Source organism: Candidatus Thiodiazotropha sp. AKIB8, from assembly GCF_058244675.1.
Map to the genome: position 1 here is coordinate 115,343 of NZ_JBSYOO010000035.1, position 57,671 is coordinate 173,013.

At 47.7% G+C, this 57,671-nt stretch carries 45 protein-coding genes and 2 tRNA genes (2 of these 47 running past the window's edge); 30 read left to right on the top strand and 17 right to left on the bottom strand.

Annotated features, from left to right (window positions below; all coding sequences use genetic code 11):
• The 3 genes from AC4IFB_RS10620 to AC4IFB_RS10630 form a co-directional block, all read right to left on the bottom strand.
• Positions 1-1,071: the 5' portion of a sigma-54-dependent transcriptional regulator gene (locus tag AC4IFB_RS10620; protein WP_490778471.1), read on the bottom strand. It extends 267 nt beyond the left edge of the window; only the first 1,071 of its 1,338 coding nucleotides appear in the window; its start codon is at positions 1,069-1,071; its stop codon lies off the left edge, out of view.
• A gap of 28 nt (positions 1,072-1,099) precedes the next feature.
• Positions 1,100-4,048 carry an ATP-binding protein gene (locus tag AC4IFB_RS10625; protein ID WP_490778472.1) on the bottom strand — a complete coding sequence of 983 codons (2,949 nt, stop codon included), beginning with the start codon at positions 4,046-4,048 and terminating at the stop codon, positions 1,100-1,102.
• Positions 4,049-4,344: 296 nt separating this feature from the next.
• Positions 4,345-5,301, bottom strand: a complete 957-nt coding sequence (locus tag AC4IFB_RS10630) for a chemotaxis protein (RefSeq protein WP_490778473.1) — start codon at positions 5,299-5,301, stop codon at positions 4,345-4,347.
• Between the two features lie 447 nt (positions 5,302-5,748).
• Between AC4IFB_RS10630 and AC4IFB_RS10635 the strand changes: the two genes are divergently transcribed.
• The 5 genes from AC4IFB_RS10635 (at position 5,749) to phbB (ending at position 10,913) form a co-directional block, all read left to right on the top strand.
• Positions 5,749-6,132 (top strand): DUF6394 family protein, encoded by a 384-nt coding sequence (locus AC4IFB_RS10635; protein WP_490778474.1) that lies wholly within the window; start codon positions 5,749-5,751, stop codon positions 6,130-6,132.
• A gap of 20 nt (positions 6,133-6,152) precedes the next feature.
• Positions 6,153-7,856 (top strand): potassium channel family protein, encoded by a 1,704-nt coding sequence (locus AC4IFB_RS10640; RefSeq protein WP_490780159.1) that lies wholly within the window; start codon positions 6,153-6,155, stop codon positions 7,854-7,856.
• Positions 7,853-8,410, top strand: a complete 558-nt coding sequence (locus tag AC4IFB_RS10645) for a hemerythrin domain-containing protein (RefSeq protein ID WP_490778476.1) — start codon at positions 7,853-7,855, stop codon at positions 8,408-8,410. The genes AC4IFB_RS10640 and AC4IFB_RS10645 overlap by 4 nt, the downstream gene beginning before the upstream one ends.
• Positions 8,411-8,807: 397 nt before the next feature.
• Positions 8,808-9,662 carry a MotY family protein gene (locus AC4IFB_RS10650; RefSeq protein WP_490780160.1) on the top strand — a complete coding sequence of 285 codons (855 nt, stop codon included), beginning with the start codon at positions 8,808-8,810 and terminating at the stop codon, positions 9,660-9,662.
• A gap of 528 nt (positions 9,663-10,190) precedes the next feature.
• Complete coding sequence (gene phbB, locus AC4IFB_RS10655; RefSeq protein WP_490778478.1) at positions 10,191-10,913, top strand: acetoacetyl-CoA reductase; 723 nt, start codon at positions 10,191-10,193, stop codon at positions 10,911-10,913.
• A gap of 239 nt (positions 10,914-11,152) precedes the next feature.
• On the opposite strand, the gene AC4IFB_RS10660 is transcribed toward phbB, so the two are convergent.
• Positions 11,153-11,228: transfer RNA gene (locus AC4IFB_RS10660), tRNA-Val, on the bottom strand.
• A 156-nt stretch (positions 11,229-11,384) separates the two neighbouring features.
• On the opposite strand from AC4IFB_RS10660, the gene gltX reads away from it, so the two are divergent.
• The 5 genes from gltX to purF all read left to right on the top strand — a co-directional run bounded on the left by gltX (position 11,385) and on the right by purF (position 16,988).
• Positions 11,385-12,797: a glutamate--tRNA ligase gene (gene gltX, locus AC4IFB_RS10665; protein WP_490778479.1), complete on the top strand. Its 1,413-nt coding sequence runs from the start codon at positions 11,385-11,387 to the stop codon at positions 12,795-12,797.
• A gap of 54 nt (positions 12,798-12,851) precedes the next feature.
• Positions 12,852-14,552, top strand: a complete 1,701-nt coding sequence (locus tag AC4IFB_RS10670) for a glutamine--tRNA ligase/YqeY domain fusion protein (RefSeq protein ID WP_490780161.1) — start codon at positions 12,852-12,854, stop codon at positions 14,550-14,552.
• 137 nt (positions 14,553-14,689) lie between these two features.
• A tRNA-Ala gene (locus tag AC4IFB_RS10675) sits at positions 14,690-14,765 on the top strand.
• 111 nt (positions 14,766-14,876) lie between these two features.
• The gene (locus tag AC4IFB_RS10680; RefSeq protein WP_490778481.1) at positions 14,877-15,365 is read left to right on the top strand and encodes a CvpA family protein; all 489 of its coding nucleotides are present in this window, start codon (positions 14,877-14,879) and stop codon (positions 15,363-15,365) included.
• Between the two features lie 108 nt (positions 15,366-15,473).
• Entirely contained in the window at positions 15,474-16,988 is a 1,515-nt protein-coding gene (gene purF / locus AC4IFB_RS10685) for an amidophosphoribosyltransferase (protein WP_490778482.1), read from the top strand.
• 70 nt (positions 16,989-17,058) lie between these two features.
• On the opposite strand, the gene AC4IFB_RS10690 is transcribed toward purF, so the two are convergent.
• On the bottom strand, positions 17,059-17,958 hold the full coding sequence (locus AC4IFB_RS10690) for a TauD/TfdA family dioxygenase (protein ID WP_490780162.1): 900 nt from the start codon (positions 17,956-17,958) through the stop codon (positions 17,059-17,061).
• A gap of 142 nt (positions 17,959-18,100) precedes the next feature.
• Between AC4IFB_RS10690 and ubiT the strand changes: the two genes are divergently transcribed.
• Positions 18,101-18,595, top strand: coding sequence for a ubiquinone anaerobic biosynthesis accessory factor UbiT (gene ubiT / locus AC4IFB_RS10695; RefSeq protein WP_490778484.1), 495 nt, complete (start codon positions 18,101-18,103; stop codon positions 18,593-18,595).
• Between the two features lie 7 nt (positions 18,596-18,602).
• On the opposite strand, the gene murI is transcribed toward ubiT, so the two are convergent.
• From murI to AC4IFB_RS10740, 9 genes are all read right to left on the bottom strand, one after another.
• Positions 18,603-19,400, bottom strand: coding sequence for a glutamate racemase (gene murI, locus AC4IFB_RS10700; RefSeq protein ID WP_490778485.1), 798 nt, complete (start codon positions 19,398-19,400; stop codon positions 18,603-18,605).
• Positions 19,390-22,140 carry a response regulator gene (locus AC4IFB_RS10705; protein ID WP_490778486.1) on the bottom strand — a complete coding sequence of 917 codons (2,751 nt, stop codon included), beginning with the start codon at positions 22,138-22,140 and terminating at the stop codon, positions 19,390-19,392. The genes murI and AC4IFB_RS10705 overlap by 11 nt, the downstream gene beginning before the upstream one ends.
• Entirely contained in the window at positions 22,127-23,092 is a 966-nt protein-coding gene (locus AC4IFB_RS10710) for an ABC transporter substrate-binding protein (protein WP_490778487.1), read from the bottom strand. The genes AC4IFB_RS10705 and AC4IFB_RS10710 overlap by 14 nt, the downstream gene beginning before the upstream one ends.
• Positions 23,093-23,195: 103 nt before the next feature.
• Positions 23,196-25,397: a TonB-dependent receptor plug domain-containing protein gene (locus AC4IFB_RS10715; RefSeq protein WP_490780163.1), complete on the bottom strand. Its 2,202-nt coding sequence runs from the start codon at positions 25,395-25,397 to the stop codon at positions 23,196-23,198.
• A gap of 604 nt (positions 25,398-26,001) precedes the next feature.
• The gene (locus tag AC4IFB_RS10720) at positions 26,002-26,895 is read right to left on the bottom strand and encodes a U32 family peptidase (RefSeq protein WP_490778489.1); all 894 of its coding nucleotides are present in this window, start codon (positions 26,893-26,895) and stop codon (positions 26,002-26,004) included.
• Between the two features lie 4 nt (positions 26,896-26,899).
• Positions 26,900-27,895 carry a ubiquinone anaerobic biosynthesis protein UbiU gene (ubiU, locus tag AC4IFB_RS10725; RefSeq protein WP_490778490.1) on the bottom strand — a complete coding sequence of 332 codons (996 nt, stop codon included), beginning with the start codon at positions 27,893-27,895 and terminating at the stop codon, positions 26,900-26,902.
• Positions 27,896-27,918: 23 nt separating this feature from the next.
• The gene (gene mnmL, locus AC4IFB_RS10730; RefSeq protein ID WP_490778491.1) at positions 27,919-28,836 is read right to left on the bottom strand and encodes a tRNA modification radical SAM protein MnmL/YtqA; all 918 of its coding nucleotides are present in this window, start codon (positions 28,834-28,836) and stop codon (positions 27,919-27,921) included.
• A gap of 5 nt (positions 28,837-28,841) precedes the next feature.
• On the bottom strand, positions 28,842-29,441 hold the full coding sequence (locus tag AC4IFB_RS10735; protein WP_490778492.1) for a TatD family nuclease-associated radical SAM protein: 600 nt from the start codon (positions 29,439-29,441) through the stop codon (positions 28,842-28,844).
• 126 nt (positions 29,442-29,567) lie between these two features.
• Positions 29,568-30,995 (bottom strand): HDOD domain-containing protein, encoded by a 1,428-nt coding sequence (locus tag AC4IFB_RS10740; protein ID WP_490780164.1) that lies wholly within the window; start codon positions 30,993-30,995, stop codon positions 29,568-29,570.
• A gap of 327 nt (positions 30,996-31,322) precedes the next feature.
• Here AC4IFB_RS10740 and AC4IFB_RS10745 point away from each other — a divergent pair, with 327 nt between their 5' ends.
• The 14 genes from AC4IFB_RS10745 (at position 31,323) to AC4IFB_RS10810 (ending at position 42,422) form a co-directional block, all read left to right on the top strand.
• Positions 31,323-32,069: a YebC/PmpR family DNA-binding transcriptional regulator gene (locus tag AC4IFB_RS10745; protein WP_490778494.1), complete on the top strand. Its 747-nt coding sequence runs from the start codon at positions 31,323-31,325 to the stop codon at positions 32,067-32,069.
• Complete coding sequence (ruvC, locus tag AC4IFB_RS10750; protein WP_490778495.1) at positions 32,070-32,582, top strand: crossover junction endodeoxyribonuclease RuvC; 513 nt, start codon at positions 32,070-32,072, stop codon at positions 32,580-32,582.
• On the top strand, positions 32,582-33,190 hold the full coding sequence (gene ruvA / locus AC4IFB_RS10755; protein ID WP_490778496.1) for a Holliday junction branch migration protein RuvA: 609 nt from the start codon (positions 32,582-32,584) through the stop codon (positions 33,188-33,190). Before ruvC ends, ruvA begins: the two co-directional genes overlap by 1 nt.
• Positions 33,191-33,205: 15 nt before the next feature.
• Positions 33,206-34,249 carry a Holliday junction branch migration DNA helicase RuvB gene (ruvB, locus tag AC4IFB_RS10760; RefSeq protein ID WP_490778497.1) on the top strand — a complete coding sequence of 348 codons (1,044 nt, stop codon included), beginning with the start codon at positions 33,206-33,208 and terminating at the stop codon, positions 34,247-34,249.
• 332 nt (positions 34,250-34,581) lie between these two features.
• The gene (ybgC, locus tag AC4IFB_RS10765; protein ID WP_490778498.1) at positions 34,582-35,004 is read left to right on the top strand and encodes a tol-pal system-associated acyl-CoA thioesterase; all 423 of its coding nucleotides are present in this window, start codon (positions 34,582-34,584) and stop codon (positions 35,002-35,004) included.
• On the top strand, positions 34,994-35,668 hold the full coding sequence (gene tolQ / locus AC4IFB_RS10770; protein WP_490778499.1) for a protein TolQ: 675 nt from the start codon (positions 34,994-34,996) through the stop codon (positions 35,666-35,668). The genes ybgC and tolQ overlap by 11 nt, the downstream gene beginning before the upstream one ends.
• A 16-nt stretch (positions 35,669-35,684) precedes the next feature.
• A complete protein-coding gene (tolR, locus tag AC4IFB_RS10775; RefSeq protein WP_490778500.1) occupies positions 35,685-36,110 on the top strand; it encodes a protein TolR in 426 nt (141 codons plus the stop codon).
• A gap of 2 nt (positions 36,111-36,112) precedes the next feature.
• Positions 36,113-36,982 carry a cell envelope integrity protein TolA gene (tolA, locus tag AC4IFB_RS10780; RefSeq protein ID WP_490778501.1) on the top strand — a complete coding sequence of 290 codons (870 nt, stop codon included), beginning with the start codon at positions 36,113-36,115 and terminating at the stop codon, positions 36,980-36,982.
• Positions 36,983-36,994: 12 nt separating this feature from the next.
• Complete coding sequence (tolB, locus tag AC4IFB_RS10785) at positions 36,995-38,287, top strand: Tol-Pal system beta propeller repeat protein TolB (protein ID WP_490778502.1); 1,293 nt, start codon at positions 36,995-36,997, stop codon at positions 38,285-38,287.
• Positions 38,288-38,313: 26 nt separating this feature from the next.
• A complete protein-coding gene (pal, locus tag AC4IFB_RS10790) occupies positions 38,314-38,856 on the top strand; it encodes a peptidoglycan-associated lipoprotein Pal (RefSeq protein WP_490778503.1) in 543 nt (180 codons plus the stop codon).
• Positions 38,857-38,921: 65 nt separating this feature from the next.
• Positions 38,922-39,689 (top strand): tol-pal system protein YbgF, encoded by a 768-nt coding sequence (gene ybgF / locus AC4IFB_RS10795; protein WP_490780165.1) that lies wholly within the window; start codon positions 38,922-38,924, stop codon positions 39,687-39,689.
• A gap of 180 nt (positions 39,690-39,869) precedes the next feature.
• A complete protein-coding gene (gene queE / locus AC4IFB_RS10800) occupies positions 39,870-40,511 on the top strand; it encodes a 7-carboxy-7-deazaguanine synthase QueE (RefSeq protein ID WP_490780166.1) in 642 nt (213 codons plus the stop codon).
• Complete coding sequence (gene queC, locus AC4IFB_RS10805) at positions 40,508-41,188, top strand: 7-cyano-7-deazaguanine synthase QueC (protein ID WP_490778506.1); 681 nt, start codon at positions 40,508-40,510, stop codon at positions 41,186-41,188. Before queE ends, queC begins: the two co-directional genes overlap by 4 nt.
• Before the next feature lie 673 nt (positions 41,189-41,861).
• Entirely contained in the window at positions 41,862-42,422 is a 561-nt protein-coding gene (locus tag AC4IFB_RS10810; RefSeq protein WP_490780167.1) for a GNAT family N-acetyltransferase, read from the top strand.
• Here the strand turns inward: AC4IFB_RS10810 and AC4IFB_RS10815 are convergent.
• Positions 42,416-43,282, bottom strand: coding sequence for a ferredoxin reductase domain-containing protein (locus AC4IFB_RS10815; protein WP_490778509.1), 867 nt, complete (start codon positions 43,280-43,282; stop codon positions 42,416-42,418). The genes AC4IFB_RS10810 and AC4IFB_RS10815 overlap by 7 nt on opposite strands.
• A gap of 171 nt (positions 43,283-43,453) precedes the next feature.
• Between AC4IFB_RS10815 and AC4IFB_RS10820 the strand changes: the two genes are divergently transcribed.
• On the top strand, positions 43,454-44,479 hold the full coding sequence (locus tag AC4IFB_RS10820; protein WP_490780168.1) for a glycosyltransferase: 1,026 nt from the start codon (positions 43,454-43,456) through the stop codon (positions 44,477-44,479).
• Positions 44,480-44,495: 16 nt separating this feature from the next.
• Here AC4IFB_RS10820 and AC4IFB_RS10825 read toward each other — a convergent pair whose 3' ends face one another.
• Both AC4IFB_RS10825 and AC4IFB_RS10830 read right to left on the bottom strand, forming a co-directional pair.
• Positions 44,496-45,746, bottom strand: coding sequence for a TIGR03790 family protein (locus AC4IFB_RS10825; RefSeq protein WP_490780169.1), 1,251 nt, complete (start codon positions 45,744-45,746; stop codon positions 44,496-44,498).
• A gap of 22 nt (positions 45,747-45,768) precedes the next feature.
• The gene (locus AC4IFB_RS10830; protein ID WP_490780170.1) at positions 45,769-47,931 is read right to left on the bottom strand and encodes a M1 family metallopeptidase; all 2,163 of its coding nucleotides are present in this window, start codon (positions 47,929-47,931) and stop codon (positions 45,769-45,771) included.
• 119 nt (positions 47,932-48,050) lie between these two features.
• Here AC4IFB_RS10830 and AC4IFB_RS10835 point away from each other — a divergent pair, with 119 nt between their 5' ends.
• The 4 genes from AC4IFB_RS10835 to AC4IFB_RS10850 form a co-directional block, all read left to right on the top strand.
• Entirely contained in the window at positions 48,051-49,166 is a 1,116-nt protein-coding gene (locus AC4IFB_RS10835; protein ID WP_490780171.1) for a ChaN family lipoprotein, read from the top strand.
• Positions 49,167-49,183: 17 nt separating this feature from the next.
• Positions 49,184-50,491 (top strand): prephenate-dependent tRNA uridine(34) hydroxylase TrhP, encoded by a 1,308-nt coding sequence (trhP, locus tag AC4IFB_RS10840; RefSeq protein ID WP_490780172.1) that lies wholly within the window; start codon positions 49,184-49,186, stop codon positions 50,489-50,491.
• Complete coding sequence (locus AC4IFB_RS10845; protein ID WP_490780173.1) at positions 50,488-51,366, top strand: polysaccharide deacetylase family protein; 879 nt, start codon at positions 50,488-50,490, stop codon at positions 51,364-51,366. Before trhP ends, AC4IFB_RS10845 begins: the two co-directional genes overlap by 4 nt.
• Before the next feature lie 761 nt (positions 51,367-52,127).
• Positions 52,128-57,671: part of a putative Ig domain-containing protein coding region (locus AC4IFB_RS10850; protein WP_490780174.1), annotated on the top strand (this coding region is incomplete at its 3' end). Its footprint extends 4,939 nt past the window's final position; the window shows 5,544 of its 10,483 annotated nt.

Sequence of the window (57,671 nt, forward strand, 5' to 3'; positions counted from 1 at the left end):
AATGGTATTGGCCAGCTCTCGTACATTGCCGGGCCAGTGGTAACGGCGAATCGCCTCAAGTGCACTGCGACTCAGAGAGAGGGAGGGGCGATTGAGCTGATTGCAGGACTTACTCAGCAGGTACATCGCAAGGGCCTTGATGTCGTTTCCCCTCTCTCGAAGTGGTGGCAGGGCCATTTCAACCACTCTCAAGCGAAAATATAGATCGCTACGAAAACTCTGCTGTTGTACCAGTTTGCGGACGTCCTGGTGGGTTGCTGCAATGATACGGATATCTGAGTGGCTTCGGTCACTCTCTTGTTGAGTTGAATAATCATCCCCTTGTAACACCCGCAACAGGCGTGCCTGCGCCGCCAGTGACAACTCTCCGACCTGATCCATGAAGAGGGTGCCACCTTGAGCCTTCCCCAACAGGCCAACCCGTTCGCTCTTCCGCTCATCTTGTTGACCGAAGAGCTCAGCTTCAACCTGATGTTCGGGAAGTGCAGCACAATTGAAGACGACAAAAGGGGATTGGCATCGATGGCTTCTTTCGTGCAGGGCTCTGGCAACCAACTCCTTGCCTGTGCCTGATTCGCCAAGGATGAGTACTGTGGCATCGGTTGGCGCTACTTTATCGATGCGCCGGAATACATCGACCATTGCCGGGCACTCTCCTATCATGCCCCGTACAGGGTAGCTCTTTTCAACTTCAGATTTGAGCACTTCCTGCTGCCGAAGTTGACGGTCCTGTTGAATGACGCGCTCCACCACCATCAGCATCTCATCGTGATCGAAGGGTTTGGCGATATAGTCTATAGCGCCCAGTTTCATAGCATCGACAGCAGAGCGGATACTGGCATAGCTGGTCATGATCAAAACCGGTGTAGGGGCTGCGATGTCGATTATTGTGGTGCCAGGATCCCCAGGAAGGCGAACGTCGCTGATGATCAGGTCGAAGTTTTTCAGGGGTAGCTGCTTCGCTTCTTCAACTGATCCTGCCTCGCTGACATTATAATCATTGCGCTCCAACAACCGTTTTACTGCACGTCGGATAACCGTTTCATCTTCAATGATCAATATATGCTTCATGGTGTGATCCAGGGCCAGTTGATGTTATTTATGCGTTTTCACTATGATAAATTTTCGGTAGATCCATCATCACCCGTGTTCCCTGATCTTTTTCGGAATCAATTGTGATGGCTCCTTTATGGTCGGAGATGATCTTATAGGCAATAGCCAAACCAAGGCCGGTTCCTTCCCCTGGTGGTTTGGTTGTGAAGAAGGGTTCAAAAAGATAGCCCAGGTTCTCTTCTGATATGCCTTCACCTTGATCAATGATCTCAATTCTGGCCAGATCTCCAATCTCACTGACCCTGATCATGACTTGATCTCCAGGTGATGAGGCATGACAGGCATTGGTCAGCACATTGACTAAAACTTGCGAGATTCCTTGGCGATCCCCTTCAATTGTCAACTCTGAAGTGCAGTCATTTTTAAAACGAATCTGGCGTCCGTGATGGGTCAGTTTGACCAGGCGAATCGCCTCGTCCACTACCTCCTGGACTGAGAAAAGCTGAGTATTGGCACCAATGCCACCGCTACGGCTGAAGTTCATCAGGGTTTTAACAATGGCAGTAATCCGTTGGGTCTGATTGAGTATCTCCTCGATACTCTCCTTGATTATATTTGGATCATCTTCATGGCGAAGGTTCTGTGCTAATGAGGCGATACCGGTTACCGGGTTCCCGATCTCATGGGCTACGCCGGCAGCTAATCGACCAATCGAAGCGAGCCGCTCACTGTGAGCCAGTTCAGCCTCCAGTGTCTCCAGGTCGGTCAGATCCTCCATCAGCATGACTTGGCTTGTGCGAGCCTCTTCCACTGGGTGATCAACCGGCATCGGGGCAGGTATTGCTGCTTTATGCAGGTTGAACCAACGACTCTTTGTTTCGTGTGTAATTTCGAGATGATGAATATGCTCATCAGTGGCTTTCGCAAAGCCAGCTAGCAGATGTCCCCAGGGCTCAGGTAGGCGATGTAGTGAAACACCTATTGCATCTCGTGCATGGACTCCGGTCATTACCTCCATTGCCAGATTCCAGATAGTCACCATGCGCAGCCGGTCTATCGTACAGACACCCAGGGGGAGATCGAGGAGAATCTGTCGATGATAGCGGCGCAGATTATCCAGATCTGCACTCAGGCCACGGAGACGAGAACGGGAGTGTTCCAGCTGATCTTCGATAAAGCGCATCGAATCAGCCAATGCGGTTTGGGTATGTATATCAAGCTGCAACCTTCGGTTGATGATCATATGGGCGAGCTGAGGCCCAAGCAGACCGGAAAGATTGCGCTCAATCCGTTCACGCAGTCGTCGTAACTGTGAAGGTCGTGTTTCTGAATGGGCAAGACTAAGATCTCTCAGAGCCTGCTCCACCTCTCTGTGTGCAGCTTCGTGCCCCAGCATTTGTGCCAGCTGCTTTGTGAACTGGGCAGTTGAACCGACACTGACCATGCCCCCCATGGGTACCAGAGATTCACTACAACAGGCACTGGCAGCCTCTTTTTCACCGATACTCTGAGTACTGATCAGTGAGCCAAATACAAACAGAAGTGTATTCAGCGAAAGTGACCAGAAGGTGGCGAACTCCCATTGATCCATGCCCGATGCCAGCCTTAAACCCGGGATATCAAATTCTGTTCGGATAAAGCCTGAGTTTTCCAGTAGAGGAAGCAGTAGTGTTGCAGACCAGATGGCAATACCAGCGAGCAAACCTATGATGAATCCAAATCGTGTGGCACGACGCCAGTAGAGTAGTCCGACTACTCCAGGTAGAAATTGGGCTACAGCTACGAATGAAATCAGACCAAGTTGAACCAGGCTATCATGCTTTTCCAGTAGTATGTAAAAACCGTACCCGGCCATGATGATCAGTGCGATCAATAATCGCCGTCCCAACAACAGCCATCGATATAGATTAACCGCTGGATCGGGAAAGTTTGTAGGCAGCAGAATGTGGTTCAGGGTCATTGATGAGAGTGCCAGGGTGGTGATGATCATCATTGCACTGGCAGAAGAGACACCACCGATAAAAGCAAGCACAGGCAACCAGCTAGGGCCTCTCTCAAGACTGATACCCAGGGCGAAGAAGTCAGGATGGATGGGTAGTTCAATAGCTACTCCAGCCCATAGTATGATCGGGATGGGCAGGTTGATCAGCAGCAGAAAAAGGGGAAATGCCCAGCTGGCTGTACGTAAGGCCTTGGGTTCCAGGTTTTCTGTGAACAGCATGTGGAATTGGCGTGGCAGAAGGAAGGCCGCTGCGAAGGCCAACAATATGAGTGTTGCCCAGGGACCCTCTCTTACTGGAGCATAGAGTTTCTCAAGTGCTTCAGGGTGCTCAGCCAGCCACTGTTCTAAACCACCGAAACCACCAAAAACGCCAAACAGTGCAGTCAAACCGATAACAAGCATTGCAACCAGCTTAACTATTGATTCAAAGGCGATCGCCAATACCAAGCCACGATGCTTCTCTCGACTGGTGCTGTGCCGGGCACCGAACAGAATAGCGAACACCACCAGTGTGGCACAGAAAATAAATGCAAGTATGCGCGGGGCGACTGTTTGGCTTGCGACTTGAAGAGAGTCGGTGACGGCTCTTATCTGTAATGCAATATAGGGTAAGGTGCCAAGCAGCATGAAGAGTGTGACCAGAATACCAGCGAGCTGACTTCGGTAGCGGAATGCAAATAGGTCTGCCAGTGAAGTGAGTTGGTACTCGCGAGTCAGTCTGAGTATCGGTTGAAACAGAATTGGCGTCAGCGCAAATGCCAGGGTAACGCCAAGATAGATGGTTAGAAACAGGTAACCCTGGGTTTGGGCAAAGCTAACGCTACCGTAATAAGTCCAGGAGGTCGCATAGACACCGAGCGAGAGGACATAGATGCTCGGATGTCGGATAAAACGTTCAGGAATCCGTCCACTGTCTGCAGCAAAGGCAATAAGAAACAGTATTGCCAGATAGAGAAAACTGATGCCAAAGAGTAGCCAGAGATCATGATTCATGGTGTCGATGATTCACCCAGGCGATGAATAGGATGACACCAAACCAAAGCAGATAGGGTAGGTACCAGTGGTGGCCAGGGGAGGTCCACCACACCATAACCGGTGTGGAGAAGAGCAACAGGATAAGAAGGACGAGGGCTAAAGTCCTGTCTATTTGTCGGTCAGGTGGTTGCGAATCTGGCATCTGAGAAGCGTAGCAGTTGTTACCTAAGGTAACAACCGTTGCATTCAAAGAGCTTGCGGATTTTTAAATGGATTGCAAAGAGACACCTCTTTAAAGGTGTCTCTCAGGTCAATTACTTTTTAACACTGGCGACCATTTCATGCAGTTTGGCCGACAGTTCTGTGGGTTCGAATTTGGGCACATAGGCATCTGCGCCTACGCCCTTACCCAGAGCCATATTGGCATCTGCAGAGAGTGACGAGTGCATGATGATTGGTATGTCACTGAAACGTGCATCATCTTTGATTTTCTTGGTCAACACATAGCCATCCATTTCTGGCATCTCTACATCGGTCAGAATAATCTGCACGAAATCGCTCGCTTTGTGGTCTGTCGCGTCAGCCCGATCAGCGATCTCCTTGAGTTTGCTCCAGGCTTCGGCACCATTGGAGGTGCTGATATATTTCATGCCCATATGGTCGAGGGTGCGAATAATCTGGTCTCGAGCCACGGCTGAATCGTCTGCAAAGAGTAGGGTAACATCGTTATCTTCGACCCGTGTGATGCCATCGAAAATATCTGAGCCCTGGCCAAAACCAGAGGTTTGGCTCAGTACCATCTCCACATCCATGATCATAACCAGGCGCTTGTCCTTCAGTTCAGTTACAGCAGTCACCAGTCCGCCGTGCTGTTGCGCCATCATCGGTGGGGGAACTTTGACGTCTTCCCAGGCAAGACGCTCGATAGTATCCACAGCATGTACAAGAAAACCTTGTACATTTTTGTTGTATTCGGTAACGATCAGAATGCTGGGCTTCTCCTCTGTCTGAACGCCACAGAAATCGGGAAGATTGATTACCGGAATCATATTGCCTCGTAGGCTCACCATCCCCTCAACAGAGGCAGGCATGTCCGGAGCATGGGTAATTTCAGGTACCAGCATGACCTCTCGAACTTTGAAAACGTTGACCCCATAGGTCTCTTCGCGGCCAGTTCTGACATCCTTTCCAAGGCTGAAAAGGAGAACCTCTAAGCGATTGGTGCCCGCCAAGCGAGTACGGTCATCTACAGATTTAATAAAATTGGACATTTTTTAGTTACCAAAATTAGTCGCATTACAGGACGGTGGGCGTTTCGACTGCATCGTAAGTAGTCGCCCCGACTGATGTTTGTAGCGGTCGATTTTATGAAATCTTTAGAAGATCACATTTAGATTTTAGTGCTTTTTCCTTGTCTTGCGTGGTGTAGCAACAGATCAACTGCTGAAGTCACGACTTCTACTAGTCAGTCAGATGTTTTTAGTTAAAAACAGCAGATAAACCACTGGAAAAAGGCTATCTTTTACTCCAAGATTGATTAAAGGAAGCTCTGATTATGTCGTGGATCGACATCTTGCCACCAAGATCTGTTCGGTCCAGACATAATCAGAGCTTCCTGAATATAGCCGCTCGGCAATATCCGGGCCTCGAAATGAACGATGGTTTTTGAGGCTCTTCAATGCTGTGATCCGGTTTTGAGACATTAGAGGAGAAAACGAGTGAATCCGGAAAAGGTCCTGTTTGGTTTTTTTATTGTGCTTGCCCTGACGCTCAATTTCGGTTTTTTTGTCGGCGAACTGGATAATCCTGATCACCACCACGTGTATGAACTGTTTGCGGTTATTGTGGTGAACCTGGTAGCTACAGTATTGAAATTTGGTGACCGCACCCAGATGGGGGCAGTGTTACTGGCGACCAGCCTGGTGGCACTATTACAGCTGTTTGCGGCAGCATTGGTTTGGACTGTGGCTGTGCATGTTACCGAGACCGGGCTGACCACAGTTACTATGGCCAGTATTGTTTCACTCTCTGGCGGGGCGATGCTAGCTAATGTTGTCTCAGTGATTCTGCTGATCATCGAAACGGTTATGTTGCGTCGCTGAAGCGACCAGACAAAGACTCGATGAACAATATTATCTTCCTCATTTTTCGGCGTATGCGAGCGCCGCTTTTGACCTTGGTACTGGCCTACTCAATCGCCATGCTTGGGTTGGTTCTGATTCCTGGTGAGGATGCAGATGGTAATGTCTGGCATATGGATTTTTTCCATGCTTTCTATTTTGTCAGCTTCATGTCGAGCACTATTGGATTTGGTGAGCTGCCTTACCCATTCACAGCAGGGCAGCGTTTGTGGGTCAGTTTTTCAATCTTCTTTACGGTGGTTGTCTGGCTCTACTCAATTGGTACTGTATTGGCTTTACTCAAGGATGAGACCTTTCAAAGAGCATTAACTGAGAGGCGATTTGCTCGAAAAATCAGCAGATTGAGAGAGTCATTTTACCTGGTTTGTGGTTATGGACAGACGGGTGAGGCACTGGTCAAAGCGCTAACAGAGCGTAGCCAGCATGCGGTGGTGATTGATGTTCTTCAAGAGCGGGTAAATCTACTCAAATTGGAGAATCTGCGAGAGTATGTACCCGGTTTATCTGCAGATGCTCGCTTACCTGCTCATTTGGTGGAAGCAGGTCTGTTGCACCCGCTCTGTGAGGGGGTGGTGGCATTGACCAACTCCAATGAAACCAATCTCAAGATAGCCATCACTTCCAAGTTACTGCACCCTGATATCGACGTGATATGCCGGGCAGATTCCCATGATATCGAAAAGAATATGGCCTCTTTCGGGACCGATTACATCATTGATCCCTTTGATGCATTTGCCCTCTATCTGGCTACAGCCGTTCAGGCACCCTGTCTTAGTCTGCTGCAGGATTGGTTGTCTCTGGGTAAGAGAGATATGCTCAGTGAGCCTGTTCATCCCCCCAGAAAAGGGCTGTGGGTGATTTGCGGTTACGGCAGGTTCGGTAAGGCGGTATACGATAAGCTGGTGAAGGAAGATTTTGAGGTTGTAGTGATTGAGGCTGAGCCGGATATTACTGGTAGCCCTCACTCCCCAATGGTGGTTGGGCGTGGCACCGAGGCGGATACCTTGCTTGAAGCAAGCGTTGATCGAGCCGTAGGTCTGGTGGCGGGAACTGATAACGACGCCAATAACCTATCCATAATCATGACAGCCCGGGGATTGAATGCAGACCTGTTTGTCATCCTGCGCCAGAATCGCAAGCATAATGATCCGGTGATTCAGGCCGTTGGTGCGGATATGGTGATGCTGCCCAGTGAAATCATTGCTAATCGGATACGGGTATTATTGGGTGCACCTATGCAACATCAGTTCGTCACGATGGTGATGCACCAGGATGATGAATGGGCCTGTCAGCTGATCAGTCGTATTTCTGCCTTGGTGTCTGATCACGCCCCGGATGTATGGGAAGTAGCATTTGCGGAGCATGATACCCATGCCGTGTGCCAATATGTGCGTGAGGGGCGTAATCTCACATTGGGTGAGTTGATCAGAGACCCCAGGAACAGGGAAAAAATGTTGCCTTGTATTCCCCTGATGTTATTGAGGCATAATGAGTATAGTCTGTTGCCTGAAGAGGACCTGATTGTTCAAAAGGATGATCGGTTGCTATTCTGCGGAAAGGTGTCAGCAAGAAATCGCATGGAGTGGACACTGCAAAATGAGAACGCGCTGAACTATATTCTAACTGGGGAGACCAGTCCGCAGGGCTGGGTCTGGCGCCAATTAAGAAAAAGAGAGGTGACATGAGCCCACTATTGGAAAAACTTCACCGAGACCACGTAAATCTCGCTCGACTGCTTGATCTGCTATCTACTGAGCTCGATGCCCTGGCAGCAGGCCATGAATCCAATTTCGATTTGAAAATCGAGATGGTGGATTATATCGAACACTATGCTGAGAAAGTGCATCATCCCACTGAAGATCAAATCAACAGTGTCGCCTTCAAAAAGAGATCAATGGAGCCCCACGCTGCACTTTATGAGCGAATCTGCCGCGAACATGTCAGCCTGTTAGGATTGGCCAATCGCTTTCGAACCACATTGGAGGGTGCCATGCAGGGCGCGGTGTTGTTGCGTGATGAGGTCGAGACTCAAGGGCGGGAGTTTGTTGCGCTGCAGCGCCAGCATATTGATATTGAAGAGGAAGAGGTCTTTCCGCTGGTTGATCAGGCGTTGAATGAAAAAGAGTGGAAAAAGCTGGAAGAAGAAGTTACCCATGGTGACGACCCGGTCTTTCACCGCCAGGACTACAATCGATTTCGCAGTCTGATCGATTATCTCAAGTCCCATGAAGATGAGTAGCTCGATCGAAATCGTCCTGCTGAGGCATTTCATTGTTTCAACTCAATAGCAGCATTACTATCCCCAAGGGTGTGGCCAGGCCACACTTGGTTGGAAATATAAGTGAATTGCAACTACTCACAATACAACATCAAACCTCTTCAAAGCCTCCCTTGTGAGGGCGGTGCTAAAGGCAAAAGTGACTTCTCCTCAAAATAGGCACTTTGCCCAATACCCAAATTTACCCCACTGCCCGCCAGGTTTGAGTAAAGGATCGAAACAGGTTGGCCGATAGCCTTTTCAGATGCCTCTCTACAGCGGTAGAGATTAAGCTCAATTTTTAGTCTATGTCGGTTTGGTGATGACTGGTTATCTGCAAAAAAGTAAGTTCAACTTCCTAATATATAGTTTCGTCGTCATGCTTTGGCTGCCAAGAGTCACTCTGTTTGGGGCCACCCAGCTTGAATCTCAGATCTATATGGCGGGCATGCACGAGTCAGAGTGGATATTTGCCGGATCTGACATCAGCTGCGAATTGCGTCATCAAATACCCCAATTTGGTCAAGCAATTTTCCGCCGCATTGCGGGAGATGATCTCAACTTCCGAATTAATAGCTTCCAGCCTATACCGGAGAGGCTGGAAGGCGTTTTGCGGGAGGTGTCACCCTCCTGGGAACATCAGCCACCCGATGAGTTGCAGCAACATATGAAGATCAACTCGGGTATGCAGCCAGTTCGGCTTGGACGAAAACCGGCTGGATGGCTGCTCACATCCCTCTCTAAAGGGCAGGTTGGCAGTTTTGACTTCCTCGATTGGGACGATAGTCGCAGAGAGGTCAACGTGCGTCTCTCTCCCGTTCAATTCCAAAAACCATATCGGCAGTTCAAGCAGTGTCTAAGTCAGCTCTCAAGTGAGGGTTTTGAATCATTTCAACACTCGACAGTCTTTTTTCCATTGGACATTCATAAGCTTGATAAACAGGCCAAACAGAGATTGGATCGCTTGATTAAATATATCCAAGCTGATGAAAGGCTGGCTGGAATCATGATTTCGGGTCATGCTGATGACCAGGGAACTCGTCGCTATAACAAGCGATTGTCAGCCAGAAGGGCTAAGAGTGTCTCCAGCTACCTGATTTCGAAGGGTATCGAAGCCGGATTGATAAAACAGCGTCATTATGGTGAATCAAGACCGGCAATAGCGAAACGTACTGAACAAGCCAGGGCGGCAAATCGTCGGGCAAATATCAGTCTGTCCCGGCGGGGCAGTTAAAACTAAAAAAATCAGTTGACCGCTCCATTCGAATAGCAGGCTATTCCAAGTAGTTGTTTGCTGTGCTGGAGCGACCCTTGCCCTGCATCACCACAAACGTACACATCACGCGGCCCAACTGATCTTTTAGGTTAAAGGGCTTTGATCGCTTTTCTCATATTATTTTTCATCTTAGTAGGGCCCCGCTCTACAGCAGACAAAGGGATCAAAAAAACAAACCAGGATGGTTAACCTGGGACGAATTTTTTCAATAGTCTTGCTTGCTGAGCAGCTAACCCTGAATCTCTGAGCCGGGATTAGGTCTCTTTATGGCTTTAACGTTACATCTTGACTAGAATGTTTTTTATGTGCTTATGCGAGCATAGAAAATATTAATAAATTGGCTTCTCAGGATCACATCGTGATGGTTTCAATTCCGAGGCCTGAACCGGCTTGATTGTGAATATTGCTCACAGAGAAATTTTTACTTCTCGCGGAATTCTGATCTGCCAGGACACCAACAAATAATAATTGATGAGGAGATGATTCATGGCACGAGTTGCACTTGTTACAGGAGGCACCCGAGGCATTGGTGAGGCGATAAGTCTGGCGTTGAAAGAGGCTGGTTATAGTGTCGCAGCCAACTACGGCGGAAATCAGCAGGCAGCAGATGCATTTACACAGGCAAACGGAATACCAAGTTATCAATTTGATGTCAGTGATTATGAGGCTGTCAAAGCGGGCATCGCCAAGATTGAGGAAGATCTAGGCCCGATAGAGATACTGGTCAATAACGCCGGTATCACCCGAGACAGCACTATGCATAAGATGACTTTTGAAAACTGGGATAAAGTTATCCAGACAAATCTCGCCTCCTGCTTCAATAGCTGTAATGCTGTGATCAACGGCATGCGCGAACGAGGCTTTGGCCGTATTGTCAATATTGGTTCGGTAAATGGTCAGGCCGGTCAATACGGACAGGTAAACTACGCTGCAGCAAAATCGGGCATACATGGGTTTACCAAGGCGCTTGCTCAAGAAGGTGCAGCTAAGGGGATTACGGTCAACGCAGTTGCTCCCGGTTATGTATCTACTGATATGGTGCGCGCCGTACCGGAAGCTGTGTTGGAAAAAATTATCAAGACAATTCCTGTTGGACGATTGGGTGAACCTGAGGATATCGCTCGTACTGTTCTATTCCTGATTGCTGATGAGGCCAGCTTTATAACCGGTTCGACGCTCTCAGTGAATGGCGGTCAGCATATGTATTGATTGCAGTATTACCTGCAGCTATCTGCTTTTGCCAGGTTAATACTGGCTTTAAAAATGTATGAGTCACAGATCAATGCCATCGTAGGTTGGATGACAGATGTCACGCAGATGATGAAGATTGTGGCTGAAGAGTTGAACAAGAATGCCCTTAAAATAAGTCAGGTGGACGATTTCACTGCAGTGGGGGCAACAGGGCCGATTCGATTGGTGTTAACAGGCCCTTGGGGCTTTCGTATAGATGGTGGGCGCAACAGGGATCGAACCTGTGACCTCTGCAATGTGACTGCAGCGCTCTCCCAGCTGAGCTATGCGCCCTGATCAGGTGAAGGCGCATTCTAGTTAGGTACCTGGATCAGGTCAATTGATTGGATTTGTGACTATTTCCGAATTGAATGCCATTACCAGCTTCCGAAACAGTCCGGGTCTGATAGAATTCCAGGTTTGCTCTTAACTGGATGTAATTACCAGACTATGACTGTCCGTACCCGATTTGCTCCCAGCCCCACCGGCTATCTTCATGTGGGCGGTGCCCGCACGGCCCTGTTTTCCTGGCTCTACGCCCGCAAGCATGGCGGTAAATTTGTTTTGCGTATCGAAGATACAGACCTGGAACGTTCAACAGCAGAGTCTGTGAATGCGATCCTGGAGGGGATGACCTGGCTTGGTCTCGAATATGATGAGGGGCCGTTTTACCAGACCAAGCGCTTTGACCGTTACCATGAAGTAATCGACGATCTTCTCGCCCGGGGCCTGGCATATCGCTGTAACTGCAGCCGGGAGCGCCTGGATAATTTAAGAGAAGAGGCGATGAGTCGTAAGGAGAAACCTCGTTATGATGGCCATTGCCGGAATCATGAGGTAAGCCCCGATGAGCCTCATGTGATCCGTTTCCGCAATCCTGACACAGGTGTGGTGCTGGTCGATGACCTGATTCGAGGCCGGGTCAGCTTCAATAATGAGGAGTTGGATGATCTGATCATTCGACGTACTGATGGCTCTCCCACCTATAACCTGACCGTGGTGGTTGATGATCTCGACATGCAGATCAGTCATGTGATTCGAGGAGATGACCATCTCAACAACACACCCAGGCAGATCAATATTCTGCGGGCATTGAACGCAGAACCACCAATTTATGGCCATGTCCCAATGATACTCGGGGATGATGGCGCAAGATTGTCAAAACGCCATGGGGCAGTGAGTGTGATGCAGTATCGACAGGAAGGCTTTCTTCCCGAGGCTCTACTCAACTATCTGGTGCGATTGGGTTGGTCCCATGGTGATCAAGAGATCTTTTCCATCGATGAGATGATCGAGTTGTTTGATATCGATGCCGTCAACAAGGCTGCATCCAGCTTCAACACCGATAAACTATTATGGTTGAATCAACACTACATCAAACAGGATGATCCGAAACGTATCGCACATCTGCTCAGTCCTCATATGGGGGATCTGGGTATAGATCCAGCTGTGGGTGCAGATCTGACGAAGGTTGCTGAAGCTCATCAGGAGAGGGCCAGGACGCTCGTGGAGATGGCAGAGATGAGTGCGTTCTGCTACCAAGACTATGAAGAGTTCGAAGAGAAAGCGGCCAAGAAGCATCTGCGTGGCGTGGCCAGAGAGCCACTGGAAAAGATGCGTGAGGCACTTTCCGTATTGGATGATTGGCGTGAGGAGACTCTACACAGTGTTGTGGAACAGGTGTCTGCCGCTCTGGAATTGAAGATGGGAAAGGTTGCTCAACCATTACGGGTAGCGGTGGTTGGACGGGCAGCATCACCGGGTATAGATACAACACTATATTTGGTTGGAAAAGAGGCCTGCTTGCGACGAATCGACAAAGCACTTGACTATATTACGCAGCGAGAAGCTGCTGCGGGTTAATGCTAACCAGGCCATAAGTATCATTTCTGTACACTATTACAAGAAGCCAACATTATGAGCGAAACGGATCACAGCAACAGCGCTACAACGAATTTTATTCGACAGATCATCGAGCAGGATCTCAAGCAAGGAAAAAACGATGGGCGGGTGCACACTCGCTTTCCTCCTGAGCCGAACGGTTATCTGCACATCGGTCATGCCAAATCGATAGTACTCAATTTTGGGGTCGCTCAGGACTATAGCGGTCTGTGCAATCTTCGCTTTGATGATACCAACCCCCATAAAGAGAATATGGAGTTCGTCAAAAGCATCCAAGAGGATGTACGCTGGCTCGGATACGATTGGCAGGAGAGACTGTTTTACGCCTCAGACTATTTTCAGCAGCTCTACGATTTTGCAGTGGAGCTGATCAAGGCAGGTAAAGCCTTTGTCTGTGATCTGGATGGGGAGGAGATGCGCGCCTATCGGGGCACATTGACCGAGCCAGGTCGGGAAAGTCCCTATCGTGATCGCTCAGTTGAGGAGAATCTCGATCTGTTTGCGCGCATGAAAGCCGGTGAGTTTGCGGATGGTGAACGTGTACTCAGAGCCAAGATCGACATAGCTTCGCCGAATATGAATATGCGTGATCCCACCCTCTACCGCATTCGTCATGGCGTGATTCACCACCAGACAGGTGAAGCCTGGTGTATCTACCCAATGTATGACTACACCCATCCTGTATCTGATGCGCTTGAGGGTATTACTCACTCGCTCTGTACATTGGAGTTTGAGGATCATCGCCCTTTATACGACTGGGTGCTGGATAACATCACCATTCCCTCTCATCCCCAGCAAATCGAGTTTTCCCGACTCAATCTTGAATATACCGTGTTGAGTAAACGAAAGCTGACCCAGCTGGTGGATGAAGGCTTTGTTGAAGGCTGGGACGATCCACGCATGCCCACGGTTGCAGGCTTGAAACGACGGGGATTCACTGCGGCTTCCATTCGTGAGTTCTGCCATCGTATCGGTATCACCAAATCTGATGGTCTGGTAGAGATTGGCATGCTGGAAAACTGCATCCGTGAGGATCTTGATACCAATGCGCCTCGCCGTATGGCGGTTATGCATCCACTGAAGCTGGTTATCGAAAACTATCCAGAGGATGGTGAAGAGTTACTCGATGCACCCAACCACCCTAAAGATGAATCTATGGGGATACGTCAGGTTCCGTTCAGCAGAGAGATCGTTATCGATCAGGCTGATTTCAGGGAGCAGGCGAATAAAAAGTTCAAGCGCCTGGTCTCCGGTGGAGAGGTGCGGCTGCGAAATGCCTACGTGATCAAGTGTGAAGAGGTGGTGAAAAACAATCAGGGTGAGATTGTTGAGCTACGCTGTAGCTACGATCCAGATACCCTGGGGAAAAACCCAGAGGGGCGTAAGGTTCGAGGTGTTATACACTGGGTTTCGATGCGTCACGGAGAGAAAGGGGAGGTTCGCCTCTACGATCGACTCTTCAAACAGGCAAACGCTGATAAAGTGGAAGAGGGTGGTCACTTTACCGATAACCTCAATCCTGACTCTTTGCGCACACTGACAGATTGCTATTTCGAGCCGACGCTGGCTGAGGCTGAAGTTGGCCAAGCCTATCAATTTGAAAGAGAGGGCTACTTTATTCTCGATAGCACTGAAGCCGGTAGGGTACCAAAAGTATTTAATCGAGTTATTACCCTGAGAGATTCCTGGGCTAAAATTGAGAAGACAGGTAGCTAGTGTGGTGCGTCATACTAGTAGATTCTGTATCACAAATCCCAACAAAGTCATTGGATTAGGCATAACAGGACTAAAGTGAAACAGGTAAAAAATCAGTGGACAAGCGGGGAATTATCCCCTAATATGCCCGGCTTTCTGGGGCCATAGCTCAGCTGGGAGAGCGCAACACTGGCAGTGTTGAGGTCGGCGGTTCGATCCCGCCTGGCTCCACCAGATGCAATAAGGTCACGCCCGGACTTGATCCGGGCGCTCTTTTTCTGGGTTCTGCTGGCCTATGTTCAATAGAATGAACGCCATGTCTCGATCGCCCAATGGGGTAGCGGTATGCTCTGGATCGATATACTGATCATCGCAATTATTGCGCTCTCTGCTGTAATTAGCCTCATACGGGGTTTTATGCAGGAGGCACTCTCACTCGCAACCTGGATTGCGGCATTTACACTCGCCTGGTTATTCTTTCGTACCCTCTCAGTTGAGTTGATACCTTGGATCGACGTGCCCTCGATACGCCTTGGTGTCTCTTTCGGACTGATTCTGATCGGTGTATTGATTATTGGCGCCGTTATCAATCATTTCATGAAAGTACTGGTCGACACGACCGGATTGAGTGGTACCGATCGTCTGATCGGCATCTTTTTTGGGGTGGCGCGGGGCGCGGTAATCGTTGCAATTCTGGTCCTACTGGCCGGGTTGACCCCCTTTCCGAACGATCCTTGGTGGCATGAATCACGCCTGATACCCTATTTTCAGGAGATGGCGCTCTGGCTAAAGAGTTATTTGCCCAGTGATATTGCTGCAAACTTCGGCTACTAATCGACATGGAGAGGTCTTAATGTGTGGTTTGGGATACCCTGTCTGTCTGGGTCATCAGTTGATGGCCTGGTATGTAACTAGTCCCATACAGATCCTGGAGAACTGAACATGTGCGGTATCGTGGGTATTGTCGGTAAATCACCGGTCAACCAATCGCTCTATGATGCTTTGTTGGTGTTACAACACAGAGGTCAGGATGCTGCAGGTATCGTGACCTGTGAAAAGGGCAAATTATATTTGCGCAAGGCAAACGGATTGGCTCGAGATGTCTTTCACACGCGCCATATGATGCGTTTGAAAGGTACTATAGGCATAGGGCATGCCCGTTATCCAACAGCTGGTTGCGCATCATCGGCTGAAGCTCAACCCTTCTATGTCAATTCACCCTATGGCATTACCCTGGCGCACAATGGCAACCTCACCAATGCGAAAGAGTTGACTCGGGATCTGTTCGTCGAGGATCTGCGACATATTAACACCTCATCCGACTCGGAGATCCTGCTCAATATATTTGCCCATGAGCTGCAGATGCAGAATAAACTACGCATTGCACCTGAAGATATCTTCAAGGCAGTGGCAGGAGTGCATCGACGCTGCCGGGGTGGATATGCTGCGGTTGCTATGATTCCTGGTGTGGGATTGATCGGTTTTCGTGATCCTTATGCCATACGTCCGATAGTTTACGGTAAACGTGAGACCGATAAGGGCACAGAATATATGATCGCTTCCGAGAGTGTTGCTTTGAATGCCCTTGGATTCCAGCGGGTCCGGGATTTGGAGCCGGGTGAGGCGATATTCATCAGTAAAGAGGGGCAGTTCCATGCTCAACAGTGTGCCGCTAACCCAGTAAAATCACCCTGCATATTCGAATTTGTCTATTTTGCACGTCCAGACTCGATCATCGACAATGTATTTGTGCATAAAGCCCGATCCAGAATGGGCAAGAAGCTGGCAAAGAAGATCCAGCGGGAGTGGCCTGACCACGATGTGGATGTGGTGATACCAATCCCCGATACCAGCCGCACCGCGGCATTGACCCTGGCTAATGAATTGAAAATCCGCTACACAGAGGGTTTTATAAAAAACCGTTATATCGGGCGAACCTTTATTATGCCTGGGCAGACGGTTAGAAAAAAATCAGTAAGACAGAAACTGAATGCCATCGATTTGGAGTTCAAGGGTAAGAATGTACTGCTGGTTGATGATTCAGTAGTACGTGGAACTACTTCTCAACAGATTGTTCAGATGGCTCGTGAGGCTGGTGCAAAGCGAGTCTATTTCGCTTCCGCTGCACCACCTGTGATCTATCCGAATGTGTATGGCATCGATATGCCATCAGCGAGTGAACTGGTCGCTCATGATCGCACCGTCGGAGAGGTTCAGGAGATTATTGGTGCCGATCGCATGATCTACCAGGATCTGCAAGATTTGATTGATGCGGTTTTAAAGAAAGGTAAAACAGACATCGAGCGTTTTGATACCTCAGTCTTCAATGGCGATTATGTAACTGGTGATGTCAGCGAAACCTATCTTGAGCAACTCGAACTGCTGCGCAACGATGGTGCCAAAAAGCAGAATGAAATTGCAGATAAATCTATTTTGGATCTACATAACGACAGTTGAAGATTGATTGCTCGATAGTGATTCTGATGATGTACGTGGTCGCCTGGTCAGTTAAGACCATCAAAAAGGATCAGTTGTACTGGGGTATAGAGTTATGGATTCGATCGAAATAGCGCGCTCGATAGATCAGTCTTGGATGATCTCCATCAGAAAACCCAGAGCGTGTATGCAACACGTTATTACAGATCAGCCCCTGGCCCGCTGTTAGTTTGCCTCGGAAGTGCCACTCGGATGGAGTATGAAGAGTTGACTTCAGATAACTTAAGGCTTCATTTAGTACTGGGTCATCGCGCCATGCAATGCTGCGACTTCTATCTGTATAGCGCATGTGCAAATGACCGTCAGGATATATCGCGAATACCGGTCCTGAGCGTGCGGGTCTGATCTCCTCCCCATCCACCACATTTGCAGGTATTGTCATGGCTTCCGGGTGCATTAAGGCACGGATATAATCCGGGTTTTCATCCATGATGCGAATAAATGCAATCTCGTGATCGAGAAGGTCATTTTCACCACCCTCTTCAGCTGGTTGCACACAATGCAGCAGCAGGCCGTGAATCTGATGCTCAAGGTCATTGTAATAACCATCGGTATGCCAGGCGATCGGGCGATTGGAGTAGGGTATGTAACCTTGCCTTAAGGCATCGGACTGAACCGTCAGTGAAGTGATAGCATCATTGTCGGCACACATATTGTGATCAAGATGTTGCAGGCCAAAACGATGCCCAAGATTACGAATAATCTGTTTGTCTGCATCGTGTCCCGACAGCCCTGCCCACACAGCCATGTTTGTCTTTTTACAAATGCTTTGTATCTTATCGTGCTCAGCTTGGGTCAAATGACGTGGGTCACCAATTTCAACAATAAGATCCTCAAGTGACTTAGGATAGTCGCGTAGTTTATTCTCTCGCCAAAGGAGGTAAGTATCAGAGTTCTCAGGTAAAAAAGGAGATTGCAGAGTTATAGACATAAACAGGGTTTTCGCACATTCGAATGACTGCTGGTATGATACTGCTGTTAGCCTGATTTTTGCTAGGGCCGATTCGAGTAACATGTAACACCACACTGGCACTAAGTGTGGAACTGCCTTGTCGAGGCATTCGTAATATCCAATGATGAGGCTCTTCGCCATGTATGCTGTATCCAAACGCCCCCTGATGCCCAAACCATTCGTCCTGCCTCTTAGAATTTTGCCAGGCAAGGCTCATGGCTTGATATTGAGTGCGCTGCTGAACCGGGTATTCCGTTCTCAGATTTTAGATGGCGAACTCGATTTCCTTGAAGGGCGGGTGGTGCATATCAAAGTGAGTGATGCTGGTCTTGAATATGCTTTAACTCTGAGTCGAGGTAAAATTTCCGAGGCAAGTGGCAAGGCGTCTGATTTGACCATTGTCGGCTCAGTCTACGACTATCTGCTGTTGATCACAGGACGGGAAGATCCGGATACGCTATTTTTTCAGAGACATTTAATCATGGATGGCGATACAGGATTAGGGGTTCATCTTAAAAATATGCTGGCTGCAGTGGATCCAGAGGAGCTGCCAATACCCAAGGAGTTTCGGGCTGTTGTAGAGAAGGGATTGCAGTTTTATGAACGAGTGCTCTGACAAAACCTTAGATTTTCGGCAGAGACTGGACAAAGGCAGGCTTGCATAGTAAGCGTTCAATCATTGTCTGAGTCTCTTGAGGTGGTGCGCTGCACCAGTAATCCTCAGTTCCTGGTGAAGTCGTCTGAGAGAGAAGATCCAGATCAACCAGTCTTCGGTAGAGTTGCTTGGCAACCGCCTCTCCTGTATCGATTATAGAAATTTCGGATCCTGCGATATTTTCAATGGCTTTTCTCAGAAAAGGGTAGTGAGTACAACCTAAAACGAGTGTGTCGACGCCACTCTCAAGTATAGGTTGCAGTCCCTGTGCGACCAGTTTGTGAGTAATCTGGTGATCATGGCCATTAAGTTCGATAGCCTCAACCCAACCCTGACAAGGGCAAATAACTATATTCGAGCCATTAGCATGTTGTTGTAACAAAGTTTGAAACTTATGACTAGACAACGTGCCTTGAGTTGCCAGAACACCAATCATGCCACTCTGACTTTGCTCAATTGCCGGTTTTACACCAGGTTCCATGCCAATAATTGGTATCGGGAAGTTCTCTCGCAGATATTTGACCGCAGCTGCAGTTGCGGTATTGCATGCGATAACAATTGCTTTTACATTTTGCTCTACTAAAAATTGCGTGATATACCGGCTTCGCTGGAGGATGAAATCGTTATCTTTATTGCCATAGGGTAGATGTGCCCTGTCAGAGACATATTTGAGATCTTCATGAGGTAGTAGTGCTCGGATATGCTTGAGTACCGAGAGGCCGCCTATACCAGAGTCAAAAATCCCAATTGGTGCGTCAGACAACATTACCAACCTCATGCTTTAGCAATTTTTCGATTTCCTGCTCAAGGTGCACGAAGTATTCCAGTATTTGCTTTTCATTCTCAGATTTACAGATTTTTTCGAATTTTTTGATTGCATAATCCAAGGCAGGTACACCACAGGATGATGTTGATCCATGGATTTTGTGTACGATCTCTTTGAGATTAAACCAGTCTGATTGATCAATATAGTTCTTAATTGACATTAATTGTTGTGGTAACTCCAGGCATAGCTGATGAAACATCTCATCAGCCAGTCGTTGATCTCCTCCTGTAATGGCTAACAGTTTTTTCATATCTCTGACTGGTAGCGATTCGGCTAAGATCAGTGTGTCTGCCGTTTGTTCTGTTTGTTGGTAACTGTTCTCGGGAAAATAGTGGCCACTAAAGATACTATTTATAACAGACCACATTTGTGGTTCGTCTATAGGTTTCAATAAATAACCGTCCATACCAGACTCAGTAATCTGATTTCTTGTGGCTGGAACGACATCGGCAGTTAAAGCAATGATTGGTGTATGTGCTGTTTCACCCTCATGTCTGCGAATGATTTCAGCTGCCTCGGTTCCTTTCATTTTAGGCATATGGATATCCATCATAATCAGATCGTATCGATGGTTTTGAGTCATAGATATTGCACTCAGTCCATCATTAGCTTCGGTTACAATGGCGCCCTTACTTCTCATTAAAGTACTGACGAGTTTGAGATTGATGTCATTATCATCAACAACCAGAATGTTGTAGTTATCCAGGCTTGGCTGGGTGTTGTCAGAAATACTTTTACTTGGAAACTCAGGTAGTTTTAATTTAGTGGCAAAAATAGTCCTCAAACTACTTTCCAGTTTGACAGTACTGAATGGTTTTGAAAGATATATGTCATCACTCAAGGATTGAATTTGCTCAAACACAGTTCTTTCTGAAGCGCTGACGAAAGTTAAGAGAGGTAGTGTGCAGTCTGATTTCAGACGCTTTATTTCAAACTCTGCAACACCTGAGATGATCTCATCATGAGTGAAACCAAGTACTATTAAGTGAATGTCCTGTGTGTAATTAACAGGAAACTGACCATCGACAACCTCTATTCCATAAGACTCAAATGTGTGCTTAATAGCGAGATAGGAGAGTCTATGGCTATCGACAAGAATTACTCGTTTGTCTTGGTAACGTAGTTGGTCGTCATCAGAATTAATAGCTACTGATTTAACGAGTGGTATAGAGACAATAAAATTAGCACCTTTTCCAAGGCTGCTGAAAAGCTCTATATCACCATTCATGGACTGAGCTAATTTTTTACAGATACTTAATCCTAATCCAGTGCCACCATACATACGACTGGTAGATGAGTCAGCTTGTTGAAATGATTCGAAAAGCATATTTTGTGCTTTTGTTTCAATGCCAATGCCAGTGTCAGTGACGGAAAACTTTAAAACACAACGGGTCTTGGTTTCTGTGTCAATCATGACTCGAATGACAACCTCACCGTGGTGAGTGAATTTAATGGCATTGCTGATCAAGTTAACCAGAATTTGTCTTATTCTTGGTTCGTCACCGATTAATGTTCTGGGGACATCTGAATAGACCAGTAATACCAGTTCCAATCCTTTGTCATGAGCGGAAGGAGAGAGGAGTACAGTGGGGTCTTCGAAACACTCTCTTACGTTGAAAGGGGCAGTCTCAGGTTCAAGCTTACCGTATTCAAGTTTTGAGTAATCAAGTATTTCGTTAATGATATCCAGCAGGTTGATGGCGGATTTGGAAATTGTACTTACCAAGTCACTTTGTTGTTGTGACAGGTCAGTTTTTAACAGTAGATTGGTAAAGCCCAGCACGCCATTCATTGGTGTACGAATCTCGTGACTCATATTAGCAAGAAATTCTGACTTGGCTTTGCTGGCTGAGAGCGCTCTTTTCTTAGCCAGATCCAGTTCTACATTCTGTATTTCGATTGCCTCCATGGTTTCTGTAAGCTCAGAAGTGGCCTGATCAATCTGTTGTTGCATGACTTCATGAGATTGGAGAATGCGATTAGTCATCGCATTGAAACCCTCTTCCAGGTTGCGTATTTCCCCCTTTGATATTTCTGGTACACGAACAGATAAGTCACCATCTCGCATGCGAGATACAGCTTGGGTTAATCTCGTAATTGGGTTGATTACAGAGCGGCTCAATGCCAATGAGAAAAAGGCGGTAACAATCAATCCAAGGACCAATAATATTATGGTGTTTCTGATAATGCTGGTTTTGTTGTGATTTAGTCTGGTTTTACTCAGCGTCAGAATTACATTACCCATACTCTCGCTGCCGCCATTTTCGCTGTCCAGAATCTGATCAGGGTAATCAGTGATTTGTATGTTCTCGACAACGTAAATCGCAGGGGCACTGAATTGGGCTAAATTATTACTGCTTTCATTATCATCCTTAATCATGTGTGACAACAGAGAACCAGTGGCATCAAATACCTTGATACTGTGAACATCATCTTGTAAAAAAACTGGCCGAAGGCTCATTTCCAGAATCGTCTTGTCGCGGGTGAAAATACCATAAACACTGATAGCAGCTGACTGGTTTGCGATTGATACGCCACGATCATTGAATAGCTTAGTTAACTGTTCAAGCTGAGTGGTGATCAGGTAGATGGTCAACATCAGGGCAAGAATGAATGCAGGTAATAACCCGATCATCAAAGCCTGGAATTTTAATGATCTCAGTTTATTAAGAATCATCATGGATATAGTCCATCATCTGTTCCTTTAATTTGGATTCCGATTTGATCGGAAATCCAAGAGAGCGAGCGACATCTGTATTAAAAAGAACAGAAAAGTATCTGCTCATCTGTTCCTCTGCATCTAGCGGTTCATCTGAAAAATAGGTAACAATACCGTCCCTGACCTGGTGTGCAATATTCTCCGGAGATGAGTAGACAGCTGCTAATGCACCTGCTTTAACATAGGCAGAAGAGAATCCAATCAATGGAATTCTTTTTCTATAATTGGATAACAATATATTAGATACAGTTGCTTTGTTGTGTATATTGGTATCTGGAGTAGCGAGAAAAATATCGATTTTGACTAATAGGTTATTGAGTGCAGTGCCAATAAATTCGCTTGATTCAATAGGTTCAAAATAAAGTGTTAAATCAAGATCATTTGCTGCGCTGGTTAATGTGCTTACGGTGCTCTTGTCATTGATATCCACCAGGATGCCAATATTCTTAAATCGGCTGGAAAGAGCTTTTATCAAGGCGAGGCTATGAGCGAGTGGCTGGTCAAGGTATAAAAATGATTGTTGCGACCCGCTTTGAGTGATCTCTTTAATCAGTGGATTGTTTTTCGGTATCAAAGCAGAAATAATATCCGCATCTGTTATGTTGTTGCGTGCAAATATCGCAGCATGTATCCCGAGAGTAACTATTAATTGATAGTTGTTATGCGATTCGATGTCATATGATGAGACTTGCACGATGTCATAGTTGCTGCTTTGGCAGCTTAGTTTGTGATTTCGGCAATATTTTATGGTTGAATTGGTGATCGTTGTGGCAACATCAAGATAGACATCCTTATTGTCACTGAGAAGAACTAATATATTGGTATTCTTTTCCTGAGCTGCTGCCAAACCAGGAACAATCAGACCCAAGTAGAAAATAAACACCATAAACCTGACGCACTGCGCAGGTTTCATTGAGAACACTATTATTTTAAGTATATTAAAGACACACTGACCCACCTCGTGGCATGAGAGGTTGCATACTCCCTGTGTATCTCTGTTGCTCATAACTTAGTTGTCAATAGTTCAATTTGGCCTGCAAATAGGCCCGTCTTTCCCATATATTCTGTTCATTGATAGCATCCCCATTATAGAAATCGTAATTTTCTTCGTGGATATTTTGCAGAATCAATGCAATATTAAGTTTTGCTTTATCGAGCACTATTTTTTTATTGAATTTCACATCAAGGCGGCTGAAGTTTGGAACAGCATCACCTTCTCCTGGCCACTCCATCTCATCAGTGAAGTAGTAGCCTGCGCTGATACTAACACCATCATCAAATGTATGGCTTGCCAGCAGGCTGAAAGTTCTCTGAGGTATTTTCTCATCAGCATTCTCGCGATAACTGTAGACACCATCTTTTAAACGTTTTATTTCATTACCACTGACATTTAGATAACTGAAACCAAAAAATACCATATCTCTTTTTGTAGGTCTGAAATCGAGTTCGAATTCCAAGCCATTGATTTCAACCTCTCCGAAGTTGGTATAGGTAAATGCGCCTCGCTGATAAAATCGGTTGAATTGATAGAGTATTTCCCGGTCAATAGGGTCTGTTACGCCTCGGTCAGGGTCACGAATATCTAAATTACCATACTGGTCAATTATCTCTTCATACTCTTCGTGAAAAAGACATATATCAAAATTAAGTGCGTAATCGGATAAGTGGCTGAAAAAGCCAGCTTCGATGCGATCAATTCGCTGAGGTTCCAGCTCTTCTGTGCTCACTACCCAGGTATTTAATGGGTCATCCTGAGAGTCGAGATAGATAGACAGGTTAACATTGTCTTCATAGATGGTTGGCATCCTGTATGCTCTTGAGCCACTTATTCGTATGGTGTTTTCCTCTGTTAAGTGATAATTAATGCCGAGGCGTGGTGAGTACACCTCTTTCTTTCCTTCAAATTTTTCCAGCATCGTGCCTGCATTTACCACAACACTCTCTGTTGCATACCACTCACTGTTTATAAAGAGTCTATATAAATCTCTTGAAATGGCCTTATCTTTCTGGAATAACCAAGGACTCTCTCCACGATCATGACGCGCTCCGACACCCCAGGCGACTCTAAGATCATCTATCGGTTCCAGTGTATTTTCAATTTCCAGATCATAACGATGTGATTTAAGGCCGAGCCAGGAAAAGACAAACGGTGAGTCTGTCATATTAAGGGCTTGAAGTAGTGACTCAAAGTCATACATACCACCGGATATCAACCCTGCAAAGATATCTGGTCTGATGGCCTCGTCATACTCCTGCAGATCTTCATTGGCTATGATCTGTTGAGATATTGATGGGGACTGATAAGTGTCATCGACTTCGTAGTAGTTATGATAAAACTGTATATTGATCTGATTGTCTGGTGTGAGGAGGTGGTTCCACTCTATGGATTGGTAGTTGTAGCTGGTTTCCAGCTCACGATCTTCCTGTAATAGATTTGGATGGCCTTCGTCTGAGTTGCTGCCTACTATCCCGAGTTCGGTACTAATGGTACTGCTCTGGTTGAGGTGATAGTCACTGTCAAATTTTAACCATTTGGTTCGGCTGGCATCATCGCGATTGTCAAAGCCTTGATCTTCTTCGTAACTGGCAGACACGCGATAGTCAAAATCTCCTGATGTGGCTGCGTGGGCTGCCTCAATATAACGAGTTTGGCCATAGCCCATAGTAGTGGAGATGGTCGTGCCCAGAAGGTCTTTAGGGCGGTCTGTGACTATATTGATAACCCCTGCATATGAGTTCGACCCATAGGCAGCGGCATTTGGTCCACGTATCACTTCGATGCGTAATATCTCATCAAGACTGAGTGGAATTTCAGACCAGGGAATACCGCCGTAGACAGGATCATAGATCGAACGCCCATCGATCAGAACCTGCATGTCTCTCGCATATTCATCCGCGTGCCCATGGTAGCTGACTGTTGCTCGTGAGCCTGCGTAAAAACCAATGGTAAATCCAGGCACCAACCTGAGTAGATCGGGTATATTCAGTGCTGCGCTGGCCTCGATCATTTGTCTGTCTATAACCGTCATCGCAGTCGGTGTGTCAGCCTGTGACTGACTTAGCCTGGATGCGGAGAGGACAACTGGAAGTTCATCGTAAAAATAGCTTTCAGAGAAGTCATTGAGATGATTGTCTGCACACAGATTCGATGATGAAAAAAACGCTATTGAGACAAATAGCGAAGTGATGATATTGACTAGATACTCTCGGTTGTACATGCGAAAACCTTATGTGAGAAAAAGAGCTATTTCATCCGTGATTGGTTTCGGGGCTATGGATGTTCCATAGTATAGATTGTCATAAACCCATAACTATATAAATCTTTTAGTTATCAAGCCATTGAAAAAGGAGGCCTCTGATAATAGCTGGCAAAGCAATTACACTTGAATGTGAAATGACGTAGCTGCTGATCCACTCTGTTAAGAGGGCAGGCTGCAGAGGAGGATTTTACAATGGATGATCGATAATTGGGCAGAATCTAAATACTACTTCTTGGGAGCGAAGACGACAGATCCAGTATGAACTAGTGTGGTGTAACGTATAAACTGTACCAATCAGAGATCCGTCAATGTCTCAAAACCAGGCGCAGCGCGCAGGTAATGGCAGCGTCCTTGTCAAGCGTTGCAACCCAGGATTTAGGCATTGACGGGCCTCCCTACGGGCGAGACGCTAAGCCGTCATCTGCATTGCTTCCCAAGGGCACTTCCTTCAGGGCGTTGAGTGGCTTGGAATGGGCGCACCATTCCAAGCCGCGCGCCTAGCAGCTAACGGCTTAGCGTCTCGCTGATTGGTACAGTCTATACGTTACACCACACTAGCACTTCAGTGGCTGCTGGCTGATAAGCCAATGTCTTCATGCCAGTAGCCATCACAGCTGCCCTGTGGGATGTATTTGCTCAGATCGCCTGGCTGATTGCCGGACAGGGCTTGACGGTATGCATTTACGATCTTCCCGGTGAATTGGGATTGGGGGCTGATTCTTATGACATCAACCTGCAGCTTTTTCAACTCTTCCAGTTCAGGGAGTAAATTGCAGCTTTTGGCTGATACAGTTTGAATGCCGTTCAAAGCCAGAAACGATTCCCCATCCTGAGTTGAGAGAAGCCTGCCATCCGGATAGTCGATACACTTATACTGGCAATCATCCTTTGGGAGATTGTGAGATCGAGCCGTAAAGCAGCGTGCTGAAAGGGTAAGCGGCATCCTGCCATAGCAAAAAACTTCTGTTTCCACGCCATCTGGACGTTGCTGTTGCATGAGCTCCAGGGTGGATTTACCCAGTTCCAGTGGCATCACCCAGCGACTTAACCCTTTACTCGTAAGTAGTTTCAGGGTTTCCGGGTTATAGATATTGATACTCGGTCCAGTAACGAAGGGGAGTTGCAGGTTGCTTAAGATCTGGATGGCGCCAACATCATTCGCTTCGACCAGAAAGCGGCCATTTTCACAGATTCGCTTGAGGGTTTTAAGCTCAGATTCCGCTTCCAGTAGTGCCAATGTTGAGAGCACGATCTGCTTCTCTGTCTGATCGCTCAAGCGTGTAGCGATTTCGATCCAGTCATCGGTCTTGAGGCTGCGACGTTTGGAACAGACAGTTTCCCCAAGGTATATGATATCTACCGGCATCTCTGCGGCTTGTTCATAGAATTCGAAAAGGTCCTCTCTTGACCAGTAGTAGAGAATCGGGCCGAGAGATAGTTTGGGGTGAGAATTCATAGAGCTATTGCCATGGTCTGTAGTAAGGACCGAGTGTGGTGGAGGTGCCTTCAGAAACCTGGTCGAGCAGATTCTGCCATGCGGCTTTGGGTTGATATGCTTGTGGATCCTGTTGGCAGCTGTCTATGGCTTCGCGCCAGATTTTTGTAACCTGTCCGACATAGGCTGGTGACCGCTGCCTGCCTTCAATTTTTATGGCCTTCACTCCCGCGTCTTGAAGCTTTGGTAATAACTCAAGTGTATTCAAAGAGGTAGGTTCTTCTAAGGCGTAGTAGGTATGATCTCCTACTGCAAATCGGCCTTTGCATATAGTTGGGTAGCCTGCTTGTTCGCCACGGGCATAACGATCTGTCAGCAGGCCGTTGAGTCTCGACTCCAATCCCTGGCTTGTCTCACGGTAATCGACATATTGGGCAGGGGAGCAGGCGCCATGTGTATTGGGGGATTCGCCTGTGACATAAGAGGAGAGTATGCAGCGTCCCTCGACCATCACACAGAGACTGCCGAATCCGAAGATCTCGATCTCAACCTGGGTATTTTCGATGACCTGCTTTACCTGGCTGAGGGAGAGAACCCTCGGTAGTACCGCTCGCTTTATAGCAAAAGATTCTGCATAGAAGGCGAGGGCCTGGTGATTGGTACTTGATGCCTGTACCGAGAGATGGAGGTTGAGATCGGGGTAGTGTTCTGATGCATATCTGAGTATGCCGATATCAGCACAAATAAGTGCGTCAACCCCTAGTGATGCGGCACTGTCGACTGCCTGACACCACCTCTCCCAGCCTTCCGGTCTGGGGTAGGTATTTATCGCCATGAATACCCTTTTGCCTCGAGACTTCGCGTAGGTAATGCCATCCCGGGCGCGCTTTAAGTTGAAATTGAGGCCGGGGAAATGGCGTGCATTGGTATCATTTTGCAATCCAAAATAGATTGCATCAGCACCATTATCGACTGCTGATTTCAGTGAGGGTAGGTTGCCAGCAGGGCAGACTAGTTCCATAACGCTTCTCTTTGATCTCAGATTCAGGCGACACGCAGACAGTTTTCCTGACGGCGTTGTAGTTCACTAGCGATTCCGTTTAGTACACGCCATTTCCATGAGCACCATGCTGGTGCGAGTAGTATGGTCTCCGAAGCAGTACCTGTGAGCCGGTGCCACACAATATCTTCAGGTGCTTGCTCAACCAGATCCGCAGCGATCTGGATATACTCCTTCAAGGTCAAAGGTGTGTAATCACCGGCTCGCCAGGTATTGGCAAGCTGGGTTCCTTTGACGATATGCAGTGGGTGCAATTTTAGGCCATCGGTACCCAGTTCAGTAATTCTGCGCAGGCTCTCCCGGTTATGCAGGCCGGTTTCCCCAGGGAGGCCAGCTATCATGTGGGTACAAACCTTGATGCCTCGACCTCTTGTACGCTCTACAGCATCCGCATATTCAGCAAAACCATGTCCACGATTGACCCGTTCGAGGGTTTCATCAAACGCACTCTGCAGGCCCAATTCGAGCCATATTTCATATCCTTCAGATTGGTAGTGGCTGAGAAGATTCAGTACGTCATCAGGTACACAGTCCGGTCGAGTGCCGATAGAGAGGCCTATGACATCTTTCTCCTTCAACGCTTCGTCATAACGTTCCGCCAAGCGTTCGACTTTGTCGTAGGTATTTGTATAGGCTTGAAAATAAGCAAGGTATTTAACTGCGCCAGTACGTTTGCTGATCACCTCTCGGCCGGCACTGATTTGCTCATGGATCGGCTTGCTATCACGTCCGTTGGGACTGAACGATACATTGTTACAAAAGGTGCAGCCTCCGCGACCTTTGCTACCATCTCTGTTGGGGCAGGTGAAGGCTGTGTCTAAAGCTATTTTATGTACACGCTCGCCATATTTCTTGAGCAAATATTGCCCAAAAGTTGGAACATGATCGGCCAGAGTGGTCATCGGGCTTAACCCACGACATCGAGTTCGCGACGGCGGAATTTAACCTTTAACTGTCTGGCGATTCCTTCACAGGATTCAATATCGACACCTTCCAGGCCATCAATTGCTGTTGCTGTCACATCGGATATATAGTCAGGCGCCCGACTGAGAAAAGCCATCATCGCCTGGTAGGAGCCCGGCAGATTGGGTCGACAGTGCTGATCGTAAATCTCGCTATTCTGGGCATTCAGGGAAATCGATAGGGCGTCAACGCACTCAGCCAGCTCTGGTAACGTGTCGTGCTTGTGCACCAGATTGCATAAGCCATCTGTATTCACACGAACCCGACCACCATGCTTTTTAATGTGGCGGGCCACTTCCAGCAATACGTTGAGCCTGAGCGTAGGTTCACCATAACCGCAAAAGACAATTTCATCATACTTCGAAGGATCATCGATTGAGGCGATAACCTCTTCGGCTGTAGGGCGGTGATCCAGAGTTAGGTCATACCCTTTTACCGTCATATCCCCTAGTGTTTTTGGACAAAAGGCACATTCCAGCGTGCAGCGGTCGGTAATGCTGAGATAGAGGTTTTTTTCAATTTGATAGCTGATCTGCTGTGGCACGGTTTCCCCATGGGCATTGACTAGGAGAGGGTATCCTAGCGTTTGAAATGGTGGAAGCAATGACTTTGGTCAAAACATTTGATGAGTTCTAAAAGCGTGAATTATTCAGCGATAATAGTGATTCTTCTATGGTGTGCTCATAGTTTTCATTACCTTCTGACATATCGCCTTGAAATTCTCGAACTGTTGCCGTGTTACACCAGGGCCACTCAAGCCGTTGTCAGCATAAAATAACCCCACCGGCTTGTTGCGAATAAAGATCGACATCGAGATAAATCCACTCGTGTTGATCTGCTCTTTTGCCTCTGGAGGAATCATGGCCAGATATTTTTCAGCATTACCCTTGTTGAGAGATATTGCTTGAGGTTTGTTAAGTAATATTTTGAATAAGCTTGGGTTTTTAAAGTCTAGCGCGAAGTCTTTCAGGGAGAGTTGTTGTTCTGACTCGATGACAAGGCGTGACCTGAGCATCTTTCGGTCGGGACTGAGCATGGCAAACATTGTACGACTCAAACCCAGATCCTGATGCATCTGCTCAAGCGCACTACTGAGCATATCTTGTAGAGGATTACTCTTTTTTGGCGGCGGTGGATTAGCGGCCTTGGGGGGTACGGGGGTGGGTCTCTTCTCGCTGGCTACCTTTTTCGCTGGTGCCGCTTTAGCGGTCTCAGGCTGGGTTTTCTTGACCGGTTTCTCATCACCGCAGATGATGAAAAAGGCAGGCAGTGGCAGGGGTAGCGCCTGAAGAGTTCGAGCTGTCTCTGCTGCAAGTTTATGCAGTCTGGAGATGGCCTGTTCCTGGGGAATTTCAAGAAATTCAGCCAACAGCTCTAAATCCGCCACTGTTTTCTTACTACTCCAGCCCAGAGTGGTTTCCCGCGCCAGGGTAGAAGCCAGCATTACCGTGAGTGGTTTAGGTTGAAAGCTGTTGGCGCTGCCTTGTGCATTCCTGATTAAGTCAGGCAGTTGCCAGCGTTCACTTAATTTGATGTTGAGTGTTTCAAAGGTAAAGCCCAATTCAGCCTGAGCAACACTCTCTCTATCATCACCGGCCTCAATTTTTTTCTGAATCCTGATCATGGTGTCCGGTGCGTCAGACCAGATGGCCATTTCACCGATATCATGCAGCAGAGCACCTGTATAAAGTGTATCGCCATCAGATTGGTTTCGGAACTCTGACAGGCCTCGCGCATAACAGGCGGCATGGACAGCTCGGCTGTAACAGTCGATGAGTCCTCTTCTCGGTGGGCCTTTCAGCTTATCTTCCAGGCAGGGGAGGATTTTGCTGGCTTTTTCAATCAGTGCCATTCCCAGCATTGGAATAGCCAATGAAATTCTGGTGATTGCTTCCTTCGGCTGATTGGATGGATTACTCAACTGCTGCAGGACATACAAACTGAACCCCGGGTCACGGGAGATAACTTCAGCGAGCCGGGAGTGGTTGACGCTCGTTTTTTTATCGAGTAAATCCCTGACCTGGGTCAGGGTCCGCTGCATAACGGGAAGTGGTTCAGCGGAGATTTGTCGTACCCACTCTTCAACAGTCTGGGACATAGCCTACATATCTGGGGTTGCTAAGGTGAATCTTAAATCTATTGTAGATCGTTAAGGTCTTTATAAATAAAGCTGCCAATAAATTACAAATGTAACCTATCGCGGGTAGCTTTGCATGGATCATTGGATATCAAAATCAGATTCTGAATTACAGCATATTGCTGTATCAAGTCGGTCAGGCTGCTGTTGATCGATTTTATCGGCTCTCGGCTACATTATTTATCATTGTTAGATAGGGTTGAGGGGTATCTGGAAATTACTCTGTTTCTGAGAGAACAGGGGGATGTTAAACTGCCCGGTTTGAATCTTCGGTTTTGAGAGGTTTGTATGGCAGGACACAGTAAGTGGGCCAATATCAAGCATAAAAAAGCGGCCAACGATAAAAAGCGTGGCAAGATCTGGACGAAACTAATCCGGGAAATCACTGTGGCAGCTCGAATGGGTGGCGGCGACCCGAATGCAAATCCACGATTGCGCCTGGCTATGGATAAGGGACTTGGGGCGAATATGCCCAAAGATACCATTGAACGTGCAATCAAACGTGGTGCTGGCAGCACGGATGGTGAAAATTACGACGAAATCCGCTACGAGGGCTATGGTCCAGGCGGAACTGCGGTAATGGTGGATTGCATGACTGACAATCGTAACCGGACTGCCTCTGAGGTTCGTCACGCCTTCAGTAAATTGGGTGGTAATCTGGGCACAGATGGTTCAGTAGGCTATCTCTTTACAAAGCAGGGGATTATCAGTTTTGCCTCGGGATTGGATGAAGAGAGTGTCATGGATGCTGCTTTGGAGGCAGGTGCGGAAGATGTGACCGTTAACGATGATGGGACAATCGATGTTATCGCCTCGCCCGAGAGTTTTTCAGAGGTTAAGGATACCCTGATCGCAGCTGGCCTCCAGCCTGAAAATGATGAAGTTACCTATGTGGCTTCAACACGGGCTGAACTGGATGAGGGGGACGCTGATAAACTGTTACGTATGATCGATATGCTGGAAGATCTTGATGATGTTCAAGATGTCTACACCAATGCAGAGATTTCAGATGAAATCCTCGACGCAGTAGGCTGAATGCTAAGAATAATCGGCATTGACCCTGGGTCTCGGGCAACGGGATATGGATTAATTGAATCTGACGGCGTGAAATCAAAACATCTGGCTCATGGTGTGTTGCGCCTTGAGGGAGAAGCTTTGGCGCCCAGGCTGGGTCAGATATTTGCTGGCATTACTGCTGTAATCAATGAACATCAGCCTGAAGTCATGGCAATAGAACAGGTATTTGTATCCAAGAACCCCTCATCTGCGCTTAAACTGGGGCAGGCCAGAGGAGCGGCCATCTGTGCCGCAGTCAATCTTGGATTGCCAGTTGCAGAATATTCCCCCAGGGGGATCAAGCAGGCGATTGTCGGCACAGGTCGTGCTGAAAAGGAGCAGGTTCAGCATATGGTGCAGATGCTTTTAGGTTTGAAGAAAAGGCCTCAGGCTGATGCGGCTGATGCCCTTGCCGTAGCACTCAGCCATGCACATACCAGTAAGATAGCCTTTGTTCGAAGCAGCGCCCGTGGCGTAAGGGGTTTTCAGTAATGATAGGTCGCCTAAGAGGTGAAATCGCCAGCAAGCAGGCACCCTTTCTGCTGTTGGATGTGAATGGGGTTGGGTACGAGTTGGAGGCGCCACTCTCGACAATCTTCGCGCTTCCTGATGTTGGGCAAAAGGTTACCTTGCTGACCCATTTAATCATTCGTGATGATGCCCATGTCCTCTATGCATTTGTTAATGAAACTGAAAGAACTTTGTTTCGTAACTTATTGAAAGTTAATGGAGTTGGTGCAAAGATGGCCTTGACGATATTGTCTGGCATGAGCGCCGAGGCATTTGCCCAATGTGTAGAGTGTGAGGATGTGGCTTCACTGGTTAAACTCCCAGGTATCGGCAAAAAAACCGCCGAGCGACTGATTATTGAAATGCGCGATCGATTGGCGAAACTATCGGGATTCTCCAGCTCCAGTTCACCATCTTCATCGGCATCGATTATCCAACCTGCAAGCGCCAGTTCTGATGCGGTTGCAGCCCTGATTGCACTGGGTTACAAGCCGCTGGATGCGAACCGCATGGTAAAAGGGGTAGAACAGGAAGAGATGGATAGCGAAGCTTTAATTCGAGCCGCTCTGAAGGGAACGACCAACAAATGACAGGACAGATAATCTGTGAGTGAAGAACCCAGGTTGATCGATGGTGAAGCTGCCGGGGACGATGATCTCCTTGAACGGGCAATCAGACCAAAGCAACTATGCGACTATGTGGGTCAGGCTGCTGTACGCGAGCAGATGGAGATCTTTATTTCCGCAGCTCGTGGGCGAAGCGAGGCCCTCGATCATGTCCTGATCTTCGGTCCACCAGGATTGGGCAAAACCACTCTTGCTCATATCATCGCCAACGAAATGGCTGTCAATTTGCGCCAAACTTCGGGGCCGGTACTGGAAAAACCAGGTGATCTTGCAGCAATGTTGACCAACCTGGAGCCCCATGATGTGTTGTTTGTCGATGAGATACATCGCTTGAGTCCGGTAGTGGAAGAGGTGCTCTATCCCGGGATGGAGGACTTTCAGCTCGATATCATGATTGGTGAAGGACCTGCGGCCCGTTCAATTAAACTCGATCTGCCTCCATTTACTCTGGTTGGTGCAACGACTCGGGCTGGCCTGCTTACCTCTCCGCTCAGGGACAGGTTTGGCATCGTGCAACGCCTGGAATTCTATAATAGTGAGGATCTGGCGCGAATCGTTACCCGATCAGCCGGTATTCTAAATATCGGTATTGATGCTGAAGGCGCGAACGAGGTTGCTCGCCGTTCCCGCGGAACACCCAGAATAGCCAATCGCCTTCTGCGGCGGGTGCGTGATTATGCCCAGGTGAAAGGGGATGGTCATATATCAGCTGATCTGGCTGACAAGGCGCTTAAAATGCTCAAGGTGGATGGCAATGGCTTCGATAACATGGACAGACGTTTACTGCTGGCAGTTATCGAAAAGTTCGATGGTGGTCCGGTAGGTGTTGATAATCTGGCTGCTGCAATCGGAGAGGAGAAGGGAACGATTGAGGATGTACTTGAACCCTACCTGATACAACAAGGGTTTATGATGCGCACCCCACGAGGCAGGGTCGCGACCCAGGCAGCTTATCTGCATTTTGGTCTGACACCAGCTACTGGCAATACAAGGTCATCAGACGACGATCTGTTTCAATCCTGATGAAGGATAATTCAGGGAACTCAGGTAACATTGCACACTCATACAATCCGGAGAGCCAATAGATTGTATTCTGAGATGTTGTGACAGCCTAGGGCAAGCCATCAAAAGTACATCTAGTTTTGATAACCGGTCTTTAGGTGGATACACTGCGGTCTGTCTTTATTAATATCAATATGGTTTGAACTTAAATGGCACCTCTGGGAAACAGAGTGGCACTTCTTGAGATTGCCGCCAATGACTGGCGAGACAGGTTTTGATTCAGGGCAATCTTGAACCTCTTTGGAAGTGGCTAGGTTTTGGCTTCGGAGGGAGCTGAGTTGTGGAAATAGGACATGAATAGCAGTCAAAATAGTTTTACCTGGCCAGTCAGGGTTTATTACGAAGATACAGATGCGGGAGGTGTGGTCTACTACGCCAATTATCTGAAGTTCATGGAGCGGGCACGAACCGAATGGCTGCGGAGTAAGGGGTTTGAACAGGACCAGCTGGTTAAACAAGACGGGATCATCTTCGCAGTTCGCCATGTGGATGTAGGATACCATCACCCGGCTCGTTTCAATGATGCACTGGAAGTCTCTGCCAGAGTCTTAAAAAAGGGTCGGGCCAGTCTCACCTTTCATCAGGAGGTAATTCGTTCTTTGGATACTCAGACACTCTGCGAAGGAGAGATCAGGATTGCATGTGTGGATATGAAAACCATGCGTCCAACATCTATCCCTGAACACATAATGCTGGAGATTGCGGATGTCGACTGACCTCTCCATTACTCACCTGATTCTGAATGCCAGCCCGGTAGTGCAGTTTGTGATTGCATTGTTGGTTTTTGCCTCAGTTAGCTCCTGGAGCATGATCTTCGATCGAATGCGTATCCTCAAGCGAGCTGCGAGAGATGCTGATGAATTTGAGAGCCGCTTCTGGTCTGGAGGAGATCTTGCGGAACTCTATCGTCAGATTGAGCGAGAGACGGATGATGAGTCAGGTATGGCTGCCATGTTTCGTGCAGGATTCCGTGAATTTGCCCGTTTGCGAACCAAAGGCCACAAGGATCCTATGGCCATGGTACAAGGTGCGCAACGCTCAATGAGGGTCTCTCTGAACAGGGAAGTGGATCGCCTTGAACATCATCTCTCTACCCTGGCTACTGTAGGTTCTACCAGTCCCTATGTGGGACTCTTTGGTACTGTCTGGGGCATCATGAACTCATTCACCGCCCTGGGAAATGTAAAACAGGCCACTCTGGCTTTGGTCGCACCTGGCATTGCAGAAGCATTGATCGCCACCGCTATCGGTCTGTTCGCAGCCATTCCAGCGGTTATTGCATATAACCGTTTCTCAAATGATGTGGAGCGTCTGAATAATAGATATGATGATTTTGTAGAAGAGTTTGCAACGATCCTGCAAAGACAGGCTGTCTCCTGAGTGAGTAATTGAGATCATGAGTCGCAGCAAGAATCGCCGTCGTCCGATGTCAGAGATAAACGTGGTGCCTTATATCGATGTTATGTTGGTGCTACTGGTGATTTTCATGATCACCGCACCACTCTTGACCCAGGGTGTTCAGGTGGAGTTGCCACAGGCAGATGCTGAGCCACTCTCGAGTGAAATGGATGAACCGTTAGTAGTCTCTGTCAACCAGGCGGGTGAGCTTTTTATCGATATCGGTGAGGATAAGAATCAACCCGTGGATGAGGATACCCTGGTCGATCGTGTTCGAGCGGTGCTCAAATACAAACCCAAAACACCAATTATGGTGCGTGGTGATAAGGGGGTACCCTATGGCCGTGTTGTTGAAGCAATGGTTCTGCTTCAGGCTGGTGGCGCACCGAGTGTTGGTTTGGTCACAGAATCACCGGAGTCATAGACGTGTTCAGCGTGATCAAACGCAATCCATTCTCTGTTTTTCTGGCAGTGCTCCTGCATATACTGATTCTGTTCTTTTTGCTATTTGGCGTGGATTGGGAGAAAAAGCCGAAACCGTTAGCAACCCAGGCCAATGTGGTTCAAGCACATACAGTTGATCTGGAAAAGATCAATCTAAACAAAGAGCAAGAGAAAAAGGCGGAACAGCAAAAGAGACTCAAGCAGGAGCAAGAGATCAAGCGCCGCAAGGCAGAAGAGAAGAAGAAAAAGCAGGCTCTGGAACAAAAACGAATCGCTCAAGAGAAGGCCACTAAACAAAAACGTGAGGCCGAAGCCAAACGTAAGGCTGTAGAGAAGCAGAAGGCTGAGGCCAAACGCAAGGCTGAAGCGAAACGTAAAGCGGAAGCAAAGCGAAAACAGGCAGAGGCTAAACGCAAAGCGGAAGCTACGCGGAAGGCTGAGGCTAAACGCAAGGCCGAGGCTGAGGCCAAGCGCAAGGCTGAAGCAAAACGCAAAGCTGATGCGGCAGCGGCTCAAGCCGAACGGGAAAGGGCTCTACAGGAACAGATTGCAGCGGAGCAGAATAGTCGGGAAATCGACCGTTATGGGGCCGTGATTAAGCAGCAGGTTGAGCGAAGCTGGCTTAAGCCAGGCCAGAATACCGAAGGGCTCTCTTGTGTAGTGCAGGTTCGCCTGATACCTGGTGGGGATGTTGTGCCAGGTGGTGTCAGTATCATTCGAAGCAGTGGTAATGCAGCATTCGATCGCTCAGTAGAAGCTGCGGTCTACAAAGCTGCTCCTTTGCCTGTGCCCAGTGGGGCCTTGTTTGAATCGTTCCGTTCATTAAGATTAAACTTTAAGCCAAATAAATAACCTATTGTTAATATGAAAAAAATATACTTGATCTTGCTGGCTTTTTTCGCGTTTCAATCGCTAGCTAAAGCCGAATTGACCATCGAAATAACCGAAGGCGTCGAAGGGGCTTTACCGATCGCTGTAGTACCCTTTGGTTGGCAGGGAAGAGGGCGGCCACCGGTGGATATTGCAGAAGTAATCAATGCAGATCTGCAGCGCAGTGGACGATTCAAGACCATCCCATTTGCAGATATGTTGTCCCGGCCAACCTCGGATAAAGAGGTCGAATTCAAGGACTGGCGGGCTCTGGATGTCGAGAATCTGGTGGTTGGACAGGTGCAATCAACCGGTGCAGGTGGTTACCAGGTACAGTTTCAACTGCTGGATGTATACCGGGGGCAGCAGCTTACCGGCTACAATATCCCTACCACCGCTTCCAATTTGCGCAGCACCGCGCATCGTATTGCAGATCTGATCTATGAAAATCTGTTGGGTGTACCTGGTGCTTTTTCAACACGGGTTGCCTATATAACCTCAACCAGGCAGGTAGATGGCGAAACAAAGATCGGATTGAATATTGCTGATGCTGATGGCTACAATTCCGAGCCTATCGTCACCTCAACAGAACCATTGATGTCGCCAGCCTGGTCACCAGATGGTATGAAAATCGCCTATGTCTCCTTTGAAGGTGGACAATCAGCTGTCTATGTTCAAGGGGTCTATACCGGAAAGCGAGAGAAGGTCACATCATATAAAGGCATAAATGGGGCGCCTTCCTGGTCACCAGACGGACGTAAGCTGGCTATGACCCTATCCAAAGGTGGTAACCCGGATATCTACGTCTTCGATTTGCGCAACCGCAAATTGCAGCAAATCACGCGCCACTATGCCATTGATACTGAACCGGCGTGGTCTCCGGATGGAAAGAGTCTTGTGTTTACCTCAGATCGAGGTGGCAGACCACAGATATATCAGGTATCGGCATTTGGCGGAAAAGCACAACGTGTTACTTTCCAGAACAGCTATAACGCTCGGGCCTCGTTTTCACCGGATGGTAAGTTATTAACCTTCGTTACCCAGGATGAGGGGAACTACCGGATTGCGGTACAGGATCTCGACTCTGGCGTAATGCAGGTACTCAGTCAGGGAAGACTGGATGAGTCACCCAGCTTTGCACCAAACGGCAGTATGATTATTTATGGCGCCAAGAAGGGACGTCGTGGCGTACTCGCAGCAGTTTCCGTTGATGGACGGGTGAGACAGAGTCTCGCTCTAAAGGAAGGGGATGTGCGCGAACCGGATTGGTCACCTTTTAAAAAATAATGCACGACTGAATTAGGAGAACTTCCATGAAAAAAGTGCTGTCATTATCTACCATCATTACACTTTCCTTGCTGTTGATGATCGGTTGTTCCTCCACGCCTACCAGTGATGAGGCTGCAGATGTATCTGAACAATCAACCGGTGCTGGGTCAGAGGGGGGCGCCAACGGTGAAGCTTCAACCTCTGCTGCCTCAGAGGGTGAGGAGTGGTATGGCGATCCACTAGAGAATCCAAACAGTCTTTTAGCGACCCGGGTGATCTATTTTGATTATGATCAGAGTCTTGTTCGTTCAGACTATATGGATGTGATCCAGGCTCATGCTGACTATCTGGCCGCCAATCCCCAGGCTGTGGTCAGATTGGAAGGTCATGCTGATGAGCGTGGCACACGGGAATACAATTTAGGACTGGGTGAAAACCGGGCCAATTCAGTACGCAGCCTGATGATGGCACAAGGTGTAGCGGACAATCAGATGGTTGTGGTCAGCTATGGTGAAGAGCGAGCCGCTGCGTTCGACAACACCGATGAAGCGATGGCGCTCAATCGACGTGTTGAATTGGTTTATTGATTGAGGAGAGAGTGATGAACTCATGCTTCAGATTGGGGGTTCTCAGCTTAGTGATAGGTTTGGGAATGAGCTCTTCTGCGCTGGCTGCGGATAATGGCCCGACTATGGAACAACGTCTGCAGCGTATTGAACGTACGCTTCAGAATCAGAGTTTGGCTGATCTGGTTTTACAGCTGCAGCAGCTGCAGCGGGAAGTTCAGCAATTGCGTGGTGATGTGGAATTACAAAAGCACACCATGGATGCGATGAGCAGGAGACAACGAGACCTCTATCTGGATATCGATCAGAGACTGTCGCGAGTTCAACCAAGCGGGGTTTCAACACCGCCTCCTGTCGCGGCACCAACGACGCCACCAGTTCAGTCACCTCCTGTCAGACAACCGGTGAATCGGTCAACAGCAGCTGCTGAGGCACCTGCAGCTGCACCGGTGACACCTCCGAATCCACAAAAGGAGGAGATGGTCTATCAGGAAGCGTTTAATCTGTTGAAACAGGGACGCTATCCTGAATCGATCACAGCGTTTACTGCTTTTCTAAAAGATTACTCTGGTGGAAGTTACGAAGATAACGCCCAGTACTGGCTGGCTGAGGCGAGCTATGTCAATCGGGATTTTGACACCGCTCTGGCGGAATTTTCCAAAGTACAGGAAAAATATAATCAGAGTCCCAAAGTCCCTGGCGCTATGTTGAAGATGGGATATATCTACTATGAGAAGCAGCAGTGGGATAAAGCGAAAACAATTCTTACTGAACTGCAACTTAACTATCCAGCCACAACTGAAGCCCGTCTTGCTCAAAAGCGGATTCAGCGTTTGAAGAAGGAAGGGCGTTAGGTTTTAGTAAAGGGTGCGTTAACCTGCACCCTTTGTTAACCTTTCTATCAAACCAAGCTACATTTACAGCTGACTTTCCTGGCTGTAGAAGAGCTGCGCAGTTGTTGTATTGCAGAGGCTTTAAAAATACTGCTCTCGTTTTACCAGATCCATGCAAATATCTTCCGCTTGACCAGGTTTATGCCACACTTACGAATCACAGAGATCTTTCTCTCTCTACAGGGGGAGGCAAAGAGTGTTGGTCTGCCCACAATTTTTGTGCGCTTGACCGGCTGTCCACTTCGTTGTGAATACTGTGACACCCAGTACGCCTTCAGTGGCGGTGAGAAGATGAGTGTCGACGCCATACTGGAACAGGTGGCGGCGTTAAAGATTCAACGTGTTTGTGTCACTGGGGGAGAGCCACTGGCTCAAGCGGATTGTAAGCTGTTGTTATCCCGACTCTGTGATGCTGGTTATGAGGTCTCTCTGGAAACCAGTGGCGCGCTGGATATATGCCTGGTTGATCCACGGGTAATGAGAGTTATTGATATTAAAACACCAGGCTCAGGTGAAGGCAGTAAAAACAGAATGGCCAACCTGGATTGTTTGCGCCAGGATGATCAAGTTAAATTCGTGATCAGTGGAAAGGATGACTATGAATGGAGTCGTGATTTATTGAAAAGTCATGGTCTGGAGCAGCGATGTGAGATTCTCTTCTCTCCAGTTCATGGAAAACAGAGTCCGACTCAACTGGCGGACTGGATTCTGCAAGATAGATTGAATGTACGGTTTCAAATGCAGCTGCATAAATTGTTATGGGATGAAGAGCCGGGTCGATGAATAAAAGAGCTGTCGTTTTACTCTCAGGTGGTCTCGATTCAGCAACGGTATTGGCGATTGCGCGTAGCCAGGGGTATCAATGTTACGCCTTAAGCATGGCCTATGGACAGCGTCATGCAGCTGAGCTAAATGCTGCTGCTCGTATAGCAAAGGCCCTGGAAGCAGTAGATCACAAGGTGATGTCCATAGGACTTGATTCGATTGGTGGATCAGCATTGACAGATACCACAATCCAGATACCGGAACAGCTGGCAGAGGGTATACCGGTAACCTATGTGCCTGCCAGAAACACAGTGTTTCTTTCCATGGCTCTAGGCTGGGCAGAAGTGCTCGATGCCCAGGATATCTTTATCGGTGTAAACGCAGTGGACTATTCAGGTTATCCTGATTGCCGTCCAAAGTTTATCGAAGCTTTTGAGCATCTGGCTAACCTGGCAACCAAGGCAGGGGTTGAAGGCAAATCTTTTCAGATCCACACCCCCTTGATTGATCTGAGTAAGGGGGAGATTATCCAACAGGGTATAGCGCTAGGACTAGACTATAGTCTTACCGTCTCCTGCTACCAGGCAACGGAAAACGGTGAAGCCTGTGGCAGTTGTGATTCCTGCAGATTGAGAGCGCGTGGTTTCTCTGAAGCTGGCGTGCCTGATCCTACAAACTACTCCAAAACTGAATAACTATTGAGCATATCATCAGGAAGGATGTGACAAACGCTTTTTTTATCTCTTCGAGCAAGTGTGGGGCGATGCCCCACCATAAGCCAGGATGCGGCGTAGAGTGCCGGCCCTGCCGCACCATTTCAAATGCTATCCATTCAAGTGTTATGGCATTAAAGCCAGTCCCGTCTCTGTACTGTCATCAAGTTATCAAGCTACTGTTTCGCCCCTCTGATCGGTTGTGCCTGCGCTTCTCGCTCGTGTCACAACGGGATATCAAGAGGCGCACAGTTCGGGGTTGGTAGGGTGGGGCCATGCCCCACCAAATAGTGATAGAGGCCCGCTTAAGTTGGTGGATGGGATAGAACTTGAATGACTAGAGAGCCAGCTTTATTCTGTTTTTCAGCTTATCTGGTGGGGCATGGCCCCACCCTACGGTACTGTTTCGCCCCGCTGATCGGTTGTGCCTGCGCTTCTCGCTCATGACATAACGGGATACCAAGAAGCGCACTGTTCGGGGTTGGTAGGGTGGGGCCATGCCCCACCAAATAGCGATAGAGGCCCGCTCAAGTGGGTGGATGGGATAGAGCTTGAATGACTAGAGAGCCAGCTTTATTCTGTTTTTCACCGTATCTGGTGGGGCATGGCCCCACCCTACGAAACAGGTATCACCTTTGCGGGGTTGTGAGAATAAATGGGTAAACCTACAGAACTCGAGACTGATCGACTCTCTCTGCGGCAGTGGAAAAGATCTGATCTGGAGCCTTTCGCCCATCTAAACGCTGATCCACAGGTGATGGCCTACTTTCCGGCACCCCTCAATCGGATCGAAAGTGATGCGATAGCAGATCGATGTCAAAAGTTGATTCAACAACGGGGCTGGGGTTTCTGGGCGGTAGAACTTCGAGAGCGTCAAACGTTTATCGGCTTTGTCGGTCTGCATGTTCCCAGTGCTGCGTTGCCTTTTTCACCCTGTGTGGAAATCGGTTGGCGTCTGGCAGCCAGCCATTGGGGAAAAGGTTATGCCACGGAGGCTGCAAACAGTGCTCTGAAATTTGGTTTTCAGCAACTGGGACTGCAGGAGGTGGTCTCATTTACTGCGATTGGGAATAGTCGATCCCGCAGGGTAATGGTACGGTTGGGGATGAGTGATACCGCCAGTAACTTTGAGCATCCGGCGGTACCACAGGGTCATCCTCTAAGAGAGCACGCTCTCTATCGACTCTCTATGGAAGATTGGTTATCTGCTCAGTGATAGAGCAGTTCTGCCCACCGACCATCTTCGACAAGGGACTTTTTTTGCTGGCTCCAGGCTTCAGCAGAGCCGAAGCTCTCTTCCATGACTTTGTCGAAGACCTCGGCAGCTTTCTCCAGTCCACCAAGGAATAGATAGGTTTTAGGGGACTTCAGCAGCTCTCTACACTCTTCAGCATTCGCTGATAGGCTTTCCTCTAGACCAGATTCGGCCCTGGCCAGTGGTCTGTCAGTCAGGGCACTGAAGGCCTTAAAGGTCTGATCATCATAATATTGGGCCAGATCTTTCTGCTCATCATTCATGTAGAGCAGGTTCATGCCGCCCTGGTCGCCATAGAATAGGCGTACCTGGCCATCCCAGCTTCCGTGTTGGTCATATATTTGTCGTACGAAAGCACGGAATGGCGCAATGCCTGTACCGGTACCAATCATCAGCAGGTTGCTATTTTTGTCGGTAGGTATTTTGAAGGGGCTACGAAATGGACCGGTGATCTTGATTTTGTCACCGCTTTTAGCATTACAGAGATAGTTTGAGGCGATACCTGGATACTGTTCGCCCGATACCTCATCCAGGTAGAAACAGCGTCTCACCAGGATTTCCAATTCAATGGACTCAGCATTGCCAGTTTGAATTGGGTTGGCGATTGAGTAGCGGCGATGATGATATTCGTTACCAAACTCATGGGGTCCAGGTACCAGGACACCAATGGACTGACCCGCAGCATATCGAAAGGTTGGATCGTCAATCTGTAATACCAGTTGACGTACTTCATCTGTTGCTTCAGGGCTGATTCTAGAGGTCGATTTGATGACGGCATCACAACTGCTTTCAAGATGCATCTCGTCTGCGCTTTCAGGCATGTTTTCTCTCTCGGAATTCTACAATTATCAAAAGATTAAGCTGTTTCACTCTTGTGAAGAACCATTATAGAGAGAATATCGAATACCCTCCAGTCCTGAACAGAGAGAGGTCACATCTTAAACCCTAATCACTTTAAGGGGATTGAGAACTGGGCCATTTGAAAAAGATATGTGACTAGGACCATCCTGATCAGCGACAATAGCCCTATGTCTGATGTTTCGAAAACAAAAGTGGTTGCTGTCACCGTCACTTACAACGTAGATCATCGCTTTGAGATTGCTCTCAAAAGCTATCTTGATCAGGTTGATTTGGTGGTGATTGTGGATAATAGCAACAGTAGTGATGCTCAGGCGTTGTTGCGCCAAATTGTTGAGGCAGATGGAAAACGGGTCAAGCTGATCCAAAATGGTGAGAATTTTGGTTTGGCCAAAGCACAGAATATCGGCATTTCAACTGCGTTGGATGAGCAGGCTGACTGGGTATTATTGATGGATGATGACAGCAGTGCGGAAAAGCAGATGGTGTCTCTGCTGATAGAGGCGTCACAGCACTATAATCTTGCAGCTGAGACAGCTATCCTGGTTCCTCAACTTCAGGAGCAAGGCGTTAAGCGGGAAGCGCGATATGTCGTTTCACCCTATGGACAATTTAGGCAGCCTCTGTTCGGGATTGATGATTTTTCCCAGAAATCTGTTTTGCAGAACCTCTATATCGCGATCAGTTCGGGAAGTTTAATTAAGGCCGATCTGTTTCGTGAGATTGGATTAATTCGCGAATCTTTCAATATCGATTATCTGGATGTGGATTTCTGTCTTCGGGCTATCGACAAGGGGTATCGCATTGTTGCTGTCAGAGACGCCGTATTGCTGCACAATCTGGGTGCTCAGACTGAACATCAGTTTTTAGGACGTCGGTTTTGGGCCTGGAATCACTCAGCAAAACGCAGATTTACTATCTATCGTAATCGTACCCGTATTTGGCGAGAGTATCTTTTTCGTTTTCCCGGATTCATTGTTTACGATGTTCTGGCGACCCTGCAGGATCTTTTCCGAATCCTGATGTTTGAGGAGAATCGTGCTACAAAGCTCAAAGCTATCATCAGAGGCGTTGGCACAGGGCTGTTTGGTACTGGTTTGAGTAAACAACCCCCGGATTCTAGTATGACGCACCACACTAGTTATAAAAATAAAGTTTAATTAGAGCATGCCTCTGCTACAGAGCTTCAAGCCTGTAGTAACCCGAGCTGGTTGCAGTAAGTTTGAATCTATCCTGATGGGGCTTCACCCTAAGGGTCTGGATTTTTTTGAAAGGGCCAATAGGGTTGCGGGCATGGCTGAGTTGATACTGCCCTGGCTTAAGGTTTCGGGTTATTAAAACTATGCCTGTTGCCGATTTTCTCAACTCAATGCGATCAAAAGGGGCAGCCAGGGGCTCGCCGATAAATATGCCTTCTCCAGGTTGCTGCACACTTTTCCAATATGCTTCAAGCAGGGTCTCTCCATGGCTGTAGTGCTCGATGACAAGACGAGGATCAGGGAATTTACCTAAATGGTTACAGGGCTCAACAACTGTGCCATAGCTGCCTGTCGCACCTGCTTCCAGCCAACGTAAAGCACTCATCTGTTTGCTTCCGTCCAGTCTGCCCCCTGTGGAGGTGAGATGGTCGGCGATTGCGCCTGGGAGAAAGGTCAAAGTGTTCAAACCATCGATATGTGTCTTACCGGTAAAGTAGAAAAGAACATCTTTCCGGTTCCGTAAGGCATCTCCCCTCACTATTCGGGTATCAATCCATCGCTGCATCAGATTACGGGTCATCAGATAGTCCCTTGCCCTGACGTTGCGTTGTTTGTCACTGGTACTCATCAGATAGGCTGTACCCTTAGGTAAGGTGCCGTCTGATGCGATACCTCTGTCGATCAAAGCTTTGGCATCGTCAAAGTTTTTTGCTGCTATGCTGATCGTGGGGCGTACCGAGAGATCCGTATAGGGAGTACTACCGTCGTAGTTGTAATATGGACTATTGCGGGTTGAAGCGCAGATCTTTTCTGAACACCAAGAGTTATCGAAACCGAAGGTAAATGCCGAGGTGATCGACATGCAGCTCACCCGATAGGGGGTGATCCAGGTTATGGCATAAGCCTGGATATGTTTTGCTGTCTCATTCAGCAGAGACTTTCGGATCTGTGCGAAATGTTTAGGAGATATGCTTTTTTTCCCTGGTTGAAAACTGACATGAAGAAGATTCTCTTCAGGGATGCCTCGGGCCTCAATGTAGTATTTTCCGATACGCAGGCTGAGTGGGTCTTTATCGTTGACTACGACACCAATCTGATCTGCCTGAAGTCGGTCTCTTGGCAGTTGGATCTCAAGGGTTTCATCGGCAAAGCTGTGGGATAGGTTGAAAAACAGCCACAGTAGTACAAACCTCCAGGTTATCTTTCTTCCATAAAATAGCATTAACATGAGAAGCTGATTTTCCACTCGTTCAGTGATGAGACTGCTTTGACCGAATCGAATCAGTGATGTTCACCAAGGGTGGTGGTTTTGGTGCTTCAAGTAGGATTTTATCTTCAGTGAACGATCTACGTAGGGGTGATTCAGTAACCGGCCACTCTCCTTTCAAGACATTGTTTGGGGCAGCACCATGAAATGCCAGATAGCTGTACTTGCCATAGTGCGGCAGCTTTCTTGCTAGTCCTGGAAGTGTCTCAGGTGAAGTTGTCCCCAGCCAGGCCATTGATTTTCCCTCTGTCGACCGGCGACTGACCAGAGCAAAGCTATGATCTTTGATGGATAAACTCGTCTTGTTGAGCTCAAGTGCGCCATTTTTATGTTGTAACGGATAGCCATCAAGTATCTTTAAAAAAGCCGTTTTATATCTGTTCTCCCAACCGAGTATCCATACAGGACGATCATTGGGAAGCTTATCAATATCACTATCCAAAGCGATCTCAATTGCGGGATAGCCGTCACTCCAACGATTTGCTAAAGCCCTATAGGCTTGCTGCATGATCTTTGAGGCATCGGCAGGAAGCAGGATAAGCAGACTTTCACTACCAAACAGGTTGCTTAAGGTGGGTGGAGTCTCTTCAGGGAAGAGGTGTCGGAACAGGTCAAACCAGGGATCGACATCGAGTTGTGTGGGTTTACTAGAGAGATCAACACTGAATGGCATTTTCCGCTGGTTCATCGGCAGTCGCAGCAGAGTTGGCTCGGAGTTCTGCTGCTGGATCAGTATCGGCACCTCAATGGGAAAAGGGGAGGATGGCTGAATTTGAGTAAGCGTTCCCTTGATCCGGTAGCCCTTTGCTGTTTTCTCAATTTTGACATCCTGAAGAGCGAGCTTGGGTGCACCGGTCCTGGTGAGCCAAGGCTCGAAGAGATCGTCTAGGTCATCTTTTGCGGTCTCTTCAAATGCCTGTTGAAGGTCTTGAAAACCCGCCACTTTGAATCGGTTATTCTGATAGAAGCGCCTTAACCCTTTGATGAAAGTCTCATCACCCAAATGACGCCTCAGCATATGAAACAGCATCAGGCTTTTACCATAGCCGACTGCCTGACTGGCGCTGCTGTGTCGGCTGCGAAAGCGGTTTAAGGGGAAGTCATTCTGTTGATGTATGAAATCGTTATAGCGCTGCAGTTGATTGCGTCGGTAGTGGTCGCCCTTGCCACGCTGCTCTGCCAGCAGGTGGTCAGCGAGGTAGCTGGTCAATCCTTCAGACCAGTTACCCTGTTGAAAGTCTATATAGACACTGTTTCCCCACCAGTTGTGCAAAATCTCATGAGGATAGGAGGTGTGTAGAATAAAGGGCAGTCTTATTACCCTGGAACCGAGAAGTGTGAACGAGGGCATGCCATATCCGCTTTGCCAGAAATTCTCTACCAAGGCAAACTTGTGATAGGGATAGTCTCCGATAAGTTTCTGATAGAGCGAGAGATAATCCTCTGTTGCCTGAAGATAGCGTTGAGCCAGAGTTTCATCAGGCTGAGAAAGAAAAACTTGTGCCTCCACACCATCGACAGAGTGTTGATAGAGCTGGTAAGGGCCTGCAACCAGGTAGATATCATCCTGGGGCTGGGTTTCATGCCAACTTATCTGCACCTGATCACCATAATCTTCGATCACCGGACCCTCTCCCTGACTGATTGCGAGCCACCCCTCAGGTAGAGAGACACGCATCAAAAAGGTCTGCAGGCTGTTTTGGAAATAGGGATACCATGCGACGCCTGCATCCAGATAGGCCCCCTTGGATGAGATAGTCCCTGGTAGTCGTTCCTGGCTTTTTCCCGGACTCTCCTGGGTGCGTCTCAGTTGGTGGGAGATCACCCCGTCATATTCCAGGGTGATAGTCTGTTGTCCTTCTGGCATGCTGAGCCGATAGGCGGCGATTGGAATAGAGCCTGAAACTGATCCCAGTCGCTTGATGGCCACGCCGGGCGTGAGACTGCGAGGATTGAGACCATCATGAAGCAGGAATTCCCGCTGTTCTATGTCAGCCAACTCGATCTGATCAATCACATGCAGATAGTGCTTGTCACTATTCAACTCAACTTGCAAGTTATGTTGAATCAGTGAAGAGGCTGCCGCTGGATTAATCACTGCCAGTAACCAGGGAAGTATGAAACGTAAAGATGATATTCTGGTCATAAGATGCGTATCATGTTGACTGCTTTGATTATATTTACCTGACAGCCATGGCTGTCGAGTTAAGGCGTCTGAGATAAGTTCTGTACCAAGCAAGTGACTCTTTGCACCTGGAGATAGTTGTGCTACGAAAATTTCTGACTTTCACAATCATGGCCAGCATCATGACAGGAGCCTATGCAAATGAAAAATCTTCTGATCCAGTGGTGGATCTATCGACACTGATTGACCTCTCCAGTCTGGTGGAGAAGGTCTCTGATAAAAAGGTGGTTTTTGTTGGTGAGAGCCATGATCAGTATCAGCACCATCTCAACCAGCTTTCGATTATCAAGGGGCTACATGCCAAACATTCAGACCTGGGAATAGGCCTTGAGTTCTTTTTTCAGCCCTATCAAAAGTACCTGGATCTCTATATCTCAGGTGAGATCGATGAGGCGGAACTGATTGAACAAACAGAGTATTTTAGCAGGTGGCGTTTTGATTATCGCCTCTATCGACCCATTTTTCGATTTGCCAGAGAAGAGGGTATTCCTCTGATCGCCTTGAATCTGGAGAGCGAAATTACCAGTCAGGCCGGTCGTGAAGGTATTGAAAATCTATCTGATGAGATGAAGTTGCGTATTCCTGCGGAGATAGATCGGGAAAATGAAGCCTATCGTGCTCGACTAAAGACAATTTATGAGGCCCATCCACATCGGGAAGGTAGTGATTTTGAACGATTTCTCGATGTGCAGTTGCTGTGGGACGAGGGCATGGCTGAACAAGCAGCAAAATGGTTGAAGCATAATCCGGATGGCCATATGGTCATCCTTGCCGGCGCAGGCCACCTGATCTACGGGGATGGTATCCCTAGCCGACTTGCACGTCGGGTAGAGGTGAGTCAGGCAATCGTTCTCAACGTCAGCAGTTCTGCTGAACTGAATCCTGATCTGGCAGATTATCTGATTCTGGCTGGTAATCAGGAATTGCCGCCAAGTGGCAAGCTGGGGGTTTTTCTTGATGTAGAGAGCCGGCCTCCTGTGGTGAGTGGATTGAGTGAGGGGAGTGGTGCAGCAGAAGCGGGGCTCAAGGAGAAGGATCAATTGATCTCAATAGATGATCATCCAATCGATAGCTACGCAGATCTGCGTATAGCTCTGATGGATCGGGAAGTTGGTGATACTGTAAAGGTGGAAGTGAAACGTGAGCGACTATTTTTAGGTACCATTGTTGAGACCTACCAGGTCACCCTACACTAAATTTACTTGATTAGAATATGCCAAAAAAGACAGAACTACTGGCCCCAGCGGGCACACTTAAAAACGCCCGTTATGCCTTCGCCTATGGTGCAGATGCAGTGTATGCAGGTCTACCACGCTATAGCCTGCGGGTGAGAAACAATGATTTCCTTGAAGATAATCTCGCTACCGGTATCGCTGAAGCTCATGCACTACAGCGTCAGTTCTATCTGGCCTGTAATGTCATGCCGCACAATGCAAAGCTTAAAACCTTCATTAAAGATCTCGAACCGATCATCGGGATGTCTCCTGATGCATTGATTATGTCCGATCCCGGATTGATTCTGATGGTCAGAGAGCGCTGGCCGGAGATGCCGATTCACCTCTCTGTGCAGGCGAATACCGTGAATGCCGAGGCGGTGCGATTTTGGCAGCAACAGGGGTTGACCCGGGTGATTCTCTCCCGGGAACTCTCATTGGATGAGGTGGCAGAGATCAGGCAACATTGTCCCGATATGGAGCTGGAAGTTTTTATTCACGGAGCGCTTTGTATAGCCTACTCAGGACGTTGTCTGCTATCGGGATATTTCAACCACCGTGATGCTAACCAGGGTACCTGCACCAACAGTTGTCGTTGGGATTACAAAATGTCACAACCTGTCGCTTCCCCTGAACTGAAAACTGGTCCCGCTGGTGTTGTGCGACACAGTGCGGCAGATGAGATCTACTATCTGGAAGAGAATGGCCGTCCGGGTGAGCAGATGCCTGTTTTTGAGGATGAGCACGGCACCTATATCATGAACTCCCGTGATCTTCGTGCAGTAGAACATGTCACCAGGCTAGTGGAGATCGGTGTCGATTGTCTCAAGATCGAGGGTCGCACCAAGTCCCACTACTACACTGCCCGAACAACACAGGTATATCGACAGGCGATAGATGACGCTCTGGCTGGTCGTCCATTTCAGCCTCAATTGATGGCGGATCTGGAGAGTCTGGCCAATCGGGGTTATACCGATGGTTTTTACCAAAGACACGAGTCCCATGAGTTACAGAACTACCGTTTCGGAAGTTCTCAAACTGAGCGTCAGCAATTCGTTGGTGAAATAACCGGTGTTGATCAAGAGTCAGGTCTGGTGGAAATAGATGTAAAAAATAAAATCCGAGTCGGTGATCGCCTTGAACTGATGTCCCCGGCAGGAAACCAGGATTTCGTCCTTCAAAAAATGGAAGACAGGTATGGTAATGCCATGCAGGAGGCGCCAGGTGGTGGCTACCAGGTGCGGCTTGCCTTACCATCTGAAGATGTTACCAATGGGCTACTCTGTCGCTATCTTGAATCCGTATGAAGCTAGGATTGAGAATTGCAGTTAATACACTGGTTGGTGCAGAACAGGGTGTGCCTGCTCTTCTGAGACTCTTCGATGAGTATCAGGTGCAGGCCAGCTTTTTCTTTGCAACCGGTGCGGATAAAAGTGGCCGTTTGCTGGATAGGGTAAAGCAACCCTGGTATCCACAACTACCTCTGAAATCCCGTTTGTATGGCCTGTTGTTGATGCCACCACGGATATCCAGAGAAGCTGCAGAGATAATGCGCTCAGTAGCCACGGCAGGGCATGAAACCGGTATTTTATGTCATGATCGCGCCCGTTGGATAAAGAGCCTGGCCTATGCAGATGAGCGCTGGACGCGAGCGGAATTGAATCAAGCAATCGATGACTACGCTTCAGTCTTCGGAGATAAACCAAAATCGATGGCTTCTGCAGGTTGGCAAACCAACCCGCACCTGATTCGGCTACAGCAGGAAACAGGCTTCGACTACGCTTGCGATGTGCGGGGCAAAAGTGCTTTTTTACCTGTTTTGCAAGATATTGAATCGTCCTGTCCTCAATTGCCAACAACGCTGCCGACTTTGGGTGAGCTGCTGAACCAGGGTGGGGATATCTCACTCAATAATGTCCATGAGTACTTGTACGCTGAGAGTCAGCACATCCTGCCCTATGGGCATGTCTATGCCTGTGATGCTGAGATGGAGGGTATGACCTACCTTCCTGTCATGGAGAAGTTATTGGTGATGTGGCGGAATATGGAAGAGGGGATACAACCGCTACACACCTTTCTGGAGGGAGAAAAAAGAGCGCACCTAAATCAGCATCAAATTGGTTGGGCCAATCATTCAGATGCCAGGGTCTATCTTGCAACACAAAGCATGCAGCAGAAGTAGTACTGATTTTCGATCAACTAACTAATCTTTATCATTTTTTCTTTCTATAGATTTACGAAATTCACCATTCAAAGTTACCCACGAACCCAAATAGCAATTTGTCAGAAAATTTTACGCTTGGAAGAAGAATCTAAATATTGAAATCAGTTCAGTGAAATCACTTTTCGTGCTGATGACTTATTCTGTCCGATAGAAATCAGACTCTACTTCATCTTAGAGCCTCATAGATTTGATGAGCATCAAATTATTAGTGTATGGGTTGTTGACACCTTATTCTATTTCAGATTTGAAAAGAGACTAAAACGACTATATTTCATGTCGGTATTATTTACATGAGGTACCATTTGAGGATATATTAAATGCTTGTAAGTAAGTGTAAATAGTTAAAAAAATTGATATGGCATGTTGATTGCACTAGCAATCCGAATTGTTATTGATCAAAGCGTTGTATGCATCACGGATGTCTTTTTCTTGGAGCAGTTTTTGAGGATTTATTCAGTTCAGGCGCCCCCAATTGCTGGGTTGCCTGACTCTCGTATTGGTCAGAGCAAAATTCCAATCAATTGGTATTCCTAAAACTGTAAGTCAATTGCGACTGGGGCAACTCAGTCAGCAGTAAGGTCTGGTGTGAGCTAGAAAACTGAAATCTCATGCTGCCTTGCCTTAGCGGTATTGTACTTAGTCTGATTTTAGTTGAGCTATTTAACATCACTCGAAGTGAGTTGTATTAGGGACTACTCAAAGTAGTTTGGAGAAAGGATATGTCGTTTTTCAGATACCTTCTGTCAGTTGTCAGTTTATTGATGATGGCACCGACGCTGCTCTCAGCAACAGAGAGTGTCACCATCGATACCAACAGTAGTAACTACTGTCTGACAGACCTGGAAGCGGAAACGACCGACACTGAGGTGAAATTGATCTGGGCGCATTCAGGTGCGCCTATGTACTACGTCTACCGTAGTGATGATGATGGTGTTAGCTTTATTCTGCTTTCACAGATGATGTCGACAGATCCAAGTTACCTGGATTCCGGACTCTCTTCAAATGTGAATTATCAATATGTAGTCAAAGAGATTGACGATAGTGGTAACGCTATTTGTCAGTCACCGGTTTTATATCTCACGCCAAAACTACGGATCGGTAACAAACCACCAGTTTTTATTACAACACCATCCATTGAAGCAATAACGGGGCAACCCTACCAATACGATGCAGATGCGATCGATCTGCAAGGTGATGCCATACACTATTCGCTTTCTGTTTCCCCGACAGGTATGACGATTGACAGCGATACTGGGCTAGTGACCTGGACGCCTCAGCTTGACCAACTTGGGGTCTATACCGTTACAGTTCGCGCTGTAGACGATGGCGGCATGTATGATCAGCAAGGCTATTCTTTGAGTGTGACTGAGGGAACAAGTGTCAATCAGGCGCCTCAGATTCTATCCACGCCTATTGATACTGGTGATGAGAACCAAGCTTACGCATATGACGTTGAGGCTACTGATGCCGATGTTGGTGACATACTGATTTTCGAGTTGACCAGTGCGCCATCTGGCATGGTCATAGATTCGACCACCGGCCTAATCAGTTGGCTACCTCTCAGCGGTAGTGCGGGCGAACATGCAATTACTGTTCGTGTAGCGGACCAGGGGGGACTGAGCGCAACACAAAATTACTCACTGACCATTGCACAAGAAAACCTCTCCCCACAAATCATATCGATTCCTCCGTTAAATGGTACAGAAAACCTGGCCTACCAATATGATGTTGAAGCCACAGACGCAAATACAGGGGATGTGTTGAGCTATGAACTGACCAATGCACCCATAGGAATGACAATTGAAACAGCTACCGGGCTGATCAATTGGTTACCACCTTTGAGTAGTGCGGGGCAGCATGCTGTAACCGTCCGAGTAGAGGATCAAACAGGGCTAACTGCGGAACAGAGTTACTCTTTGACTGTCGCCATGGCGAATCTACCGCCAAGCATAACCTCCACACCGGTTACTGCTGCAATAGAGGCCCAAAGCTATCAATATGATGTCGAGGCCAGTGACCCGAATCCGGGTGATGTACTGAGCTATGAGCTGATCAATGCGCCTGTAGGAATGACAATCGATACAGCTACCGGGTTGATCAATTGGTTACCACCTTTGAGTAGTGCGGGACAGCATGCCGTCACTGTCCGGGTAGAGGATCAAACAGGTCTAACTGCAGAACAGAGTTTCTCTTTGACTGTCACCATGGCGAATCTACCACCAAGCATAACCTCCACTCCGATTACTGCTGCAACAGAGACCCAAAGCTATCAATATGATGTCGAGGCCAATGACCCGAATCCAGGGGACAGCCTTAACTATAGTTTGACGACTGCACCAGTCGGTATGGCCATTGATGCTGCTACAGGAATGATCACCTGGGTTCCCAGTAATACAGACATCGGGACGACTCAAGTAATCGTGCGCGTGCAGGATCAAGCAGGAGCGGAAGCGACACAAACTTATACACTAGCAGTCGCATTCTTCAATGATCCACCAACAATCACCAGTGCTGCAATCACTACAGCCAATGAAGGCGAAGGCTACCAATACGATGTCGAAGCATCAGACCCGGATGCTGGTGATAACCTTAGTTTTAGTTTGGTGACTGCCCCCCAGGGGATGGTCATTGATATTGTCAGTGGACTGATTCAGTGGACACCAGATAACCAACAACTTGGCGATAATACGCTTGAGGTAATGGTAACGGATGCAGGCAGACTGAGTGATATGCAATCATTCACGATTGTTGTCACCGGTTCGAATGGTGCACCAATTATCACCAGTATGCCGGTGATTACAGCTACAGAAGGCACTGTTTACAATTATGATGTTGAAGCCATCGACTCAGATGGTGACCCAATCAGTTATTCATTAATCTCAGCCCCTGCCGGCATGATGATTGATCCACAAAATGGAGTGATCAGTTGGGCACCTGATGCCACACAATCCTTTGGAAATCTGAATCCAAATCAATATTGTCGCTTACCGGCTACGAGTGAATCGCAAAGACCTCGCGCAATGGATGCTGTGATGGTGGTAGATGGTTCGGCATCAAATCAAGATACCTGGCCATGGGTTGCCGATGCAATGGCGGCACTCAACGCGGATCTGAAAATGATCGGAATCGGTGCTGAACCGGAACAGAATAGATATGGTCTGGTAGGATTCGCTACCCGAGTGGAAACCCAGTTATTGAATGGAGGGTTGTTCGGTTCCATCGCCGATCTCTATGAGGTTAGCTATGATGGGGCCAGTCCTGGCGGTGGAGGTCCTCCGGAAAATGGACTTCAAGCGCTGCAGTTCACAATAGACACCTATCCGTTCAGAAGTGATGTCGTAAAAAATCTGATCTGGATTCCTGATGAGCCTCAGCAAGGTAGCCTCGGCAATGGAGAGACTCTGGAATCTTTCACTCAAAGATTGATCGATGGCAATTTCAACGTAAATGTCGTTACCTTTATGACTATCTATTGTCTTGATGGTCGAAGAGCTTTAGGTATCGATGCGGAAGGTCAGGGTTATGTGACTGACGGTGCTGGTGGTTTTGAATCCTGTGATATTGACAGAACCCCCCTGGAAACGACAACTCACGGCTTCTATTCAAATTTCACAGAACCCTTTGTTTTACCGGCTTTGGCTAGCGGAGGCGCGGCTTGGGATATTGCAACGATTAGATCGCTCGATCAGCATGAGTCGTTAAGAAAAGCCCTTACCAGCAGAATGTACCGTACCTCAATGGTAAATGAGGCTGAACGTGGTTTGGCGGATCTTGCAATACAAAACCTGAACATTACAGAATCGCAGAATAGTTCTGTTACTGTTGAAATGAACTTGGTCAATCGGGGGCTTGCTCAGGTAGACACACCGATAACGGTTAGTCTGTTGGATGCCGATAGTGCCAATACAGTGATTGGTACTCAGACACTAACCAATTTTGCAATAGATGAAGAACGGTTAGTCAGCTTTGGAATAGATAGTGCATCACTACCCAGTCATTTGGCTGTGAGTATTGAGGCCGTGTCAGGTGTCGAATGCCTTGTCGATAACAATGAGTTAAGTGTACCCACAGTTATAGCTACAGCTTCAGATGATCAGGGCAACAGTGATACCCAACTGTTTGCAATTTCGGTGCAGAATGTCAATCAACAGCCTGTCATCAACTCCCTGCCTGAGGCTCAGGCCTATCTGAATCAAACCTATCGCTATCAAGTGACAATAGATGACCCAGATAGAGGTGATGATCATCTGTTTACCTTGGATACAAATCGTTCGGCACAGATTGATCCCGATACCGGATTGTTTACCTTTAATCCAACATTGGCAGATTTAGGCGAACAGAGTTTTACTATCACTGTTACAGATCTCGGTTCGGCTACTGATACTCAGACTTTTACCCTCAATGTGAGTGGCAGCTATCAGTTGCCAACGTTCGATGGGCCGCCTGACAATAATCGTGCAACGATTAATCAATCCTACCAGTTCACCCCTTCAGTAAATGCAGATCCAACTGCCAGCCTGACATTTTCACTGCTGGAAATGCCTGCTGGTATGACCATCGATGCCAATGACGGTAGGATCGAATGGATACCGAGTGATGCAGATATAAACCGTCTGCGTTTAATCAGTATGATGGTGAGGGATCAGTTTGGTAATAGGGATACACTCTCATTTATGCTGTTTGGCGATACGGAAAATCAGCCTCCGGCAATTACTACAACGCCTGGTGAGATAGTCAGTCTGAATCAATCATACCGCTATACCCTAGAGTATGAGGATAGTAATGTTCGTGAAGATTACGATCTTCAAATTGCTTCCACTATTCCCAATCTGGTTGCAAACCTTAATCAAACCTATGGGGTGGATAACCAGTTCGCATTGATCGATTGGAATAGAATTTGGGTAACAGGGGTCTATCCACGCCATTTGGAGGCATCTGATTACTTGTGCAAAAACCATAATAATGCTGCATTTAGTGCGGCATTACCCATCAGAAAAATAGGTCAGCGAAGGATTTCCAATCTCGGTCATCACTTACTGGCGGCACCGTTCACAGATACGAATCTGGATGGTGTTATTGACCGGAGTGATGAGCGTGCGATTTTTATAATTCAATACGTTGGAGTGGGTGCACTTCTACAAGCATATGATCGATCAAGTGATCAACCTCTCTGGTCGCATTCCATTAATGATATCAATTCACGTCCCTCTCAGTACTACGCTCCGGCAATTGCTGATATCAATGGTGATCATGTCCCCGATATTCTTATGGTTCAAGCCAGCAATCGATTATTGGTGGCGATTAGCAGCGATGATGGTCGTGTCTTATGGCGATCTACCGTTCCGGTATCAGATAGTGCGTTTTATAGTGGGCAAATTACAATATCTGATCTGCAGGCTGATGGGGCACCTGAGATTATAGTGGGCCATTCTGTTTTTGATTCACAAGGCAATCAACTATTACATTTCGATCGTATTGCAGCCGCACCTGTTGCTGGTTTATCCAGTCCTATCTATCCGGTAGATATCAACATGGATGGAGTCAAGGATCTGGTGCGGGGTGGTGTCATCTATTCTGCTTCTGGAGCCGAATTATGGCGTGCACCATTTGCAGACGGGCATAGTTCAAAGTTGGCCTATTCTGCGTTTGCCAATTTCGATACCGATCCTCAGCCGGAAGTCGTACTGGTTGAAAGGAGTCAAGCCGATCCATCAGTCGCAACCGTAAGTCTTCTGGATGATGATGGACAATTCCTCTGGGGGCCAAACCCGATTGAATACATCGGTCAGCCAATTGTGGGCAATATGGATAATGATGCGGAACTTGAGATATTTATCCCAGGTGAAGATGTTCTGCTCGATCATTTAGGTAATGTGAGATGGCATGCAGAGGTAACGACTCGACAAGACGGTAATGCCGCTACAGCGGCTGACCTGAAGGGGAATGGTCGAGTTGAGATTCTACTGAATAGAAGTAACCGTACTCAAATTCTCGATTCCTTAACCGGAATTGAGATGGCCTATACCTATTCTGGGACTGTGAGTTCATTTGCCAAACCTATCGTCGTTGACCTTGACGGTGATGGTAGACTTGAGATCGCAAGTACCGGTTCAACTTATCTCAATTTAACCTCGCTGGAGATCGACCACGCAGCTCAAGATATACCAAAAGTTATCTATCAAAGTTGGTGGCAACCTCAGGGTCTGGATAGTCAGCTTGCGGTCAACCAAAGTGCTCCGAATCCATGGAGCGTAAACAATTCA

Coding starts and splice junctions, on each gene's coding strand:
- AC4IFB_RS10625 (WP_490778472.1), bottom strand. CDS start 4,048: ATGAATCATGATCTCTGGCTACTCTTTGGCATCAGTTTTCTCTATCTG.
- AC4IFB_RS10630 (WP_490778473.1), bottom strand. CDS start 5,301: ATGTCCAATTTTATTAAATCTGTAGATGACCGTACTCGCTTGGCGGGC.
- AC4IFB_RS10640 (WP_490780159.1), top strand. CDS start 6,153: ATGAACAATATTATCTTCCTCATTTTTCGGCGTATGCGAGCGCCGCTT.
- AC4IFB_RS10645 (WP_490778476.1), top strand. CDS start 7,853: ATGAGCCCACTATTGGAAAAACTTCACCGAGACCACGTAAATCTCGCT.
- AC4IFB_RS10650 (WP_490780160.1), top strand. CDS start 8,808: ATGCTTTGGCTGCCAAGAGTCACTCTGTTTGGGGCCACCCAGCTTGAA.
- phbB (WP_490778478.1), top strand. CDS start 10,191: ATGGCACGAGTTGCACTTGTTACAGGAGGCACCCGAGGCATTGGTGAG.
- gltX (WP_490778479.1), top strand. CDS start 11,385: ATGACTGTCCGTACCCGATTTGCTCCCAGCCCCACCGGCTATCTTCAT.
- AC4IFB_RS10670 (WP_490780161.1), top strand. CDS start 12,852: ATGAGCGAAACGGATCACAGCAACAGCGCTACAACGAATTTTATTCGA.
- AC4IFB_RS10680 (WP_490778481.1), top strand. CDS start 14,877: ATGCTCTGGATCGATATACTGATCATCGCAATTATTGCGCTCTCTGCT.
- purF (WP_490778482.1), top strand. CDS start 15,474: ATGTGCGGTATCGTGGGTATTGTCGGTAAATCACCGGTCAACCAATCG.
- AC4IFB_RS10690 (WP_490780162.1), bottom strand. CDS start 17,958: ATGTCTATAACTCTGCAATCTCCTTTTTTACCTGAGAACTCTGATACT.
- ubiT (WP_490778484.1), top strand. CDS start 18,101: ATGATGAGGCTCTTCGCCATGTATGCTGTATCCAAACGCCCCCTGATG.
- murI (WP_490778485.1), bottom strand. CDS start 19,400: ATGTTGTCTGACGCACCAATTGGGATTTTTGACTCTGGTATAGGCGGC.
- AC4IFB_RS10705 (WP_490778486.1), bottom strand. CDS start 22,140: ATGATGATTCTTAATAAACTGAGATCATTAAAATTCCAGGCTTTGATG.
- AC4IFB_RS10710 (WP_490778487.1), bottom strand. CDS start 23,092: ATGAAACCTGCGCAGTGCGTCAGGTTTATGGTGTTTATTTTCTACTTG.
- AC4IFB_RS10715 (WP_490780163.1), bottom strand. CDS start 25,397: ATGTACAACCGAGAGTATCTAGTCAATATCATCACTTCGCTATTTGTC.
- AC4IFB_RS10720 (WP_490778489.1), bottom strand. CDS start 26,895: ATGAATTCTCACCCCAAACTATCTCTCGGCCCGATTCTCTACTACTGG.
- ubiU (WP_490778490.1), bottom strand. CDS start 27,895: ATGGAACTAGTCTGCCCTGCTGGCAACCTACCCTCACTGAAATCAGCA.
- mnmL (WP_490778491.1), bottom strand. CDS start 28,836: ATGACCACTCTGGCCGATCATGTTCCAACTTTTGGGCAATATTTGCTC.
- AC4IFB_RS10740 (WP_490780164.1), bottom strand. CDS start 30,995: ATGTCCCAGACTGTTGAAGAGTGGGTACGACAAATCTCCGCTGAACCA.
- AC4IFB_RS10745 (WP_490778494.1), top strand. CDS start 31,323: ATGGCAGGACACAGTAAGTGGGCCAATATCAAGCATAAAAAAGCGGCC.
- ruvC (WP_490778495.1), top strand. CDS start 32,070: ATGCTAAGAATAATCGGCATTGACCCTGGGTCTCGGGCAACGGGATAT.
- ruvA (WP_490778496.1), top strand. CDS start 32,582: ATGATAGGTCGCCTAAGAGGTGAAATCGCCAGCAAGCAGGCACCCTTT.
- ybgC (WP_490778498.1), top strand. CDS start 34,582: ATGAATAGCAGTCAAAATAGTTTTACCTGGCCAGTCAGGGTTTATTAC.
- tolQ (WP_490778499.1), top strand. CDS start 34,994: ATGTCGACTGACCTCTCCATTACTCACCTGATTCTGAATGCCAGCCCG.
- tolR (WP_490778500.1), top strand. CDS start 35,685: ATGAGTCGCAGCAAGAATCGCCGTCGTCCGATGTCAGAGATAAACGTG.
- tolB (WP_490778502.1), top strand. CDS start 36,995: ATGAAAAAAATATACTTGATCTTGCTGGCTTTTTTCGCGTTTCAATCG.
- pal (WP_490778503.1), top strand. CDS start 38,314: ATGAAAAAAGTGCTGTCATTATCTACCATCATTACACTTTCCTTGCTG.
- ybgF (WP_490780165.1), top strand. CDS start 38,922: ATGAGCTCTTCTGCGCTGGCTGCGGATAATGGCCCGACTATGGAACAA.
- queE (WP_490780166.1), top strand. CDS start 39,870: ATGCCACACTTACGAATCACAGAGATCTTTCTCTCTCTACAGGGGGAG.
- queC (WP_490778506.1), top strand. CDS start 40,508: ATGAATAAAAGAGCTGTCGTTTTACTCTCAGGTGGTCTCGATTCAGCA.
- AC4IFB_RS10810 (WP_490780167.1), top strand. CDS start 41,862: ATGGGTAAACCTACAGAACTCGAGACTGATCGACTCTCTCTGCGGCAG.
- AC4IFB_RS10815 (WP_490778509.1), bottom strand. CDS start 43,282: ATGCCTGAAAGCGCAGACGAGATGCATCTTGAAAGCAGTTGTGATGCC.
- AC4IFB_RS10825 (WP_490780169.1), bottom strand. CDS start 45,746: ATGTTAATGCTATTTTATGGAAGAAAGATAACCTGGAGGTTTGTACTA.
- AC4IFB_RS10830 (WP_490780170.1), bottom strand. CDS start 47,931: ATGACCAGAATATCATCTTTACGTTTCATACTTCCCTGGTTACTGGCA.
- trhP (WP_490780172.1), top strand. CDS start 49,184: ATGCCAAAAAAGACAGAACTACTGGCCCCAGCGGGCACACTTAAAAAC.
- AC4IFB_RS10845 (WP_490780173.1), top strand. CDS start 50,488: ATGAAGCTAGGATTGAGAATTGCAGTTAATACACTGGTTGGTGCAGAA.